The sequence below is a fragment of the Bacillus sp. J41TS8 genome (assembly GCF_018333035.1).
In the GTDB taxonomy this organism is placed as follows: Bacteria; Bacillota; Bacilli; order Bacillales; family Bacillaceae; genus Bacillus; species Bacillus paralicheniformis.
This window is the reverse complement of record NZ_BORF01000007.1, coordinates 113723-169762: the sequence shown is the minus strand read 5'-3', so window position 1 is coordinate 169762 and position 56040 is coordinate 113723. Positions and strand designations below refer to the sequence as shown.

65 protein-coding genes and 1 pseudogene (2 of these 66 only partly in view) are annotated in these 56040 nt (G+C 45.1%); 30 read left to right on the top strand and 36 right to left on the bottom strand.

Annotated elements, in window-relative coordinates; translation table 11 throughout:
- On the top strand, positions 1 to 25 hold the 3' end of the coding sequence (locus KI350_RS11970; RefSeq protein WP_016886100.1) for a YqeB family protein. It extends 650 nt beyond the left edge of the window; the window shows 25 of its 675 coding nt (coding positions 651-675); its start codon lies beyond the left edge, outside the window; the stop codon is at positions 23 to 25.
- 82 nt (positions 26 to 107) lie between these two features.
- Here KI350_RS11970 and KI350_RS11965 read toward each other — a convergent pair whose 3' ends face one another.
- The 4 genes from KI350_RS11965 to KI350_RS11950 all read right to left on the bottom strand — a co-directional run bounded on the left by KI350_RS11965 (position 108) and on the right by KI350_RS11950 (position 3413).
- Complete coding sequence (locus KI350_RS11965; protein WP_020452753.1) at positions 108 to 893, bottom strand: GH12 family glycosyl hydrolase domain-containing protein; 786 nt, start codon at positions 891 to 893, stop codon at positions 108 to 110.
- A 182-nt stretch (positions 894 to 1075) separates the two neighbouring features.
- The gene (locus KI350_RS11960; protein ID WP_020452754.1) at positions 1076 to 2365 is read right to left on the bottom strand and encodes a hemolysin family protein; all 1290 of its coding nucleotides are present in this window, start codon (positions 2363 to 2365) and stop codon (positions 1076 to 1078) included.
- A 50-nt stretch (positions 2366 to 2415) separates the two neighbouring features.
- Positions 2416 to 3090 carry a zinc metallopeptidase gene (locus KI350_RS11955; protein WP_023856125.1) on the bottom strand — a complete coding sequence of 225 codons (675 nt, stop codon included), beginning with the start codon at positions 3088 to 3090 and terminating at the stop codon, positions 2416 to 2418.
- A 98-nt stretch (positions 3091 to 3188) separates the two neighbouring features.
- On the bottom strand, positions 3189 to 3413 hold the full coding sequence (locus KI350_RS11950; RefSeq protein ID WP_023856126.1) for a YuzI family membrane protein: 225 nt from the start codon (positions 3411 to 3413) through the stop codon (positions 3189 to 3191).
- A 182-nt stretch (positions 3414 to 3595) separates the two neighbouring features.
- Here KI350_RS11950 and KI350_RS11945 point away from each other — a divergent pair, with 182 nt between their 5' ends.
- Both KI350_RS11945 and KI350_RS11940 read left to right on the top strand, forming a co-directional pair.
- On the top strand, positions 3596 to 3850 hold the full coding sequence (locus tag KI350_RS11945) for a membrane-integrating protein MstX (RefSeq protein ID WP_020452756.1): 255 nt from the start codon (positions 3596 to 3598) through the stop codon (positions 3848 to 3850).
- The gene (locus KI350_RS11940) at positions 3847 to 4830 is read left to right on the top strand and encodes a potassium channel family protein (RefSeq protein ID WP_020452757.1); all 984 of its coding nucleotides are present in this window, start codon (positions 3847 to 3849) and stop codon (positions 4828 to 4830) included. Before KI350_RS11945 ends, KI350_RS11940 begins: the two co-directional genes overlap by 4 nt.
- Here the strand turns inward: KI350_RS11940 and KI350_RS11935 are convergent.
- Both KI350_RS11935 and KI350_RS11930 read right to left on the bottom strand, forming a co-directional pair.
- On the bottom strand, positions 4827 to 5231 hold the full coding sequence (locus KI350_RS11935; RefSeq protein ID WP_020452758.1) for a YugN-like family protein: 405 nt from the start codon (positions 5229 to 5231) through the stop codon (positions 4827 to 4829). The genes KI350_RS11940 and KI350_RS11935 overlap by 4 nt on opposite strands.
- A 37-nt stretch (positions 5232 to 5268) precedes the next feature.
- Positions 5269 to 5835, bottom strand: coding sequence for a DUF421 domain-containing protein (locus tag KI350_RS11930; RefSeq protein WP_020452759.1), 567 nt, complete (start codon positions 5833 to 5835; stop codon positions 5269 to 5271).
- A gap of 116 nt (positions 5836 to 5951) precedes the next feature.
- Between KI350_RS11930 and KI350_RS11925 the strand changes: the two genes are divergently transcribed.
- Both KI350_RS11925 and KI350_RS11920 read left to right on the top strand, forming a co-directional pair.
- A complete protein-coding gene (locus tag KI350_RS11925; protein WP_195201855.1) occupies positions 5952 to 6428 on the top strand; it encodes a TspO/MBR family protein in 477 nt (158 codons plus the stop codon).
- Between the two features lie 74 nt (positions 6429 to 6502).
- Positions 6503 to 7030 carry a GNAT family N-acetyltransferase gene (locus KI350_RS11920; protein ID WP_020452761.1) on the top strand — a complete coding sequence of 176 codons (528 nt, stop codon included), beginning with the start codon at positions 6503 to 6505 and terminating at the stop codon, positions 7028 to 7030.
- A gap of 21 nt (positions 7031 to 7051) precedes the next feature.
- On the opposite strand, the gene KI350_RS11915 is transcribed toward KI350_RS11920, so the two are convergent.
- Entirely contained in the window at positions 7052 to 8404 is a 1353-nt protein-coding gene (locus KI350_RS11915) for a glucose-6-phosphate isomerase (RefSeq protein ID WP_020452762.1), read from the bottom strand.
- Positions 8405 to 8693: 289 nt separating this feature from the next.
- Positions 8694 to 9857 (bottom strand): iron-containing alcohol dehydrogenase, encoded by a 1164-nt coding sequence (locus KI350_RS11910; RefSeq protein ID WP_065643714.1) that lies wholly within the window; start codon positions 9855 to 9857, stop codon positions 8694 to 8696.
- Between the two features lie 141 nt (positions 9858 to 9998).
- Here KI350_RS11910 and KI350_RS11905 point away from each other — a divergent pair, with 141 nt between their 5' ends.
- Positions 9999 to 10235 carry a DUF378 domain-containing protein gene (locus KI350_RS11905; protein ID WP_020452764.1) on the top strand — a complete coding sequence of 79 codons (237 nt, stop codon included), beginning with the start codon at positions 9999 to 10001 and terminating at the stop codon, positions 10233 to 10235.
- A gap of 32 nt (positions 10236 to 10267) precedes the next feature.
- Here KI350_RS11905 and yugI read toward each other — a convergent pair whose 3' ends face one another.
- The 3 genes from yugI to KI350_RS11890 form a co-directional block, all read right to left on the bottom strand.
- A complete protein-coding gene (gene yugI, locus KI350_RS11900; protein ID WP_020452765.1) occupies positions 10268 to 10657 on the bottom strand; it encodes a S1 domain-containing post-transcriptional regulator GSP13 in 390 nt (129 codons plus the stop codon).
- A gap of 202 nt (positions 10658 to 10859) precedes the next feature.
- Complete coding sequence (locus KI350_RS11895) at positions 10860 to 12032, bottom strand: aminotransferase (RefSeq protein WP_026580042.1); 1173 nt, start codon at positions 12030 to 12032, stop codon at positions 10860 to 10862.
- Positions 12033 to 12533 carry an Lrp/AsnC family transcriptional regulator gene (locus tag KI350_RS11890; protein WP_003184796.1) on the bottom strand — a complete coding sequence of 167 codons (501 nt, stop codon included), beginning with the start codon at positions 12531 to 12533 and terminating at the stop codon, positions 12033 to 12035. It abuts the gene before it with no gap.
- A gap of 204 nt (positions 12534 to 12737) precedes the next feature.
- Between KI350_RS11890 and KI350_RS11885 the strand changes: the two genes are divergently transcribed.
- On the top strand, positions 12738 to 13559 hold the full coding sequence (locus KI350_RS11885; RefSeq protein ID WP_023856136.1) for an alpha/beta fold hydrolase: 822 nt from the start codon (positions 12738 to 12740) through the stop codon (positions 13557 to 13559).
- A 39-nt stretch (positions 13560 to 13598) separates the two neighbouring features.
- Here KI350_RS11885 and KI350_RS11880 read toward each other — a convergent pair whose 3' ends face one another.
- Positions 13599 to 13853: a DUF1871 family protein gene (locus tag KI350_RS11880; RefSeq protein WP_023856137.1), complete on the bottom strand. Its 255-nt coding sequence runs from the start codon at positions 13851 to 13853 to the stop codon at positions 13599 to 13601.
- A gap of 79 nt (positions 13854 to 13932) precedes the next feature.
- Positions 13933 to 14431, bottom strand: a pseudogene (locus KI350_RS11875) (hypothetical protein).
- A 106-nt stretch (positions 14432 to 14537) separates the two neighbouring features.
- Here KI350_RS11875 and KI350_RS11870 point away from each other — a divergent pair.
- Positions 14538 to 15701: a MalY/PatB family protein gene (locus KI350_RS11870; RefSeq protein ID WP_025809718.1), complete on the top strand. Its 1164-nt coding sequence runs from the start codon at positions 14538 to 14540 to the stop codon at positions 15699 to 15701.
- Between the two features lie 26 nt (positions 15702 to 15727).
- Here the strand turns inward: KI350_RS11870 and KI350_RS11865 are convergent, their stop codons facing one another.
- Complete coding sequence (locus tag KI350_RS11865; RefSeq protein WP_020452772.1) at positions 15728 to 15928, bottom strand: hypothetical protein; 201 nt, start codon at positions 15926 to 15928, stop codon at positions 15728 to 15730.
- 67 nt (positions 15929 to 15995) lie between these two features.
- Between KI350_RS11865 and kapB the strand changes: the two genes are divergently transcribed.
- Positions 15996 to 16385 carry a kinase-associated lipoprotein KapB gene (gene kapB, locus KI350_RS11860; protein ID WP_023856140.1) on the top strand — a complete coding sequence of 130 codons (390 nt, stop codon included), beginning with the start codon at positions 15996 to 15998 and terminating at the stop codon, positions 16383 to 16385.
- A 27-nt stretch (positions 16386 to 16412) separates the two neighbouring features.
- On the opposite strand, the gene kapD is transcribed toward kapB, so the two are convergent.
- The gene (gene kapD / locus KI350_RS11855; protein ID WP_023856141.1) at positions 16413 to 17030 is read right to left on the bottom strand and encodes a 3'-5' exonuclease KapD; all 618 of its coding nucleotides are present in this window, start codon (positions 17028 to 17030) and stop codon (positions 16413 to 16415) included.
- A 310-nt stretch (positions 17031 to 17340) separates the two neighbouring features.
- On the opposite strand from kapD, the gene KI350_RS11850 reads away from it, so the two are divergent.
- The 3 genes from KI350_RS11850 to KI350_RS11840 all read left to right on the top strand — a co-directional run bounded on the left by KI350_RS11850 (position 17341) and on the right by KI350_RS11840 (position 20917).
- Positions 17341 to 18519, top strand: coding sequence for an MFS transporter (locus tag KI350_RS11850; RefSeq protein WP_025809721.1), 1179 nt, complete (start codon positions 17341 to 17343; stop codon positions 18517 to 18519).
- 132 nt (positions 18520 to 18651) lie between these two features.
- Entirely contained in the window at positions 18652 to 20487 is a 1836-nt protein-coding gene (locus tag KI350_RS11845) for a transglycosylase domain-containing protein (RefSeq protein ID WP_052252271.1), read from the top strand.
- Between the two features lie 31 nt (positions 20488 to 20518).
- Positions 20519 to 20917: a thiol-disulfide oxidoreductase DCC family protein gene (locus KI350_RS11840; RefSeq protein WP_033155026.1), complete on the top strand. Its 399-nt coding sequence runs from the start codon at positions 20519 to 20521 to the stop codon at positions 20915 to 20917.
- Positions 20918 to 20968: 51 nt separating this feature from the next.
- Here the strand turns inward: KI350_RS11840 and KI350_RS11835 are convergent, their stop codons facing one another.
- Positions 20969 to 21526: a YufK family protein gene (locus tag KI350_RS11835; protein WP_020452777.1), complete on the bottom strand. Its 558-nt coding sequence runs from the start codon at positions 21524 to 21526 to the stop codon at positions 20969 to 20971.
- A 186-nt stretch (positions 21527 to 21712) separates the two neighbouring features.
- On the opposite strand from KI350_RS11835, the gene malK reads away from it, so the two are divergent.
- The 7 genes from malK to KI350_RS11800 all read left to right on the top strand — a co-directional run bounded on the left by malK (position 21713) and on the right by KI350_RS11800 (position 27936).
- Positions 21713 to 23314 carry a malate sensor histidine kinase MalK gene (malK, locus tag KI350_RS11830; RefSeq protein ID WP_020452778.1) on the top strand — a complete coding sequence of 534 codons (1602 nt, stop codon included), beginning with the start codon at positions 21713 to 21715 and terminating at the stop codon, positions 23312 to 23314.
- Entirely contained in the window at positions 23307 to 24014 is a 708-nt protein-coding gene (locus KI350_RS11825; RefSeq protein ID WP_025809726.1) for a response regulator, read from the top strand. Before malK ends, KI350_RS11825 begins: the two co-directional genes overlap by 8 nt.
- A 49-nt stretch (positions 24015 to 24063) precedes the next feature.
- Complete coding sequence (locus KI350_RS11820; protein ID WP_106071025.1) at positions 24064 to 24246, top strand: hypothetical protein; 183 nt, start codon at positions 24064 to 24066, stop codon at positions 24244 to 24246.
- A 214-nt stretch (positions 24247 to 24460) separates the two neighbouring features.
- A complete protein-coding gene (pssA, locus tag KI350_RS11815) occupies positions 24461 to 24997 on the top strand; it encodes a CDP-diacylglycerol--serine O-phosphatidyltransferase (protein WP_020452780.1) in 537 nt (178 codons plus the stop codon).
- Positions 24998 to 25003: 6 nt separating this feature from the next.
- Positions 25004 to 25486 carry a DedA family protein gene (locus KI350_RS11810; RefSeq protein ID WP_020452781.1) on the top strand — a complete coding sequence of 161 codons (483 nt, stop codon included), beginning with the start codon at positions 25004 to 25006 and terminating at the stop codon, positions 25484 to 25486.
- 42 nt (positions 25487 to 25528) lie between these two features.
- Entirely contained in the window at positions 25529 to 26320 is a 792-nt protein-coding gene (locus KI350_RS11805; RefSeq protein WP_035337582.1) for a phosphatidylserine decarboxylase, read from the top strand.
- Positions 26321 to 26592: 272 nt separating this feature from the next.
- Positions 26593 to 27936, top strand: coding sequence for a 2-hydroxycarboxylate transporter family protein (locus tag KI350_RS11800; RefSeq protein WP_065643716.1), 1344 nt, complete (start codon positions 26593 to 26595; stop codon positions 27934 to 27936).
- A 59-nt stretch (positions 27937 to 27995) separates the two neighbouring features.
- Here KI350_RS11800 and KI350_RS11795 read toward each other — a convergent pair whose 3' ends face one another.
- On the bottom strand, positions 27996 to 28229 hold the full coding sequence (locus tag KI350_RS11795; protein WP_025809732.1) for a hypothetical protein: 234 nt from the start codon (positions 28227 to 28229) through the stop codon (positions 27996 to 27998).
- Between the two features lie 245 nt (positions 28230 to 28474).
- Here KI350_RS11795 and KI350_RS11790 point away from each other — a divergent pair, with 245 nt between their 5' ends.
- The 7 genes from KI350_RS11790 to mnhG are packed head-to-tail and all read left to right on the top strand — an operon-like array spanning position 28475 to position 34241.
- Entirely contained in the window at positions 28475 to 30877 is a 2403-nt protein-coding gene (locus KI350_RS11790; protein ID WP_023856151.1) for a Na+/H+ antiporter subunit A, read from the top strand.
- Positions 30874 to 31305, top strand: coding sequence for a Na(+)/H(+) antiporter subunit B (locus KI350_RS11785; RefSeq protein ID WP_003184834.1), 432 nt, complete (start codon positions 30874 to 30876; stop codon positions 31303 to 31305). Before KI350_RS11790 ends, KI350_RS11785 begins: the two co-directional genes overlap by 4 nt.
- Positions 31305 to 31646, top strand: a complete 342-nt coding sequence (locus KI350_RS11780; protein WP_020452785.1) for a Na(+)/H(+) antiporter subunit C — start codon at positions 31305 to 31307, stop codon at positions 31644 to 31646. Before KI350_RS11785 ends, KI350_RS11780 begins: the two co-directional genes overlap by 1 nt.
- Entirely contained in the window at positions 31639 to 33117 is a 1479-nt protein-coding gene (locus KI350_RS11775) for a Na+/H+ antiporter subunit D (RefSeq protein WP_025809735.1), read from the top strand. The genes KI350_RS11780 and KI350_RS11775 overlap by 8 nt, the downstream gene beginning before the upstream one ends.
- 5 nt (positions 33118 to 33122) lie before the next feature.
- Entirely contained in the window at positions 33123 to 33599 is a 477-nt protein-coding gene (locus KI350_RS11770) for a Na+/H+ antiporter subunit E (RefSeq protein WP_020452787.1), read from the top strand.
- Positions 33599 to 33883, top strand: coding sequence for a Na(+)/H(+) antiporter subunit F1 (locus tag KI350_RS11765; RefSeq protein WP_003184842.1), 285 nt, complete (start codon positions 33599 to 33601; stop codon positions 33881 to 33883). The genes KI350_RS11770 and KI350_RS11765 overlap by 1 nt, the downstream gene beginning before the upstream one ends.
- Positions 33867 to 34241 carry a monovalent cation/H(+) antiporter subunit G gene (mnhG, locus tag KI350_RS11760; protein WP_212930484.1) on the top strand — a complete coding sequence of 125 codons (375 nt, stop codon included), beginning with the start codon at positions 33867 to 33869 and terminating at the stop codon, positions 34239 to 34241. The genes KI350_RS11765 and mnhG overlap by 17 nt, the downstream gene beginning before the upstream one ends.
- Positions 34242 to 34327: 86 nt before the next feature.
- Here the strand turns inward: mnhG and KI350_RS11755 are convergent, their stop codons facing one another.
- The 6 genes from KI350_RS11755 to degQ all read right to left on the bottom strand — a co-directional run bounded on the left by KI350_RS11755 (position 34328) and on the right by degQ (position 39175).
- The gene (locus tag KI350_RS11755) at positions 34328 to 34717 is read right to left on the bottom strand and encodes a hotdog fold thioesterase (protein WP_009329508.1); all 390 of its coding nucleotides are present in this window, start codon (positions 34715 to 34717) and stop codon (positions 34328 to 34330) included.
- Between the two features lie 16 nt (positions 34718 to 34733).
- Complete coding sequence (comA, locus tag KI350_RS11750; protein ID WP_003184849.1) at positions 34734 to 35372, bottom strand: two-component system response regulator ComA; 639 nt, start codon at positions 35370 to 35372, stop codon at positions 34734 to 34736.
- A gap of 86 nt (positions 35373 to 35458) precedes the next feature.
- Complete coding sequence (locus KI350_RS11745) at positions 35459 to 37774, bottom strand: sensor histidine kinase (RefSeq protein ID WP_020452789.1); 2316 nt, start codon at positions 37772 to 37774, stop codon at positions 35459 to 35461.
- A 20-nt stretch (positions 37775 to 37794) separates the two neighbouring features.
- Positions 37795 to 37965 carry a competence pheromone ComX gene (comX, locus tag KI350_RS11740; RefSeq protein ID WP_020452790.1) on the bottom strand — a complete coding sequence of 57 codons (171 nt, stop codon included), beginning with the start codon at positions 37963 to 37965 and terminating at the stop codon, positions 37795 to 37797.
- Positions 37937 to 38848 (bottom strand): polyprenyl synthetase family protein, encoded by a 912-nt coding sequence (locus tag KI350_RS11735; protein ID WP_020452791.1) that lies wholly within the window; start codon positions 38846 to 38848, stop codon positions 37937 to 37939. Before KI350_RS11735 ends, comX begins: the two co-directional genes overlap by 29 nt.
- 186 nt (positions 38849 to 39034) lie before the next feature.
- On the bottom strand, positions 39035 to 39175 hold the full coding sequence (degQ, locus tag KI350_RS11730; RefSeq protein ID WP_003184860.1) for a degradation enzyme regulation protein DegQ: 141 nt from the start codon (positions 39173 to 39175) through the stop codon (positions 39035 to 39037).
- 518 nt (positions 39176 to 39693) lie between these two features.
- Between degQ and KI350_RS11725 the strand changes: the two genes are divergently transcribed.
- The gene (locus KI350_RS11725; RefSeq protein ID WP_031305040.1) at positions 39694 to 40008 is read left to right on the top strand and encodes a YuzC family spore coat inner layer protein; all 315 of its coding nucleotides are present in this window, start codon (positions 39694 to 39696) and stop codon (positions 40006 to 40008) included.
- Between the two features lie 42 nt (positions 40009 to 40050).
- Here the strand turns inward: KI350_RS11725 and KI350_RS11720 are convergent, their stop codons facing one another.
- The 7 genes from KI350_RS11720 to KI350_RS11690 form a co-directional block, all read right to left on the bottom strand.
- Positions 40051 to 41271 carry an EAL and HDOD domain-containing protein gene (locus KI350_RS11720; protein ID WP_020452793.1) on the bottom strand — a complete coding sequence of 407 codons (1221 nt, stop codon included), beginning with the start codon at positions 41269 to 41271 and terminating at the stop codon, positions 40051 to 40053.
- Between the two features lie 177 nt (positions 41272 to 41448).
- Complete coding sequence (locus KI350_RS11715) at positions 41449 to 42918, bottom strand: nicotinate phosphoribosyltransferase (protein ID WP_023856157.1); 1470 nt, start codon at positions 42916 to 42918, stop codon at positions 41449 to 41451.
- Between the two features lie 17 nt (positions 42919 to 42935).
- Positions 42936 to 43487 (bottom strand): cysteine hydrolase family protein, encoded by a 552-nt coding sequence (locus tag KI350_RS11710; protein ID WP_020452795.1) that lies wholly within the window; start codon positions 43485 to 43487, stop codon positions 42936 to 42938.
- A 185-nt stretch (positions 43488 to 43672) separates the two neighbouring features.
- Positions 43673 to 44074 carry a YueI family protein gene (locus KI350_RS11705; protein WP_025809741.1) on the bottom strand — a complete coding sequence of 134 codons (402 nt, stop codon included), beginning with the start codon at positions 44072 to 44074 and terminating at the stop codon, positions 43673 to 43675.
- A gap of 93 nt (positions 44075 to 44167) precedes the next feature.
- A complete protein-coding gene (locus KI350_RS11700) occupies positions 44168 to 44416 on the bottom strand; it encodes a YueH family protein (protein WP_020452797.1) in 249 nt (82 codons plus the stop codon).
- A 73-nt stretch (positions 44417 to 44489) separates the two neighbouring features.
- Positions 44490 to 44711, bottom strand: coding sequence for a spore germination protein (locus KI350_RS11695; RefSeq protein WP_020452798.1), 222 nt, complete (start codon positions 44709 to 44711; stop codon positions 44490 to 44492).
- A 56-nt stretch (positions 44712 to 44767) separates the two neighbouring features.
- On the bottom strand, positions 44768 to 45877 hold the full coding sequence (locus KI350_RS11690; protein ID WP_025809742.1) for an AI-2E family transporter: 1110 nt from the start codon (positions 45875 to 45877) through the stop codon (positions 44768 to 44770).
- A 187-nt stretch (positions 45878 to 46064) separates the two neighbouring features.
- On the opposite strand from KI350_RS11690, the gene KI350_RS11685 reads away from it, so the two are divergent.
- The 3 genes from KI350_RS11685 (at position 46065) to KI350_RS11675 (ending at position 49165) form a co-directional block, all read left to right on the top strand.
- Positions 46065 to 46499, top strand: coding sequence for an Rrf2 family transcriptional regulator (locus tag KI350_RS11685; RefSeq protein WP_020452800.1), 435 nt, complete (start codon positions 46065 to 46067; stop codon positions 46497 to 46499).
- 159 nt (positions 46500 to 46658) lie between these two features.
- Positions 46659 to 47555 carry a prolyl oligopeptidase family serine peptidase gene (locus tag KI350_RS11680; protein WP_025809744.1) on the top strand — a complete coding sequence of 299 codons (897 nt, stop codon included), beginning with the start codon at positions 46659 to 46661 and terminating at the stop codon, positions 47553 to 47555.
- A 146-nt stretch (positions 47556 to 47701) separates the two neighbouring features.
- Positions 47702 to 49165 (top strand): esterase/lipase family protein, encoded by a 1464-nt coding sequence (locus KI350_RS11675; protein WP_025809746.1) that lies wholly within the window; start codon positions 47702 to 47704, stop codon positions 49163 to 49165.
- On the opposite strand, the gene KI350_RS11670 is transcribed toward KI350_RS11675, so the two are convergent.
- From KI350_RS11670 to essC, 6 genes are all read right to left on the bottom strand, one after another.
- Positions 49162 to 49692, bottom strand: coding sequence for an HD domain-containing protein (locus tag KI350_RS11670; protein WP_020452803.1), 531 nt, complete (start codon positions 49690 to 49692; stop codon positions 49162 to 49164). The genes KI350_RS11675 and KI350_RS11670 overlap by 4 nt on opposite strands.
- Positions 49693 to 49849: 157 nt before the next feature.
- The gene (locus KI350_RS11665; RefSeq protein ID WP_020452804.1) at positions 49850 to 50581 is read right to left on the bottom strand and encodes a (S)-benzoin forming benzil reductase; all 732 of its coding nucleotides are present in this window, start codon (positions 50579 to 50581) and stop codon (positions 49850 to 49852) included.
- A gap of 20 nt (positions 50582 to 50601) precedes the next feature.
- The gene (locus tag KI350_RS11660) at positions 50602 to 51033 is read right to left on the bottom strand and encodes a hypothetical protein (RefSeq protein WP_141677781.1); all 432 of its coding nucleotides are present in this window, start codon (positions 51031 to 51033) and stop codon (positions 50602 to 50604) included.
- 36 nt (positions 51034 to 51069) lie between these two features.
- Positions 51070 to 51558, bottom strand: coding sequence for a type VII secretion protein EssA (gene essA, locus KI350_RS11655; protein WP_025809752.1), 489 nt, complete (start codon positions 51556 to 51558; stop codon positions 51070 to 51072).
- Positions 51548 to 54580, bottom strand: coding sequence for a type VII secretion protein EsaA (gene esaA / locus KI350_RS11650; protein WP_212930483.1), 3033 nt, complete (start codon positions 54578 to 54580; stop codon positions 51548 to 51550). Before esaA ends, essA begins: the two co-directional genes overlap by 11 nt.
- A protein-coding gene (essC, locus tag KI350_RS11645; RefSeq protein ID WP_145930033.1) for a type VII secretion protein EssC crosses the window boundary here: on the bottom strand, positions 54577 to 56040 show its 3' portion. 3021 nt of this gene lie beyond the right edge of the window; 1464 of the gene's 4485 nt are visible here — the last part of the coding sequence; the start codon falls outside the window, past its right edge; the stop codon is at positions 54577 to 54579. Before essC ends, esaA begins: the two co-directional genes overlap by 4 nt.

The following is a 56040-nucleotide window of genomic DNA, read 5'->3' as shown; positions in this document are numbered from 1 at the left end:
GCAATACGTAAGGATGGTATCGTAATATTTCAGTTGCGAACGCCTAAAAAAGAACATTAGGAATAAATTAAACACCGCTCTTTTTGTGAAAGAGCGGTGTGAATCCATCAGCGGACTGTTACGTCCCAATTGGAAATATTAATTTGTCCTGTGCCTCCGAAAACTTCCGTCCCGAATTCCACACTGCTGACATACTTTGTTTTGGAAAGCCAATGTTTGGAGTCGGCAAGATAATTCGTGAAATCCCGAACATTCAGGTTCGCACGTTGGGTGTTTGCCGTTCTGACAAATGAAAACACGTTCCATCCTTTGCCGCTTCCAGCATCAATATAGCCTTTATATACTTTCCAATTGTGCCCGCCGATCGAAACAGTTTCGACATAAGAACCGGCAGGTCCGGCATTTGTGTTATTGAGCCAGATCATAATCTCATCGGTTGGAGCCGAACCCCAGCTTGCCTTGTTTGTATTGTGGAGCCAAATGTCATATGCGGCATTGTACGTGCCGTTCGCACTGATCGAATAGCTGACTTTCGTGTTGATGTTTTTTTGATCTGACAATCGGGTCGGGAAGCCGCTGCCCGCAGTATAGCCTTCAGTCCAATGCCAGCCGCTGACGATCGACGGATAAGCTTTTACTGTGCTTGTATTGCTCGGCCAATTCCATACCCAGCCCATGTCTGAATCATTGTTATGATAAATGGTCTGCCACCAGCCGCTGACCTGGTCGGCTCCCCAAACATTGTTGAATATGTAGTATTTTTTGTTTTTAAAATACAATTTATCCGACGGGTTTGATGACGAAGCAGCAAGCGCTGAGAGCGGCCCCGTCAGCAGCATGATACATACAGCTCCCCATAGCAGGATAGCTTTTAGCAAATGGTTGTTTCTCACGTATTGAAAACCTCCTCATATTTATACACCCTATTATAAAAAAGAACGAAACGGAGTACATTCGTAAAAAGTCATGAATTTCCATAGATATATCCTCTTATCTTTGAAAAGATATCCATTTTATTGAAATAAAGAACGGCCATCGAACTAAAAAACAGCCGCGGTCGCCCGCAGCTGTCTTTTTAAAATTCCGTTTTTTTCACTTCAATGAAACGGATATGATGATCTTCAGCATCAAGAATTTTAAATTCGCATCCCTCAGTTTTGAGGATGTCACCGTTTTTCAGCTCCATCTTTTGCGTCAGAAGCCAGCCGGCAATCGTATCGACTTCTTCGTTTTCAATCGCGATATGAAGGAGGTCATTCACTTCGTCGATTAAAGCCTTTCCGTCCATAATATAATGGTGTTCGCCTTTTTTTATAATGTGCGGCATTTCGTCCTGATCAAACTCATCCCGGATTTCCCCGACGATTTCCTCCAATATGTCTTCAACCGTAACCAGTCCTGCCGTTCCGCCGTACTCATCAACAAGAATGGCCATATGAATCCGTTCCTTCTGCATGCGAATCAAGAGCTCCTGGATCGGTATGTTCTCAATCACCCTGATGACAGGCCTCATTAAGTCCGTTAAAGGAATCGTCTCGTCGAGAAAATACGATTTAAACAAATCCTTGCTGTTGACAATTCCGATAATATGATCTTTATCATCCTTAATGACCGGATATCTCGTATAGCGTTCATTAATGACGGTTTCAATCGCTTCTTTTATGGATTGATCGGCCAACAAGGTAGCCATCTCCGTTCTCGGCACCATGATTTCCCGGGCCAGTCTGTTGTCAAATTCAAAAATTTTGTTGACGTATTTATACTCAGACTGGTTGATTTCTCCTTTTTTATAGCTTTCAGACAGCATAAGCCGCAGCTCTTCCTCACTGATTGCCACTTCATGCTCTTTAACCGAATGGAACCCGAACAGCTTCGTTAACAGCCGAGCCGAGCCATTCAGCAGTTTGATAAACGGGAACATGATTTTATAAAATAAAATGAGCGGCTTCGCCGTCCATAAGCTGACGGCTTCCGCTTTTTGAATCGCAATCGTTTTTGGCGCAAGCTCGCCGACCACAACGTGCAAAAATGTAATGATGACAAAGGCGGTAACAATCGAAGCCACTCTTAAAACGGATTCAGGCAGGCCAAATAGTTCAAAAAGCGGATGGATGATCCTTTCGAATGTCGATTCTCCGAGCCAGCCGAGCCCTAATGCGGTGATGGTAATGCCGAGCTGGCAGGCAGACAAATATTCATCAAGATTTGTCACCACTCTTTTGGCGGCAATCGCCCGCTTATCCCCGCTTTCAACAAGCTGATCGATTTTTGTGCCGCGGATTTTGACGATCGCAAATTCGGCGACAACGAAAAAAGCCGTAGCTGCAATTAAAAGTATGACGAGTATGAGATTCAGGATATTCAAAAAAAGCCCTTACCAAATATGGTAAGGGGCCACCTCCTTAAGACGAATGGTTAGTCATTACGACCGGACAGGAAAATTGCGACGAAGCGCAGCAGCTCAAACAGCGAAACAAGCGCTGCAGCAACATATGTCAGAGCCGCGGCATCCAGCACCTTGCTGACGCCTCTTTCTTCCGTGTTGCGGATCATTCCTTCTGAAACGATGATCCTTTTTGCCCGGGAGCTTGCGTTAAATTCAACAGGCAGTGTCACAAGCTGAAAGAATACGGCCGCCGAAAACAAAATGATGCCGAGTCCGATCAGATTCAGGCTTCCGAGCAGCATTCCGCCGATAAACAAAAACGGCGCCACTCCCGAAGAAAAGTTCACGATCGGAAACATCTTATGCCTCAAAACAAGTGCGCCGTATGATTCCTGATGCTGCAGGGCATGTCCGCATTCATGGGAAGCAACGGAAACCGCTGCAATTGAACGGCCGTAATATACGGGTTCGGACAGGCGCACAACGCGTGCTGTCGGGTCATAATGGTCTGTCAAGGTTCCTCTTACCGGTTCAACCGGGATATCGTAAAGGCCGTTTTGGTCGAGAATCTGTCTGGCCACTTCGGCTCCAGTTCTCCCGCTTGACGCCTCTACTTTTGAATATTTTTCAAAGTTGCTCTTTACTTTAAATTGTGCCCAAATCGATAAACCTAATGCAGCAAATGTTAACAAGTAAAAAATCATGCTCATGCAATCATCTTCCCTCTTGTGATAAGTCGTTTAAAATTTTAATTGTAAATATATTTTATCCCGAGGGATTTCCTTTTGTACAGAAAAGTGCACTACCTTTTTCTTCGCGGTAAACAAACCCCGATAAAGATCAGCACCATTCCTGACACCATGATGTAGAAAGGCGGCCTTGTGGACAGCTCCTTGAAAAACTCCCTCCAGAATACCTCATCAGAGGAATGATAAACGGCGTTTAAATCAAAAATGAATTGAATGGATGCCGCCGCCATCAGCTGGACTCCGACCAGTATGAAAAAGAGCCTCATTAAACAGGACATTCCGCTCCCATCCCTCATCCGTTTATAAAAAGTGTATGGAAGGACGGGAACCGATATGACGCCCCAGTAAAAATCTTCAGCTCTACCGGTTATTGTCGGTTATCGAAGGTTTATTTTTACCTGAAAAATTTTTGTAAAATAGGGATATACTGAATAAAAAGGAGAGATCGGGTGGTGACACGGTGAAAGTAACGGATCAGGAAAAAGAACAGTTAAGCACGGCGATTGATAAAATGAATGAAGGGCTTGATGCATTCATTCTTCTCTATAACGAATCGGAAAAAGACGAGCAGCTGATTGAATTTGAAGAAGAAACGGCAGAAATGATCAGACAAGCCATTGAACAGCACGGGAAAGTAAGCACCAATCAAAAGTTAAATGCAATCATCAAAGAGATTTTATCATTTTCCCTGCGGAAAGACGGTGAAGAAACATGAAATCAAACCGTGTATTTATCGCATGGCTGAGGTGGCCGATATATGTCCGCATCGCAATCATTATCCTTTTATTGATCATCCTTTTCGGTCAGCTGATCACATTCGTCGAGCCGCAGCAGTTTTCAAACGTTTTTGAAGGCGTATGGTGGGCGCTGATCACCGTGTCCTCAGTCGGATATGGCGATTTTGTCCCTAAAACCGCACTCGGCAAAACCGTCGGCATGCTCCTTATTTTAATAGGGGCAGCGTTTGTCACGGCCTATTTTGCAACGATGGCGACGGCCGCTTTTAGCAAGCAGCAGCGCTACGCCGAAGGCAAGGTCAACTACAGAGGCAAGGGACATATGATCCTGATCGGCTGGAACGAGAAATCCAACAAGCTGATGAGGACGCTCCAGGCCGCCGATTCAAACAAAACGATCGTGCTCATTGATGAAACACTAAAGGAAGGCCCTCTGATGGAAAACATTCATTTCATCAGAGGACCCGCTGCGGATGATGCCACACTGCAAAAAGCCAATATTGAAGAAGCTGAAATCGTCTTTATTACCGCCGATCAGCATAAAAGCGAAATATCTGCAGATATGCAGTCGGTCTTAACATTGCTGGCTGTTAAAGGCTTGAACCCGTCGGTGTATTGCGTTGTAGAAATCTTGACGGAAAAGCAGAAAAAAAATGCCGAGCGCGCCGGAGCGAACCAAATCATCAGTACGGCGGACCTTTTAAAAACAGCAATGCTGCAGCATTTTCTCATTAAAAATCAGCTTCCTGATCCGCTATTTAAGGAAGCCGATATTCATTTCAAAGTCCATCGGGTTCCGCTTCCGAAGACGATGGAAGGTGCGTCTTTTCAAGAAGTGATTCACCATTTCATGAAGGAAGACATTTTCGTCATCGGTATTCACCAAAAAGACGGGCCTGTGCTGTCTCCTTCATTTTCGTACAAGCTTCAGCCGACAGACCAGCTGCTGTCACTTTAGGAAAGAAGCGCCTTTTCGAGTTCTTTTACATACGATTGGCCAAGCTTTTCATAGACGCCGGGAATATCGGCGTCTTTTTCTTTCGGTTCAGCAAACTGGTCAAAAGATGCGCGAAAATTCCCCTGAACGACGTAGTCGTCCAGCGCTTCCTGATAGACGTGGCGAAGCAAAAACGGTGTACCGAGCTTGACCGTCGCATTTTGCGAATCAAGCTGTCCGTCCTCCGCTTCAAACGGAATCCGCAAAAATAAGTATCCTTCCTCATCATCAATTTTATAGTCAAAAAAGCCGCGGTCATATTCCCAGCCGCCGCTGATTACATAACCGAGAGGCTTAAGCGTCTGTTCGAGATGATAAAGAGAAAACGACCGGTTTTCCAGTTCAGAAGGTAAGCTTATCATAAAAAAACTCCTTTTTTCGTTTTTATACTTCTGGGCCCTAGCGCAATTGTTTATCAGGTTCGTGCAGGTGCCCTTCATTGATTTCCTTAAACAGATTGTCCTCCGGCTGCTGCAGGTTGTTTTGCATGCGGAGGAATTTTTTATACTCTCCCATAGTAAAAGGCTTTGCATCATCCGATAACTCGTAGCCAATCTGGCCGTTTGATTCGAGCGTTACGTTTTTCACGTCCGATAATTTTGAAATCCCCTGTGTCCTGAGCCTCATTTCCAGCTGGTCGACAGTCAGGCGGTGCTTTTTTAGGTTCTGCTTCTGAAGCTCGCCGTTTTCGATTAATACAACGGCTTTCCCCGCAATCAGGCTTTCAAAAAAATCAAATTTCATTTTCAAATACTCGATCAACAGAAGGACGATGATAAAGATCGATGCAGCTGCCACCGTTTTAAAAATGCTGTCTTCAATGATCGGCTGAACAATGATCGTTCCGATGGAAATCATGACGACGGTGGTGGCTATTGTCATCTGTGAAATTGATTTTCTCCCCGAAATTCTCAGCAGAATAATACCCGTTAAGATGAGAAACAACGTTTCCAATACAAATAACATGATGTCACTTCACCCGTTTTATTTTTTAGTATGGATCAGAAGCTTGTGCGGTATGAGTATATTTAAACGAATAGGGAAAGACAAAGGTATGAGCTTACAATGGGGAGGGACTTTTATTGAAGAAGGAAAAAATAGCAACGGCTGTCATCGTGTTTATTGCTACATATGCACTGTTTTCACTGGCGGGCGTTTTATTTCCCGTAGATCGTGAATGGTATGAGTCATTAAACAAACCGGATTGGACGCCGTCAGGCCGTTTGATCGGAACCATCTGGAGCGTGCTGTTCGCCTTCATTTCATTAGCGGCGGCGCTTGTGTATGCCACATATGATCTGAGAAAAGCAGCGGCGCCATTTTGGATCATGCTGATCATTAACTATTTGTTTAACCAGGCATTCAGCTATTTTCAATTCACGGAAAAAAACGTACTTGCTGCCGCGGCCGACTCCTTTTTCGTAGCCTTGACCGCTCTTGCGCTCGCCTTGATTACACTTCGCATTCATAAAAGAGCAGCACTTCTCCTTGTCCCTTATGTGTTGTGGAGTTTTTTCGCGACTTATCTCGCGTTTACGATTTACGGGATGAATCATTAGGTTAACGAGCCCCGCCGGCTATTGCCGTGTTAAAATAAGGTGAACAGCTGCCTTACAAGGGGGACCGGAATGGAATGAAGCACTGCTTTCTGCAAACAACACGCATCGGCTTTTCTTTATGGGCTAAAGAGAATTTGAATTTGGCAAAGACATTGTGGGGAAATCGAGATGTGGCCAAATATCTGACAGCAGACGGAATTATGACCGATAGCGAAATAAGAAATCGTTTGCTGCTTGAGATCGAACAATACAAAACACACGGTGTGCAATACTTCCCGATATTTAAAACAGGAAACAACGAATTCATCGGATGTTGCGGACTTCGCCCCTATGACCCGGAAAATGATGTGTACGAGCTTGGTTTTCATCTCGTCCGTTCGGCTTGGGGGAAAGGTTATGCATCTGAAGCGGCTGAGGCCATGATTGAATACGCATTTAACAAAATCCGGGCAAAAAAGCTGTTTGCGGGACATCACCCTGAAAATACAGCTTCACAAAAACGACTGGAAAAATTGGGATTCGTCTACACTCATGACGAATTTTATCCGTCTACTGGACTTCAGCATCCGTCATATGAATTAAAACAGCCTCCTGGACAATAAGTCCGGAGGCTGTTTTTTCGTTTATTGATCCAAACGTTTCTCAAGCTCTGCTTTTTTCTCTTCGAAGCCAGGCTTGCCGAGGAGAGCGAACATATTGACTTTGTACGCTTCCACTCCAGGCTGGTCAAACGGGTTGACGCCGAGCAGGTATCCGCTCATTGCGCAGGCCTTTTCAAAGAAGTACACGAGGTAGCCGAACGTGTAAGCGTTCATTTCAGGTACGTTCACGATCAGGTTCGGCACATTACCGTCTGTGTGCGCGAGCATTGTGCCTTGGAACGCTTTTTTATTGACGAAGTCGACCGTTTTGCCGGCAAGGTAGTTTAAGCCGTCAAGATCATTGTCCGCTTCTTCGATTGTCAGCTCATGTCTCGGCTTTTCAACGTTCAGCACCGTTTCGAACATGTCTCTTCTTCCTTCTTGTACGTATTGTCCAAGAGAGTGAAGATCCGTCGAGAAGTTGGCTGAAGATGGATAAATGCCTTTTTCGTCTTTTCCTTCACTTTCGCCAAAGAGCTGCTTCCACCATTCTGCGAAGTACTGAAGGCCCGGCTCGTAGTTGATCAGCATTTCAATCGTTTTGCCTTTGTTATAAAGGACATTTCTGACGACCGCGTATTGGTAAGCCGGATTGTCTTCAAGCTCTGATGTGGAGAAGTCTTTGCTCGCATCGCGGGCGCCCTTCATCATTTCATCGATATCGGCCCCGCTGACTGCGATTGGAAGCAAGCCGACCGCTGTGAGCACAGAAAAGCGGCCACCGACATCGTCAGGAATGATAAATGATTCAAAGCCTTCCTCATTAGCAAGCGTTTTTAATGCGCCCCGCTCTTTATCAGTTGTTGCATAAATGCGGCGTTTCGCTTCTTCTTTTCCATACTTTTCTTCAAGAAGCTTGCGGAAGATCCGGAAAGCAATCGCCGGTTCTGTCGTTGTGCCTGATTTAGAAATCACGTTGATTGAAAAATCAGCGTCTTCAAGAAGATCCATCACGTCTCTCATGTAAGAAGAGCTGATGTTGTTGCCGATGAAAATCACTTGCGGCGTTTTACGCTTTTCTTTCGGCAGCACATTGTAAAATGAATGATTCAGCATTTCGATCGCCGCTCTTGCGCCGAGGTATGAACCGCCAATTCCAACAACCAGCAAAACATCGGAATCATTTTGAATTTTTTCAGCGCATTTTTTAATGCGGGCGAATTCTTCTTTGTCGTAGTCAGTCGGAAGATCCACCCATCCTAAAAAGTCGCTGCCTGCACCTGTTTTTTCGTGAATGGTATGGTGGGCGACTTTCACGAAGTCACGCAGATATGTAAGTTCATGTTCTTTAAAGAATGGCAATGCTCTTGAGTAGTCAAAACGGACATGCGTCATATTATTAAACCTCCAGTACTAGCTGTTTTCTTCCATATACCCGCCAGCGCTTTCATTTTCATGAGAGTGCGGGCCAAAGGGTTTTAAAACATGTCGATTTTCGGCGACAGCCTCTTCCCTTTTCACTTTATATGAACTCCTTCGTTAAATCAAGTGACGAAAAAAAGGAGGATGGAGGCAGGCGCGCAAAAATGCATGTTTTTCAGCCGCCACGCGCAGTTTTGTCAAAAAGATAACAAATGAACAACGGCTCAAGGTATGGCGGTCCTCCTTGAGCCGTCAAGAAATCTTATAAAGAAGCCTTCAAAATAGACAGAACATCGTCTTTATTCAGCGTTTTAAAGCGGCCGAATTCGCCGTTTGCCATCGCTTTGTCGGCAATCAGATCCAGCTTCTCATCTGTGATGTCATAATCAGCAAGACGATTTGGCGCGCCAAGGCTGGTCCAGAATTTAGACAGCTTCTCGATTCCAACAAGCGCCACTTCACGATCGGTTTTTCCTGTTTCATCTACGTCAAAAACGCGTACGGCAAGCTGTTTAAAGCGGCCGACATTTTCGGAAAGCGTGTGCTTCATCCAATTCGGGAACAGGATCGCAAGCCCTCCCGCATGCGGAATATCGTAGACGGCCGAAACAGCGTGCTCGATATTGTGCGTCGCCCAGTCTCCGCGTGCGCCCATTGATAGCATACCGTTCAGCGCAATGGTGCCTGTATAGAGAATCGTTTCGCGCAGCTCATAGTTTTCAAGGTCTTCAATGAGCTTAGGAGCTGTTTCAATCACCGTTTTGAGCAGGGATTCGCACATCCGGTCCTGATAAGGAGTATTTTCGGTATGGTGAAAATATTGCTCAAACACGTGGGACATCATGTCGACAATGCCGTAAATCGTGTGGTCTTTTGGAACGGTAAATGTGTTGACCGGATCAAGAATTGAAAATTTAGGGAATACGAGCGGGCTTCCCCAGCCGTATTTTTCATTGGTTTCCCAATTTGTGATCACAGATCCCGAGTTCATTTCCGATCCTGTTGCTGCCAACGTTAAAACCGTTCCAAACGGCAGCGCATCAGCAGGAATATGTTTTTTTGTCACAATATCCCATGCATCGCCGTCGTATTTCGCTCCGGCGGCGATCGCTTTCGTACAATCGATGACGCTTCCGCCGCCGACTGCCAATAGAAAGTCAATATCGTTCTCTTTGCAGATCGCGACTCCTTTATTCACAGTGGCAACACGCGGATTCGGTTCGACACCGGGCAATTCATGGACGGTCGCGCCTGCCTTTTCAAGAATTGAAATCACTTGATCGTATAAACCATTTCGTTTAATGCTGCCTCCTCCGTATACGAGCAGGACATTGCGGCCGTAGTGTTTCACCTCTTCTGCCAGCTTTTCAACTTCTCCCCGGCCGAATATCAGCTTCGTGGGATTCCAATATGTAAAATTATCCATCTGCATCTCCTCCTTTATTTACTATTATGGGAAATCGCCGAATGCCCTGTAAAGCGATCTGCTCCTCAGGCGTATAATGTTTCCAAATCCGTCGCAATCTATAAATGTGAAATATAGGACTTCAAAAAGGAGGAAAAACAAATGAATGCACTTCAACGTATTGCATTGGTATTAACAATCATTGGAGCAATCAATTGGGGACTGATAGGATTTTTTCAATTTGACTTGGTTGCAGCCATTTTTGGCGGTCAAGGATCCGCTTTAGCCCGGACCGTTTACGCGCTTGTCGGAATTGCAGGTCTGATCAACCTCGGACTTTTATTTAGACCGGCTGAAGAGACTGCTGGCGAAGACGCCAAGCAGCCGGAAATGCGATAAAAAAACTCCGGCTTTTGCCGGAGTTTTTTCATTTACTTCTTAATAAGATCTTTTCTGTTGGACTGCTCGATCCACTCTTCAAGTTTGTCTTTTAACGTGTTGAATCCTTGTGGAGCAGCTGTATCTTCGGCTTGAACAGCCTTTTGTCTTCTAGGCTTGCTTTCTTTTCGTTCAGGAGCTGCCTGTGTAGCGCGGATAGAAAGGCTGATTTTGCCTTTTTCCTCATCTACAGAAAGAACCTTCACTTGCACCTCATCACCGATCGCCAAGTGCTCATTAATATCTTTAACGAAACCGTGTGTTACTTCAGAAATATGCACAAGTCCCTGTGTTTCTTCATCTAATGCAACAAACGCTCCGTACGCCTGTAATCCAGTCACTTTTCCAGTGTAAACACTGCCTACTTCAAATTTTGCTGTCATAACTAACAACTCCTAAATCATATGAATTTAACTCTTTTTATACGCAATAAAAAATTATATCATACAAGTCTTTATTAAGCAAAAAAACTTTTTTAAGCATTGTATGTTTAAAACCGAGCTGAAAGGGGAATACTAAAGAACAACTAAGGCTTTCTAGTATTCCCCCCTTATGTTGATGCGGACCTTTTAGGTGCGCATTTTTTTATTGAACTGCACCGGTCTTCTGGACAAAGCGTTTCATTCTGACGAGCGCTTCCTGAAGCTGTTCAAGCGAGGAAGCGTAAGAACATCTGATATAGCCTTCGCCGCTCGGCCCGAAAACATTGCCCGGGACGACGGCGACTTTTTCTGCGATGAGAAGCTCCTCAGCAAACTGTTCTGAACTCATGCCCGTTTTTTTAACGGACGGAAACGCGTAAAAAGCGCCCCCCGGCTGATGACAGTCAAGCCCGATCTCGTTCAGTGAATCCACAAACACATTCCTTCGGCGGCGATAGCTTTTTTTCATCTTTTCGACGTCTTCGAGCCCGTTTTTAAGGGCTTCCTCCGCCGCAAATTGAGCCATGCTCGGCGCGCACATCATCGAGTACTGGTGAATTTTCAGCATAGGGTCCCTTAAATATGCAGGAGCTGCGACATATCCAAGGCGCCAGCCTGTCATGGCAAACCCTTTCGAAAAACCCGATATCAATATCGTCCGCTTTTTCATTCCGGCGATTTCCGCAAAGCTTGTATACGCTTCATCGTATGTCAGCTCGGCGTATATTTCATCCGCTATTACAATCAGGTCATGCTGTTCAGCAAAAGCCGCGATCTCTTCCAGTTCTTTTTTTGTATACACAGAGCCTGTCGGATTAGACGGCGTGCAAAGGATAATGGCCTTCGTACGTTCAGTCAGGACGGCTTCAAAATCGGCTGCACTCGCTTTAAATCCGCGCGCTGCGTTCGTGTGAATATGAACCGCTTTTCCTCCCGCCAAAGAAACAAGCGCTTCATAAGCGACAAAACAAGGCTCGGGAATCAGCACTTCTTCTCCGGGATCAAGGATCGCCCTGACCGCAATATCAAGCGCCTGGCTTGCTCCGACTGTGACAATCAGCTCGTCATCAGGAGCATAATCCAGATGAAAGCGTTTATTCAGATAAGCGCTGATCTCTTTCCGCAAAGAAAGAAGACCCGCGTTTGCCGTATATGACGTGTAGCCCTGTTCAAGGGAAAGGATGCTCGCTTCCCTGACATTCCACGCCGTTACAAAATCGGGCTCTCCGACGCCCAATGAAATCACGCCTTCCATTGTGGACGCAAGATCAAAAAATTTGCGGATGCCCGACGGTTTGATTTGCTGGGCTGCTTTAGAAATATAAGTTGTCCTCATTTAAGGAGACACCACGATTCTTTTGTCATCATCACCGGAGTCAAAAACTTTACCGTCATGCTTGTATTTCTTTAAAATAAAGTGGGTGGTTGTCGACACGACCGATTCGAGCGTCGATAATTTTTCGGACACGAAATGCGAAATATCCGACATCGTTCTGCCGCGGATGACAACAGACAGATCATATACGCCTGACATCAAGTAAACGGATTCAACTTCCTGAAAACGATAAATCCGCTCGGCCACTTCGTCAAATCCGACGCCGCGCTTCGGTGTTACCTTCACATCGATCATCGCTGTAACGCCTTCATGGCCGTCGACTTTTCGCCAGTCGATCATTGCCGAATAATCGATGATGACCTTTTCTTTTTCAAGCTTTTCGATAATCGCTTTTGTTTCTTCCTGTGAAATGTTCGCCATTTTAGCAATGGTTTCAGGTTCGAGGCGGCTGTTTTCCTCTAATATTTCCAATATTTCTGTTTCTTTTTCTGTTAGCTTCATCTCGTTATCACACCTTTTATATGTCAAGAAATCTTCTGAATATTATAGCACGTTTTTGAACGAATGTAAGGCGGTAAAAAAAGCGAAATCAAAGCGTGAAAAAAATTTTTTCGGGTACGATAAATAACGTACTCAGGACTTAGGCGACAACATGCAGCCAGATTGTTTGAACATGAAAGAAAAACATTCGGAGTGATTTGGATCATGCTGTTAACAAAACCTTCTATTGAAACCATTCAAGGGGTCAATATATATTATGAGCATTACGAGAATCCGGGCAGGCAATCGCTCGTTTTAATACACGGCTTTCTTTCTTCCTCGTTTTGCTACAGAAAAATCATTCCTCTTCTGAAGGATGAGTTTAATTTAGTCGCCGTTGACCTGCCTCCCTTCGGCCAATCAGAAAAATCCAGCACCTTTGTGTATACCTATCAAAACATGGCCAGGGTGGTCATCGAACTGATCGAAAGGCTGAGGATTAGAGACGCCGTGCTTGTCGGACATTCGATGGGCGGCCAGATTTCACTTTATGCGATAAAGGAAAGGCCTGAACTGTTCAAAAAAGTCGTCCTGCTGTGCAGCTCAGGCTATTTAAAGCGTTCCCCCCGCCCGCTCATTTTCGGGAGCCATATTCCTTATTTTTATTTGTACATCAAGCGCTGGCTGTCAAAACAAGGCGTCCTGAAAAATCTCATGAATGTTGTCTACGACAGATCTCTGATCGATCAGGAGATGATCAATGGCTACCTGAAACCGTTTCTTGACGATCAAATTTTCAGGGCGCTCGCGCGTCTCATCAGACACCGGGAAGGCGATTTATTACCGGACGATTTGAAGAAAATCGAGACGCCTTCCCTCTTAATCTGGGGCGAAGAGGACCGCGTTGTCCCTGTACAGATCGGCAAAAGGCTTCATCAGGATTTGCCCAATTCCATTTTCTATTCCTTGCGGGAAACCGGCCACCTCGTCCCCGAAGAAAATCCGGATTATGTATCAGACAAAATTGCCGATTTCATTTTGACATGAATATAAAAAAACCGCCGTTTGGCGGTTTTTAAATTTTGATCAGCACGAACTGCTGTCTTTGATCGCAAGGAGCCGTTCAGCCAGCTGTTTGCATTTTGCCAGCGGCAGCGTCTGATCAAATGATACTTCAAAAACGGACTGGATAGCTTCGCCCAGCCGCTCTGCGTCGTTTTCCGTGTAGACGGCCTGAACAATCTCGGCCGCTTCCGTTTCATAAAAATCGGGTCCGGCTTGAAACGGATCCCATTCCTTTATGATGTGGATGATTTGTGCTGCTGCCTGACTTTCTTTCATCATGATCACCGCTTCATTGTAATGTTTCAAAAGCTATTGTATCATAACGCGCCGGCTTGTCGATAAGGAAAGCACCAGGCTATCGGCCGGCTTGTCTCCGCTTCCTCCGCCAGGCGATCAGCAGCAGCCCGATGCCGTTGACGAGAATCAATCCGAACATGGTATTTCCGAGGGGCGCCCAGCCGTTTTCCCCCGTCAGCATCACTGACAGCACAACCTTGCCGATCAGCGTCACATTCAATACCGCAAGTCCCCACCCTAAGGAGCGCTTCCAAAATGCCGCGCCAATCAACACGAGAAACCCCATCATAAAAGCGAGCGTGAGCACGGCAGAAAGCGGGTTGGACAAAAGCATCTGCTCGTAATCCAAAACAGCCTGCATCTCCGGATTGATCCGCTCGGGGACGGGAAACCAAAACATGCTGCTCGTCATCAGCAAAAAAGTAACGATGACGCCTTTCCAAGTCCGCCTATAGCAAAAATACGCAAGCGCCACAAGAAAGACCGGGCGAATATACCAGCTCATAGGGTTGAGATGACGCTGAAAAGCCCACTCAGGGCACACTGCTCCATTCCATCGGATGCCACTCCCTTTACTTTATAAAAGCTTTCATGGTTAAAACATTGCAATCTATCCTTATCACAGTTAATGTATAACATATGAAAAAGACATGAGGTGAGATCATGGATTTTAATACAGAACATAACAGACGCGGGACCCAGTCTGTGAAGTGGGACTTAACACAGGAATTATTCGGTGTAGATGACGCGCTTCCAATGTGGGTGGCTGATATGGATTTCCGCGCCCCCCAGCCCGTTATCGACGCTCTTCAGCAGCGCTTGGAGCACGGGGTTTTTGGCTATACATCTGCAAGCGCGGGCACGAACGAAGCTGTCACCGATTGGCTTAGCCGCCGGCACGGATGGAATACTGAACCGGCGTTTATCACTTTCAGCCCGGGCATTGTAACAGCGCTAGCCCAAGCGGTGCAGGCGTACACAGAGCCCGGCGAGCGGGTGGTCGTACAGCCGCCTGTATATACGCCGTTCTTTGATATTGTTGAAAAAAACGGACGGGTTGTGTTACACAATCCATTAATCGAAAAAGACGGCCGCTATGAAATGGATTTTTCCGACCTTGAAAAAAAGCTTGGGGAACCGGATGTGAAGATGTTCATTCTTTGCAATCCGCACAATCCTTCCGGACGTTCATGGTCGAAAGAAGAGCTGACAACGCTGGGCGAACTCTGCCTTAAACACGGTGTCACAGTTGTTTCCGACGAAATCCATTCAGACCTGATGCTGAACGGACTGAACCATACGCCGTTCGCCTCTTTATCTCCGGAATTCGCGGATATTTCGATCACATGCATTGCACCTAGCAAAACGTTTAACTTGGCCGGGTTGCAGGCCTCAGCCATCATCATACCCGACAAGGCGAAGAGAACCGCCTTTGCAAAAGTTATGCAGCGTCAGGGACTGCATTCTTTAAATACATTTGCAGTTGCAGCAATCGAAGCGGCCTATTCAAAAGGCGAACCGTGGCTCGATCAGCTTATCCCTTACATCGAACGAAATATGGAAGAAGTCCGCCGCTTTTTAGCAGAGGAGCTGCCCGAGGTCCGCATGATGGAGCCAGACGCCTCTTACTTGGCATGGCTTGACTGCCGCAAGCTCGGATTGACGGATCAGGACATCAAACGGCTTCTCCTTCATAAAGGAAAGCTGATTCTGGAGCCGGGACCAAAGTACGGACCGGGCGGAGAAGGATTCGTCAGAATGAATGTCGGATGTTCGCTCTCTGTTGTAAAAGACGGGCTCAGACGTCTGAAGACCGCTTTTTCATAAGCGTTCCGGCTGAAAAACGGGCGCTTCTAAGAGCGCTTGTGGATGGTTTCATTCAATTCTCTTTCCAGCTTTTCCGCTTTTTCAGCTTCTTTTTTGGAATGTTTAATGATCAGCCGGAATACAACAATTGCGATGATAAAGAAAACGGCCAGCGTAATAAAAGAAGGGATATATTCTCTTTTGTCTTCAGGAAAATAGAGCATAAACTGAATCAGAAACGGCGCCATTTTTCTTCCTCCCTGAAATGATTTTTTTACCATTTATTTATTATGATACCATTAGGAGGCAGATGCAGTGAACAACCAATTTCAAGTCGGCGATCGTGTAAAGGGCTTTTATAAGACAGGCGTCTACATCGGCGAAATTACGGATGTTAAACCAATGCACTACCTTGTCAAAATCCTCGCCGTGCTGACCCACCCGAAGCAAGGCGATCTTCACCATCCCAACAAGGCAGACGTCCCTTTTTTTCATGAACGAAAAGCGCTCGCTTTCGGTGAACAGACAAATATCCCGCATCGTATGGTGAAGCCGTTCGATGAAGCTGTACCGGATTATGCGGATTCGCTCCGCTCAGCTTTAAACCGTTTAAAAACGGATCTGCAAAACGATTCGTCCGAATACGCGGCAAAATCGCTTGAACTTATTCATGCGCTTGAAAATGAATATTTCCCGCACAAATAACCCAATCTGTTCGCCAGATTGGGTTATTTATGTGGCGTGCGGAAAAACTTTTGAAAGATCAACCCGTTCGCCGATCGTCGTCGGTTTCGGATTTTCCAAATACTTCTTATCCCGTTCTACGAGCCGAAACAGCTTATACGTTGTCATCGCGTCGTCTAGCGCTTTATGCTGTTTTCCCGTTCCTGAATCGCCGTACTCTTCCGCTGCTTTCCACAAATTCGTCAATGTTTTGTCACCAAAGAATTCCTTGTACTCCATGGAAAGATCCCTCATCTCTCCTTTAAACGGAAACGGAACATGGTTGAACATGCAATTTTGCTTCAGCACTTTCATATCCATGTTTCCCCATGTAATGATGGCGCTGTTTTGGTCAGGATCAAGCTCCCGCAGCTTTTCAATCAACGCGTTAAACGTGATGCCTTGGTCAACCTGTTCCTGTGTAATGCTGAGAAATTTTTTGCAGCGCCTCGTTAATTTAGGGAACTTCTTCGGCTTAATATAGCTTGAAAATGTCTCAACCACCTCATCATGAACCGCCTTTACAATCCCTGCTTCTATGATTTCCGGGAAAAAATTTTGCGGGTGATACTTTCCCTCAGGCATTGTAAATTCAAAATCAATAATCAGTAAGGTGCTCGCTTCCAACTTTCACACCTGCCTTTCTATCTCAATATAAAAAACTTATGGATGTAGCGCAGCGGATGGAAATCGTCCAAGCCTAAAGCCTTCTGAATGTTTTCCAAAGTACGTTCATATTTCTCTTATTATATCATTATATTTCTATATTTAAGGTTTTAATTTCTGAAAATGTTGAAAATTCCTTCAAATACCCAATTTTCATTTTTCCAATGAGCAGCGATTCCATACAGCTTCCACATTTCATTTATAATGAAGGAAATTCAAACTTTTTAAGAAGGTGATTCGCATCTCTGTTTATAAGAAAAACCTTGTGATCATGTGGTTCGCGAATTTTTTCGTGGCCGCAAGCTCTACAATGGTTCTGCCGTTTCTTTCCCTCTATATCGAAACGCTCGGCAGCTATTCGGACGGATTTACGGCAAAATGGAGCGGATACGTTTTCGGCGTCACATTTTTGATGGCCTTTTTGGTTTCTCCTTTTTGGGGAAGGTTCGGAGATAAACACGGCTATAAAAAAATCCTCTTGATCACGGGCACCGGCATCGGCACTTGCATTCTTCTCATGTCCCTTGTCTCTTCCGTATACGAACTGTTTTTTTTGAGAATGGCGATGGGGCTCGTAACCGGGTTCATTCCCACTTCCCTTGCCATGATTTCGGCTCAGACGCCGAAAAAAACGGCTGGCAAAGTGCTCGGCACGCTGCAGATGGGCACGGTCTCAGGAGGGTTATTCGGCCCCTTGCTCGGCGGTCTGCTCGCCGATCGCGTCGGTTTTACATATACGTTTTTCATTACGGCATTTGCCATTTACAGCGCCGTTTTCCTCGTGTTTATCGGAGTGCGTGAACGTCCTTTGAAGGCGAAGCGCGATGCCTCCGCCGGGTATACGAGAAAGCAGGTGCTGCAGACGATTTTGCACCAGCGCCCGCTGATTACGGCGATGATCCTCACCGCTGTGATTCAAGTGGGAAACTTCAGTGTTCAGCCGCTGCTTGCCTTATATGTCAGCGAGCTGCACGGAACTGACAATCTCGCATTTTTCTCAGGGCTGGCTTTTTCTGCAACCGGCCTTGGAAGCCTTCTCGCCGCGAGAAAATGGGGCGTCTTAGGCGATCGGTTCGGCCATGGAAAAATATTGATGATTCTCGCGCTGGCTGCCGCGGTTTGCGTTATCCCGCAAGGACTTACATCTCAGTATGAAATGCTTGTGTTCTTCCGCTTTCTGTTCGGAATCGCGCTTGGCGGGATGATTCCCTGCATCACCGCCTTAATCCGAGTTGAATCTCCGGGGCCTATTCAAGGGGAAGTGCTTGGCTATAATGTAAGTTTCAGATTTTTGGGCAATGTCATCGGCCCGGTGCTCGGCGGCGTTCTTTCCAGCTTTTTCGGAATTTCTTCCGCTTTTTACGCAACTGCCGTCCTCTTTTTCGGCGGAGCATGCCTTCTGATATTCCAAAGGTCCCAGCAAAAAAAATCAGAGGCAAAAGCAAGCTGAAATCGGATAAAAAACTGCCAATCTATCAAATTATCCTTCTCGATATCGAAAAAGAATGGTACGATATGGCTAGAATTTAGCGAAAAGAGAGTGACAAAGTTGCGTTCATTTTTTGGATGGATTTTTCTGTTGATGTTAATTCCTATATTTGTCTTTACCTTAATGGCCTCCGGCCGGGAAGCTCAGGATATGAAGCCTCTCGATCAGGTGCTCGATGAGAAGATCAATATAAAAGATATCGGCCTTGTACAAAACAGCTACATGTATGACAGGGACGGCGCCCTGATTTCAGAAATTGTTTCAGATCACCAAAACCGGGTATTTGTCCCCTATAAAAATATCCCTGATCATGTGAAGCAGCTGTTTCTCACTTCAGAGGATCGGCATTTCTTTCAGCATAAAGGCTTTGATTTTATCGGAATGGCCCGGGCCGCCGCAGCCAATGTCAAAAAAGGCGGCATTGATCAGGGAGCCAGCACGATTACACAGCAGCTTTCGAGAAACTTGTATTTGAACCATGAACGAACCTTCGACCGCAAGTTCACAGAGCTCCTGTATTCCTATCAGCTGGAAAAAAAGCTTTCAAAAGAAGAAATTTTTGAGAAATATTTAAACACGATCTATTTTAATCATGGGGTCTACGGAATTGGATCCGCGTCTTATTTCTATTTCAGCAAGCCTTTGAAATCTCTCAACCTTGCCGAAACGGCGTTTATTTGCGCGATCCCTAATAACCCTACATTATATGATCCTTTGAAACATTTTGACTACACAAAAACCCGCCAAAAGCGGCTGCTTGAAGGGCTGAAAAAAGCGGGCGTGATCACTGAAAAAGAATACAGCAAAGCCGTAAAGCAAAAAATTACGCTTCATGTAAAAGAAAAGAAAGACGCTTATCCCGACTATACGACTTATGTCAACGAGGAATTCACCAAATTGGTGTCTGCTTCGGAAGGGTTTGACGAACGGCTGAAAAAGGCAAAAACAAAAGAAGAAAAGAAAAAAATCGAAAAAGAGCTGTCTAACCGCATCAGCTCCCTCACGACGAGCGGGATCAAAATTTATACGGCGCTCGATACCGGGATGCAAAACCGGGTCGTCCAGCAAGTGAATAATCGCCTCCCTTATGAAGGCGTACAAGGCGGAGCGGTGGTGATCAACCACCAAACCCATCAAATCGTCGCCATGTCCGGCGGGAAAAACTATAAAAAGTATGATTACAACCTGGCATTCCAGGCATACAGGCAGCCGGGATCATCGATTAAACCGCTCCTTGACTACGGGCCGTACATTGAAGAAACGGGTGCGACGGCAGGCAGCATGATTGACGCAAGCAAATTTTGCAGCAAAGAATACTGTCCGAACAACTTCAACGAAAGAACATACGGAACCGTGTCGATCAAGACAGCCTTTAAAAATTCGTATAATACACCGGCCGTACGAATGCTGAACCGGGTCGGCGTGCAAAAAGGATTCAGCTATTTAAAACCGTTCGGATTTGATAAAATCGTTCAAAATGACTACCGTCTTCCTGCTGCACTGGGCGGATTTACATGGGGCTTCTCACCGCTGGAGATGGCCGATGCCTATACGACTTTCGGCAATAACGGCAGCTATACATCCAGCCATGCCATCACAAAGGTGACGGACTTAAAAGGCAAAACGCTTTACAAATGGAAAGACAAACCGCAGCAAGTATTCAGCATGCGGACAAACAACCAAATGCGTCAGCTCTTATCAGCGGTTGTCAAAGAAGGAACCGGGAAAAAAGCGAATTTCAGCGGCGGATATGTAGGAGGCAAAACCGGAACATCCAACGGGTACAGAGACCTTTGGTTTGTCGGATTGACGGATACGTACACAATGAGTGTATGGGTCGGAAAAGAGGCAAAAGGCAATGTCGAGTACCTGCATCACGCGGGACCTCAACTTTTGATCTGGAGAGGAACGCTTGCATACGCATCTTAAATCAAAAAAGGGGTGGCTGAAAGTGGCTGATATGCCTGAGCGAATCGTTCTGTTTGACGGCGTGTGCAACTTTTGCGACGGAGCCGTTCAATTCATCATCAAGCATGATCCAGAAGGCTTATTTTCATTCGCTTCCCTGCAATCTGATGCCGGGGGGAAGCTGCTCAAGCAATATCAGCTCCCCTCCGATCATTTTGACAGCTTTATTTTGATCGAAAACGGACGGGTATATCAGAAATCAACCGCGGCCTTGCATGTGGTGAAAAGCCTTCCTGGTCTTTGGCGGGCCGCTTCCGCCCTCTTGATCATTCCCAGACCGCTACGGGACGCCATCTACAGCGTGATTGCGAAAAACCGTTACAAATGGTTTGGGCAAAAAAGCGAGTGCACCATTCCCGGTCCTGAGATCAGAAAACGATTTTTGTCATAAAAAAAACCGGAGCCGCCGGACAAACGTCCGCGCTCCGGTTTTTTGCATGGCTCAAACGGGCAGGCTCGCCATGACGCTGTTATATAGCTTGATGACGATATACACCGTGCCGATTAAAAACGTAAACCAAAACAGCAGCTCAAACATAATAAAGCCGATTAATGACATAAATGAAAGCGTGCTGTGGATCGCATAAACGATAAAAATTAAATATACGAGTGTTGCGAGTAAAAAAAGCGCTGCAATTCCAGCGGCATATTGGACAAAAATAAAGGATAAAAGGCTTGCTCCCAGGTACACGGCAGAACCGACCCTGATTTTCCTCAGGTTCGCTCCTTCAGGATCTTTGGCGAAAAATAAGAGGGCAAGCTCTGTCACAGTATTGGCAATCAGCTTCAAAGCGGAAAATACCATGAAAAAAATCAGCGTAAACACAGCAAACAAAGCCATCCGGATGCCGCTCTCAGAGAAAAATTCGAGCATTCCTTTGTAAATGCCGAGAGAAGACAGTATCCCCATGGCATAGATAACGGAAGAAATCGCAAGAGATGAACTGAAAAGAAGAATTGCGATAAAAGGAAAAAAGCCTGTTACATACGTATTTTTCATAAAAAAAGTCCCTTTCTGATATGTTCCTCATTCATTATGTACGACTTAGGACCTGTTGACAAGAATATTTTCCATATTTTTAATTTCTGCTGTTCGCGGCAGAAAGGGGCAGGATTCTTCACAAATTCGCCATTTACTTGTAAAGTATTATGTGTTGACTAATCAATAGATCGCGAGGAATCGCCGTTGAAAAAAACATTAAAACTGCAGACACGATTAACGATATTTGTCTGCGTCGTCGTTTTGATTTCTTTATTGATCGCGTTTTTTATGGTCGGTTCCGAGACCGCAAGGAACATTCGGGAGCAGGAGCAGCAGATTGCCCTGCAGACGGCGGAGATGGTCGCCGAAGCTCCGATTACGGCGCAATCGCTGGAAAGCGGCGAATACGATGAGCTCCGAAAATACACCGCCCGCGTTCAAAAAATCACCGAGACTGAATTCGTCGTTGTCATGGATATGAACAGCATCCGTAAAACCCACCCGGATCCGAATAAAATCGGAAAGAAATTTGCCGGCGGGGACGAAAAAGAAGTGCTGAAGGGCCGCCGCCACATTAGTACGGCAAAAGGCACGCTCGGTGAATCACTGAGGGCTTTTGTTCCCATCTATAATAAAACGGGCAGCCAGGTCGGAGCGGTAGCGGTCGGAATCACCCTTAACGAGATTGAGCAGATCACCCAGCAAAATCTCCGCCCTTTATATACGGTCATCGTCCTCAGCATCTTCGCCGGAATCATCGGAGCTGTCATCGTGGCGAGGAAAGTAAAAACGATTATGTTCGGTATGGAACCGTATGAAATTGCAACGCTTTTGAATGAACGAAGCGCGATGCTTGAGTCGACAAAAGAAGGGATACTCGCCGTTGACCGAACAGGAAAAATCAAGCTCGCCAACGCGGAAGCGAAGCGCCTGTTTCATAAAATGGGGATCGAAGAGAATCCGATCGACCGGGATGTCACCGACATCTTGCCAAACAACCGCCTGAAACAAGTGATCGATACTCAGAAGCCCGTTCTGGACCGCGACGTTAGAATCAACGGGCTAGAACTTGTCTTTAATGAAGTTCCGATCCACTTAAAAAAGGGAAACATCGTCGGAGCGATTGCCACATTCCGGGACAAAACCGAAGTGAAGCACTTAGCTGAGCAGCTGTCCGGTGTTAAAATGTACGCAAACGCGCTCAGGGCGCAGTCGCACGAGTTTATGAACAAGCTCCACGTGATTCTCGGTCTCGTTCAATTAAAGAACTACGACGAGCTTGGAAACTATATAAAAGACATTGCGATCTATCAGCAGTCTGAAGCGAGCGAAATTATCAACCATATTAAAAACTCGGTGCTCGCCGGCTTTTTGCTCGGCAAGCAGAGCTATATCCGGGAACAGGGGGCCTCGCTGGAGGTTCATTGCAGCACGAGGATTCCGGATACAGCCAACACAGCGGTGATACACGATTTAATCACCGTTATCGGGAACCTTCTCAACAATGCCCTGGATGCCGTTTCCGCAACTGATAAGAAAAATATCTCGATTTCATTCCGCCACCATGACGGACAGCTTGATATTGAAGTCACGGATACGGGAGTCGGCATATCCAAGGAGGAACAGCAGAAAATGTTTGATCAAGGCTTTTCAACAAAGGGCTCCAACCGGGGGTTCGGGCTTTATTTCGTCGAACAAAGCCTTGAAAATTTAAATGGACATATCATCGTGACAAGCGAAAAGAATGAAGGAACGACATTCAGTCTCCGCATTCCGTATGAACCAAAGGAGGATGACCATGATTGATGTATTAATTGTTGAAGATGACCCGATGGTAAGAGAGCTGAATAAACGTTACCTCAGCCAGGTAGAGGGATTTCAGCTGAAGGGAATTGCAGCTTCTTTTCAAGAGGCTCTCACCTTCCTCCGGGAAGAGCACATCGATCTGATCCTGCTCGATATTTATATGCCGGGCAGGAACGGCGTCGAGCTGCTCACTGAGATCAGACGCCAGAATCAAGCTGTCGACGTGATCGTCATCTCAGCGGCCAGTGAAATGGATGTTGTTCAAAAAACGCTGCGGTACGGGGCTGTCGATTACTTAATCAAGCCGTTCGAATTTGAGCGGTTTCAAAGCGCCCTAATCGATTACAAACGGAAGCAGCAGCTTTATGCAAGCAACCGGAATATCAGCCAAAAAGAGCTGGATTTCGAACTTTTTCAAAAAAAACGCGCGCCCGAAAAGATGCATTTGCCAAAAGGGCTGACCAAAAGCACGCTGAATCTCATTTGGTCAAGCATCAGATCGTTTGACAGCTTGACGTTCACAACAGAAGATTTGGCCAATCACACGGAAATCTCTCAAGTTTCAATTCGCAAATACTTGAAGTTTCTGGAGGAAATCGAAGTTCTCAACGTAGAAATGGCCTACGGCACGATCGGCAGACCGGTTTTCCAATATAAATTAAATACAAATGACTTGAACGTGATTAACCAATATCTATAACATGTCCCCTCCCCGCCCGCTGCTTCCTAAAGACAGCGGGCGTTTTTTTGTGACGGTCACGCTTGACTTCTCGCATGCCGCCGTTACCGGACAAGGATTTATCGCGCTCGCTGCGCTTAGGGTTCGACCCAATCGAATCCGCTCTGTTCTTCGCCTTGCGTTTGACGATTCCCGCGCTGGCCTGATTTATCGGCTTATATTAAAGGAAAACGCCAACCGAACGATAGAATAAGAGAGCGTCTGCTCTCTTATTCATTTTTTTGTTACCTTAACAAAATATAAATTTTTTTGACGCCGCCAGTGTCTTTACCACTTTTATGGTATGATGAAAAAGTCTGGTTATCAATCATTTCAGGAATTTTATTGCAGACAGGAAGCAAATCGTATACAATTTAATATTGTTTAATTTCTATATAAAACGTTTTTATTTAAAGGATGCGAAAACATTGAATAAATCAGTCATACCTTCTTTAATTACGATTGGAAACTTTGTTTCGGGCATCTCTTCAATATTGCTTGCATTCAGAGGGTATTTATTCTTAGCCATTATATTTGTTCTGATCGGCGCTATCTTGGACAGCCTTGACGGCATGGCCGCGCGCAGATTAAATGCCGTCAGCCCGTTTGGAAAAGAATTGGATTCTTTGTCTGATATTATCACTTTCGGAGTCGCCCCGGCCATCATCACCTATTCAATCGTTTTTTATGATGCACCGATCTTAGGCCTTCCTTCGACATTGTTATTCCCTGTTTGCGGAGCGCTTCGGCTGGCGCGATTTAATATTCAATCAGAGAACCAGGATTATTTTACAGGCCTTCCGATCACCGCAGCCGGAACAATTCTGGTTTGCTTAAACCTTTTATCAGAGATCCTTGGCAAAAAGCCGTACATTTTGATTATGCTGTTCCTGTCCTTTCTCATGGTCAGCAAAATCAAAGTCATCAGCCTGAAGGGGAAAAAACTATTGAAGAAAGTGAGCTAGTTTTTCATGGAGTTGGCAAAAGAATTGATTTCCCAATACGGGTATTTTGCGATATTCGGGATGCTTGTTCTCGGAATTGTAGGCCTGCCGATACCCGATGAAGTCATGATGACATTTGTCGGTTATCTGTCTTCTATTCATCTATTAAACTATGAGCTGTCTCTTTTGATCAGCTTTTCAGGTGCGGTATCAGGGATGCTCATCAGTTACTTTCTAGGGAAGAAAATCGGTAAACCGCTGCTCGATAAGTTCGGGAAATGGATCGGTCTGACGCCGAAAAGACTGGACACCGTGCACCGCTGGTTTGAAAAATACGGCCCGTGGACGATTCTTTTCGGCTACTTTGTTCCCGGAATCCGCCATGTGACATGCTATCTGTCCGGCATGAACGAGATGGACATGAAAAGGTTCCTGATTTATGCCGGATCAGGGGCTTTTATTTGGTGTCTCGTTTTTATTACGATCGGATACACAATCGGCGTGATTTAAATACCGCTTGCATCCCGTGTGATCAGTAAAGGAGTGAACAGCTTGAAAAAGCGGCTTTACCGGTTTTTGATCGAGTTGACGAATAAAAAGGGCGTGTCCCGGATGCTGAAAAAGTTTGCTCAGTCAAAGCTCAGCAAACCTCTCATCCCCTCCTATATCAAAACCTTTCATATCAATACAGAAGAGATGCTGGAAGATGTCCGCTCTTTTAACAGCCTGCACGAGCTGTTCATCAGAAAATTAAAGAGCGGTGCACGCCCCCTTTCCGCTGAACCAAACAGCCTGGTCAGTCCTGTGGACGGAGTCATCGAAGAAATGGGCGCCATCACGCGCGACAAGCAATTTACCGTCAAACAAAAGCTCTATTCCGTAGAAGAAATGATCGGGCGATCCGAGATCGTGAACCGCTATATCGGCGGAACCTATATCATTATCTATTTAAGCCCGAGGGACTACCACAGAATTCACAGCCCGGCTGACGGTACACTTGAAACGCAATATTCGCTGGGAAGCGCGTCTTACCCCGTGAATCAAATCGGTTTGACCTACGGAAAATCGCCGCTGACAAAAAACTACCGGATGATTTCCGAATTTAAGCATCAATATGGGTCCGCCCTGCTTGTGAAGGTCGGGGCGATGTATATTAACTCGATCGTGATGCTCGAGGAGTCAAAAGAATGGCGTCAAGGCGACGAAATCGCATATTTCTCTTTCGGCTCGACCGTTATCCTGCTGTTTGAAAAGGATACCTTTATTCCTGATGAGCGCCTTCACCCCTCTCTTCAAGTGAAAATGGGAGAGGCGTTAGGATCTCTTGCCAAAAGAAAATCATAATGCAAAGCCCCCGAAAACAGCTTCGGGGGTTTTTTAAATTGCTGCTTTAAAAAAGCTTTCTCCCCGGACAGGGAATTCCCTTTTTTACCTGGATACGACTCCATAATAAATCAAAAGACCTATAAATTGATCAAAATCAAGCAGATTCCTCCTCTTTTCCCGCTCTTTTTCGCTTTAATTTAATTATCAATCGATTATTTTAATTTAAAAAACGCACAGAATTGACACTTTTCTTCTACAATTGAACACATACAAACATGGGGGTGTTTTTGATGGAAGCAGCAAAAGATTTGAAACCGATTACAAATCACGGTCATAAAGAACATAAAAATTTTTTCCAGAAGTTGATCAATTGGAAAATCGGCGTGATTCCGTTTCCGCTATACATTGCGCTTGCGCTGATTATTTTTCTGGCAGCTTACTATAACGAATTGCCGAATGACATGCTTGGCGGTTTCGCGATCATTATGATTCTCGGTATTATTCTCGGGGATGTTGGACAGCGCATTCCGATTTTAAAAGATATCGGCGGACCTGCCATTCTCTCGCTGTTTGTTCCTTCGTTTTTAGTCTTTTTCAAAGTGCTTAACCCCGCATCTATGGAAGCGGTTACGACTTTGATGAAAACGTCGAATTTTCTGTATTTTTACATCGCATGTTTAGTCGCGGGAAGTATTTTAGGAATGCATCGCACAGTTCTGATTCAAGGTTTTATGAGAATGTTCGTTCCGTTGTTGGCCGGGACGGTCGCAGCGGTTGCCGCCGGTATTCTCGTCGGTCTGTTGTTTGGCTACAGCCCTTATGAAGCTTTCTTCTTTATTATTGTACCGATTATTGCCGGAGGCATCGGCGAAGGAATCCTGCCGCTGTCACTCGCTTACTCGCAAATTTTGGGACAATCCACAGATGTATTTGTTTCACAGCTCATTCCGGCCGCTATTATCGGAAACGTCGTTGCCATCATCTCAGCCGGACTGATGAAAAAGCTTGGCGAAAAGCGGCCTGAGCTGAATGGTAACGGCAGGCTCGTCAAATCGAAAAAAGACGATGAAATTTTCAACCAAAAAGAAGAGGAGCCGAAAATCGATTTGAAATTAATGGGTGCCGGCGTTTTAATCGCATGTTCCTTCTTCATTTTCGGCGGTTTGGTCTCCAAGTTCATCGCAATTCCGGGAGCGATCCTGATGATCATCGCGGCGGCTGCCGTAAAATATGCAAAGCTTCTGCCTGCAAGCATGGAAAAAGGCGCACACCAGCTTTACAAATTCATGTCATCAAGCTTCACTTGGCCGCTGATGGTCGGGCTCGGCATTCTTTACATCCCGCTTGATGATGTGGCGTCCGTTATTTCCCTGCGCTTCATCGCCGTCTGCGCTTCAGTCGTCATTGCCATGGTGACATCAGGCTACTTTGTCGGCAAATTAATGAACATGTACCCTGTTGAATCAGCGATTGTCACCGGCTGTCACAGCGGTCTCGGCGGTACGGGGGACGTGGCCATTCTTTCGGCTTCAGGCCGGATGGGGCTGATGCCGTTTGCGCAAATCTCAACGCGTCTCGGCGGAGCAGCAACCGTCATTATGGCGACCGTTTTACTAAGGTTCTTCACCTCGTAAGGGCCGCATAAAAAAACAAAAAGGAGTCTGATCTATACGATCGGATTCCTTTTTTGTTTTCAGCGTTTCTCAACTCTGATATATTCTCTCGGTTTAAAGGGAGCTCTTTCTTTTCCCATTAAGGACTGATCTTCCGCTCCCGTCTGAAGCGGCGTGTAATCCCCGCGATATTGAGGGCCTTCGTCCGTTCCTATCCCCGGAGTCTGTTCACGCGTCATTTCCCTGTTGATCATAAACGCTCCCGCAAAAAGCGAACAAAATAAACTTAAGCTGATAAAAGCTTTCCTTCTCATCTTTCATCACCTCAAATTCATCTTGTTCAAAAAAACTTTCCATTATACAAATGCCGCATTTTTTGTTAAAATTGTTTTCAGGTTCATAAGACCGCATAAACCGCGGTTTTCATGAGATCATGCAGCCGATTAAAATTTGAGTTATAATTTGTCTAGGTCACCAGTTCTAAAAAAGTACATAACGTTTGAAAATTTTAGTATGGAACAGAATGTATTTATACATGCTACCTTAAAGGGAGGTTAATATGACGGCTTTACATATTGCAATTTTATCGCCTTTTGCACTCGCCTTTTTGATTCCGCTATTGGCGAAAAACGTCAGAAAGATTCATACAGGCTGGTTTGTCCTGGTTCTTCCTGTTCTATTATTTATTTATTTTTTCCGCATGATCAAAATGACGGCGGATGGCGGAACATTAAAGGCTGTACTGGAATGGATTCCGTCCTTTGGCATTAACTTTACCGCATACGTTGACGGACTCGGATTGCTATTCGCCCTTCTGATTACAGGGATAGGGTCTTTGGTTGTCCTTTACAGCATCTATTATCTATCTAAAGAAAGAGAGCAGCTCGGACCGTTTTACGTTTATCTGCTCATGTTCATGGGGGCAATGCTCGGCGTTGTTCTCGTTGATAACGTCATTGTACTTTATTTATTTTGGGAATTGACCAGCATATCGTCTTTTTTGCTCATCGGCTATTGGTACAAGCGGGAAAAATCAAGATACGGCGCGACAAAATCGATGCTTATCACCATTTTCGGCGGTCTTTCCATGCTTGGAGGCTTCATTCTTCTTTACACGATTACGGGTTCATTCTCGATCAGAGAAATGATCAACCAAGTTGATTTAATTTCGGGCCACGGCTTTTTCATTCCGGCTCTCGTGCTGGTGTTAATCGGAGCCTTCACTAAATCTGCGCAGTTCCCTTTTTACATCTGGCTTCCAGACGCGATGGAAGCACCAACGCCTGTAAGTGCTTACCTGCACTCCGCCACGATGGTAAAAGCGGGAATTTATATCGTTGCAAGATTCACCCCTGTGTTCGCTTTTTCCGGGGAATGGTTTTGGATCGTGTCCCTCACGGGGATTGTCACGCTTTTCTGGGGTTCGTTCAACGCCGTCAAGCAGACTGATCTAAAAGCGATACTTGCCTTTTCTACGGTCAGCCAGCTCGGAATGATCATGTCGATGCTCGGCGTCGGTGCCGCAGCTTTGCACTATCAAAATTTTGAATACTATATGGTTGCAGTAATCGCCGCCGTTTTTCACTTGATCAACCACGCGACATTTAAAGGCAGCCTGTTCATGGCAGTCGGAATCATCGATCATGAAACGGGAACGAGGGATATCCGCAAGCTTGGCGGTCTGATGACGATCATGCCGATTACGTTTACGATTACGCTGATCGGCGCGTTTTCAATGGCTGGTCTGCCGCCGTTCAACGGCTTTTTGAGCAAGGAAATGTTTTTCACCAGCATGCTCAGGATTACGGATTTTAATTTGTATAACGCCGACACATGGAGTTTTGTGCTTCCTGTTCTGGCTTGGATCGGAAGCGTGTTTACGTTCATTTACTGCATGGTTCTGCTGTTTAAAACGTTCGGGGGGAAATATCAGCCTGAAAAACTTGAAAAACAAGCGCATGAGGCTCCACTCGGCATGCTGATTTCGCCGATTGTCCTCGTCTCTCTCGTGGTGATTTTTTTCTTTTTCCCGAACATTCTGTCATACAGCATCATTGAACCGGCTGCATCGTCGATTATGCCGACCCTTTTGGACGGAGACGAAAAATTCAAGGTTCATATTTACATGTGGCACGGCTTTTCATCTGAACTCTACATGACAATCGGCGTCGTTGCTCTCGGCGTTCTCGCCTATTTGACCTTGTCAAAATGGCGTAAGGTCTACGGCCTCTTCCCGGAAAAACTGACGCTCAACAAACTGTACGACAGCTCGTTGTCTGGACTTGAAAAAGGCTCCAACAAGATTACAAGAACGTATATGACCGGGTTTCTTCGCGATTATCTCGTCTATGTTTTTGTCTTCTTTATCGTGATCATCGGCGGATCGCTCGTTGTTACCGGAGGCTTTTCATACGATGTGAAAGGCAATGCTTCAATCGGCATCTATGAGCTTGTTCTGTCAGCCGTCATGATTGCCGCAACATTTACCACCGTTTTCGCAAGATCAAGACTGACGGCGATTATCGGGCTCGGCGTCATCGGCTACACGCTTGCGCTGTTCTTCGTCATTTTCAGAGCGCCGGATCTCGCGCTGACGCAGCTGATTATCGAAACGATTTCAGTCGCATTGTTCCTGCTTTGCTTCTATCATTTGCCGAAGCTCAGATTCAAGCCGAAGTCGGCTAAGTTCAGGGTCACAAATGCGCTTGTCTCGGTCGGAGTCGGAACTGTTGTGACGCTGCTCGCACTTTCTGCAAACAGCCAGCGCTCCCTTGAAAGCATCGCATCGTATTTTATTGAAAACAGCTATAAACTCGCGGGCGGCCACAATATCGTCAACGTGATATTGGTCGACTTCAGGGGATTTGATACATTGTTTGAAATTACTGTACTTGTCATAGCCGCTTTAGGAATATACGGCATGATCAGGCTCAGAATGGGGAAAGGAGGGGAAGAGCATTGAAAAAGGTTCAGACGAATGATGTGATCCTGCAAACCGTTACAAAGATTGCATCCTTTATCATTCTGCTCTTTTCTTTCCATCTGTTTTTTGCCGGCCATAATAACCCGGGCGGCGGTTTTATCGGCGGATTGATGACGGCGTCTTCGCTCGTCCTTCTGCTGCTTGCCTATGATTTAAAAACGGTGCAGAACATTTTGCCCGTCAACTTTATCTATGTGGCGGCCGTCGGCTTATTCATTTCCGTTTCCACCGGAATCGGCTCATTTTTATTCGGCGCTCAGTTTCTTTCCCACGCGTTTGATTACTTTAACCTTCCGCTCTTGGGGAAAACGGAGCTTGCCACCGCGGTATTGTTTGATATCGGGGTTTATCTCGTAGTGGTCGGCGTGACCATGACCATTATTCAGACGATTGGGGAGAGAGAATAATGGAGATTTTAATGTCTTTTATTGTAGGAATTTTGTTTATGGCGGCGACATATCTCTTGCTTTCAAAAAGCCTTCTGAGGGTGATTATCGGAACTGCCGTTCTCAGCCATGGCGTCCACCTGCTTCTGCTGACAATGGGAGGGTTAAAAAAAGGTGCGCCTCCCATTTTAAATGAAGAGTCGTCAACCTATGTCGACCCTCTCCCTCAGGCGTTGATTTTAACGGCGATCGTCATTGCTTTCGGGGTCACCTCGTTTCTCCTGGTCATGGCTTTCCGCGCCTACCAAGAGCTGAAAATGGATGATATGGATCAAATGAGGGGAAATGATCAACATGAATAATCTTGTAATTCTGCCAATACTGATTCCTTTAATGGCCGCAGTTCTACTCATCTTTATGAACAAGTCGATCGTGCTGATGCGTGCATTCAGCGCCATATCTTCCATTGCGGCGATCGCGGCGGCCGCTGTTCTTGTGCAGACCGTCTATACGGACGGAATCCAGACCTTATATCTCGGCGGGTGGAAGCCGCCGTTCGGGATCAGCCTTGTCGCTGATCAATTCGCCAGCCTTCTGGCGTTAACGACAGCCATTATCGGATTTCTGACGGTTCTTTATTCGTTTCGCTCCATCGGCGAAAAACGCGAGCGTTTCTTTTATTATCCCGCGGTCCAGTTCCTGCTTGCCGGAGTTAGCGGCGCTTTCTTAACCGGGGATTTGTTTAACCTGTTCGTATTTTTTGAGGTTCTCCTGATGGCTTCGTATGTGCTGATCGTCATTGGCGGCACGAAGATCCAGCTGCGGGAATCTCTGAAGTACATCGTCTTTAACATTATCTCTTCCGCCCTCTTTGTCATCGGAGTCGCTTATTTATATGCGGTGACGGGCACATTAAACATGGCGGATTTGAGCGTTCGGATCAGTGAATCGGGCCAAACCGGGCTGATCACGGTCATCGCTGTTTTATTTTTGATCGTCTTCGGTTTAAAAGGCGGCATTTTCCCGCTGTATTTCTGGATGCCTGGTTCTTATTATGCGCCGCCTGCCGCTGTGTCCGCACTGTTTGGCGCACTTCTGACCAAAGTCGGCCTATACGCGATCACAAGGGTGTTTACATTAATTTTCACCCAAGACGCGGCTTTTACTCATCAATTAATGGTCTGGCTTGCGGCCCTTACGATCATCTTCGGTGTCATCGGCTCGATCGCCTACTGGGATGTTCAAAAAATCATTATCTACAATATTGTGACTGCGGTCGGTGTGATCTTATTCGGTATCGCCGCCAATACGCCGGCTTCGATCGAAGGATCTGTCTACTATCTGATTCATGACATGATCATTAAAGGAGCGCTGTTTATGCTTGGCGGAGCGCTGTTTACTCTGACAGGGACAAACAACCTGAAAAAAATGAGCGGCCTGATCAAAAACCATCCGGTGCTCGGCTGGATGTTTATGATTTCAGCTGTTTCATTGGCAGGGGTCCCTCCTTTCAGCGGATTCATCGGCAAGCTGAAAATTGCAGAGGGCGGCTTTCTAAGCGGTGAATTCGTGATTACGCTGCTGATGCTTTTATCCAGTCTGCTCGTCTTGTATTCCGTCATGAAAATATTTATCAACGGCTTCTGGGGGGATGAACAGGAAGATGCTCCGGCCAAAAGACCGCTAAAAGGCTATATGTATCCGGCAGCGGTACTGCTCTTTCTGTCGCTTGCCATCGGACTCGGAACCGAGCTTATCGCGCCGTATTTCCATCAGGCGGCTGATACGCTCGTCAACCCCGAAAAATATATTGAAGCCGTTTTGAAGGAGTAGATCGCATGGCATTACAAATATTGTTGAACTTTATTCTTGCGTTGTGCTGGATGTTTCTGAACAATGACTACACCGCTGCCGGGCTTGTCGTCGGTTATGTGATCGGATTATTCTCGCTCTTTCTGATGAGGCGTTTCTTCCGCCGCCGCTTTTACTTAATTAACATTTGGGCGATCATTAAACTGCTGTTTATTTTTATTAAAGAGCTCGTTCTCGCAAACGTCAGCGTATTAAAGACGATCTTATCCCCAAGGTTAAAAAATAAGCCCGGCATCTTCGCCTTCAAGACAGACCTTAAAGCGGACTGGGAAATCACGACATTGGCGAACCTGATTACGCTGACACCGGGCACATTGGTTGTCGATATCTCTGATGACCGTTCGATTCTTTATATTCATGCGGTCGATATCGATGATGCTGAGAAAGCCATCAGTGATATCCGCATTTCGTTTGAAGAGGCCATTAAGGAGGTAAGCCGCTGATGTTTGAATTTATTTTGCAATTGTCACTCGGCATTTTGGCGGTCTCCACTTTTCTGTATGTCCTGAGGGTCATTAAAGGGCCGAGCATCCCGGACAGAGTGGTGGCGCTTGATGCGATCGGCATCAACCTGATCGGAATTACGGCTCTCGTGTCCATCTTGTTAAATACGACAGCATATTTGGAGGTCATCCTCTTGATCGGTATTCTGGCCTTTATCGGCACCGTCGCATTTTCTAAATTCCTTGAGAAAGGAGAGATTATCGAAAATGATCGAAGCCGCTAAATTGCTTATCGCCGTCTTGGTCCTTCTTGGCGCACTGATATCGATAGCCGCTTCCTTTGGAACGCTGCGGCTGCCTGACGTATACTCAAGAATCCACGCCGCTTCTAAAGGAGCGACATTGGGGATCATCAGCGTGCTGCTCGGCGTATTCTTTTACTTCTGGTTTCTGCACGGCTTCATTACGGCCAAAGTGCTGCTCGGTATCGTCTTTGTATTTCTGACGTCTCCTGTAGGCGCCCACCTGATCGCAAGGGCCGCCTATAACACCGGCGTAAAAATGGAAAAGAAAAGCGTACAGGACGATTATGAAGGCAACAGAAATTTTCTGATTAAAAAGAAGGAAGATTCCTATTTATAAAAAGAAGGAAGATTCCTATTTATAAAAAGAAGGAAGATTCCTATTTATAAAAAGAAAACTCGCCCTAAAAGGCGAGTTTTTTTGGTTTACGATGAAGGGCGGCTGATGACCGCCATCGTGCACCTGGACGTGCAAATCAGGCTGTCTTGCTCATCGCGTATTTCAATTTGAAACACCATTGTTGATTTGCCTACATGCAGAGGCGTTGCGACCGCTTTAACCGTTCCGTCTTTCACCGATTTAATATGGTTGGCGTTGATCTCAAGCCCGAAGCATGCCTGCTCTTTTGGATCGATATGCTGATATGCCCCGATACTTGCCACCGTTTCAGCAAGCGCAACGGACGCACCTCCATGCAGATAACCGAATGGCTGACGCGTTCTTTCGTCGACAGGCATGACCGCAACACACCGCTCTTTGCTGCATTCCTTCAACTCGATTCCCAACGCTTCAAGAAGTGTATGTTTCGTTTCCATCACAATCGTCCCTTCATCAAAGTACGCCTTCAGATTTCGCGATTAAAACAGCCTCTGTCCGTGATCCTACATTCAGTTTGCTGAATACGGAAGTCAGACTGTATTCGATCGACCGCTTGCTTAAATGAAGCGCATCAGCGATTTCCTGATTTGTATAGCCTTTTTCGACTTCTTTTAAGATCAGGCATTCCCTTTCAGTCAAAAGATCGTGCTGGGTCTGCTGGCTGTTTGACTTCGATTTTTGCTGTGTTATCAGCTGCTTGAAATAATCATAATCGACGACAATTTTATTATCCAGTACCTGATATATGTACTCTATAATCTTTTCCTTCGATTCCGTTTTGCTGATGGCGCCGTGCATGCCGGAACGAATCGCCTCTTCAAAATAATCTTCGACTTCATAGCCTGTGTAAACGATAATTTTGCATGATGAACACGTCTCAAGGATTTTCTTAGATAGGTCCATGCCGTTGATTTCACCCAAATTTAAATCCATTAAGATCAGGTCATACGCAGAAAAATCATGCTTCTTGAGAAATTGTTCGCTGGCTTCAGGGCTGAGGCAATCGACAACAAAGTCCTGGTTCGTTTCAAGAATTGCCTTCGTCCCCTCCATGACAGCCGGATGATCATCGATCACAAGTAATCTTCTCATAATTTCCTCCCTTTTGCGTAACCTTGCCCTATCACCATTTTATAGAAAAAACTTGGCGGATGCCAAGCAAAAATGTTAACTAAACATTACAATTCCATTTCAATGGCGACCCTGAAGCCTTTCCCTTCTGCTGTCTGTATATCCAGACTGCCGTTCAGCGCGCGGACTCGCTCGCGAATGCCCGACAGCCCCATGCTTGCGCTGTTTTGATAAAGCTTGTCCGGATCAAAACCGATGCCGTCATCTTCATAATGAAGAACAACTTTTTCTTTTATGCAGACAAGCATAATCAAAACCTCATTAGCTTTCGAGTGTTTAACCGCATTGCTTAAAAGCTCCTGCACAATTCTGTACAAATTCAGCTGCGTGTCCAGGTCGAGCACCTTTGAGAACCTTTCCGTATTGAGGCGGATCTTATCGATCGATGAGGACTCCTGATGCTGTGCCGCCAGTTTCGAAAGGGCTTTGACCAGTCCGAGATCGTACAACAGCTGCGGCCTCAGCTCCTGACACGTTTCCCTTGTCGTCTGGATGACGGTGGACATTTGCTCATTCATATTGATGAGCCTTTGCCTGATTTGATTCGTACAGACTTTATCTTTTTCAAAATCAGCCAGAAACATCTCGCTTTGATGCTTCAAGGAAATCATGTCCTGCAGCACAGAATCATGAAGATCACGGGCCAAATCAGATCTCTGCTTCTCTTCAATCGCAAACATCAATTTATTCAGCCACGCCGGATTCGGCCCTTCTTTTTTCACATGTTCCAGATGCTCCATCAGCTCGCCGATTTTCAAGACGTTTTCCAGGGAAACACTCGTATAAAACGCCAGCGTCTCAAGCCACGAAATCTCATCGCGCGTCAGCCTAGGCGTATTTAAAACCGACAAACACAGCATGACATAAGAAGTCCCGCCCCGTTCACCGATCTTAATCAAAAATCCGCGGTCGACTTCGACGATTTTACCGATGTCGGTGATGACCTTGGTTACTTCTTGTTCGTACGGGATCCACGGTTTTTCTTCTGCATCATTCTCTAGCATCGATACCGATCCATCGTTTTTTACTTTGAGCATATAAATATTATTAACAAGAAGCACGTCCAAAACGATTTGTTTTAACTCCATTAAAACTTGATTTAAAGACGTAAATGTTCGAATGGTTTGAGTAAATTTAAAAATACTATCCTGGTAGTTAAATTTTTCTGAAAAGCGCTTTAGCCGAAAGCGAAAATCAATAATTTCTTTTAAATAGAAAACGCCTACCATGATAAGATATGTAAAGATTGTAACCTGTACTGTGAAAAATTCTCCTTCTTGATGCTTAACAATGGCTAAAATAGTAATAATTAAAGAAGTTGGAATTATCGCTAAAAAACTATAATATTTCAATCGACCAATTAAAAATTCAATATCATATATTTTATTAGACATAAATTGATATACCAAAGATAAAGGAATCAGCAACAGAAACGGGGACACAACAATGGCCGAGAAAATATAATCGCCAAAGACCAGCATAGGAAGTACATAGAAAAACAAAAAAGGTACCAATGCAATGAAGTTCATCAACATTAATATTTTCAATAAGTAGGACTGTTGAGAATACTTGAATTTAATTAAGGCATATGTAATCAGAATAAAAACAATAACCGTCGAAATAAAGAACGACAATAAGTTAATACTTTTTAGAATACTTCCCTCAAATTCAAATAAGTATAAACCAGCTTCAAGTATGAGGTTTATAAATGGTATTAAATAAAGTAAAAAAACTTTATTACTGAAAAATGTTTTCCCTATCTCTTTAAAGTATCGATAAATAAAATGTAAGTAGCTAGTTGGAACAGCTAAAAAAGTAAGTATATTTACAAATCTACTGAAAGTGTCACCTCTTGCAACTGCGCCTGCACTAACATAAGCTATAGAAGTAATAAGCAGAAATAGGACTAATAAAAATGCTGAGAAAAGATTTTTAGATTTGTTTACTTTAAAAATAAAATACACACAAATTAAACATAAAAAGTAAAAGATCAACGGAATGATAAATATAAAAAAACTGTCATAACTGACTAAATCCAAATATATCAGAGAATCATTCTCAAATACTTTCCCATTTCTTTCAATTGTTAACGTTAAAACGTTTGACAATGTATATTCCTTATCTTTTTTAAATGGAACCTGCTGCCCATTTATTCTATGAATGATATCTCCTTCTTTTAATTCTGCATAATCAGCGGCTAAAGTGTGTTTTTTCACTTCCACAACTTCAAGACTGTATTCATCAAGATTTTTCACCTTTAACCCAACTAGATTATTATTAAAACTAAGATAGCAAACATAGAGAACATAAATAAAACTTAACAATATGAGAACTAGTGAAACCTTGTTATAATATGACTTCATTTAGAAATCCCTACTATTCATTATTTGAACCATAAATTAGGGTAAGGACCCCAACCTGCTTCAATTCTTTTAAAACCTTCAATTAAACTGAAAACTTGGTCTTTATCAACACCTATAAGACTGGCTTTGCCAGCAATAACCTGTTCCAACACTTCCGGGTGTTCAACCAAAAAACTCACGATCTCCTGCATAATACTCTCCTCGTAAAGACTCGTTTAAAAGCGCAGACATCAAACGTTCTTTTTCCATATCCCCCAACTCCAACTCCTCAATCCCCTTCTTAAATTTCTGAATAGCGAGCTGATTCATAACATACATATACTGAGTGACGCCTGCTGCTTTCAATTTCTCTTTATAGCATTTTATTTCTTTATCGGCAATTTTATCCTCAGTTTCAAATGTTTTTAATAAATCAATCGACGGCTGGTTAAATTTTCTTGACAAATATAAGTACGCAAGCGTCCGCTTTTTCTTGGCGATATCGCTTTTTGAATCATAAAAAAGTGCTTTATAATCATTTTCGATTTGTGAAGCAATGCCCAGCTGATATGCGTACTTCTCCACCGCCGGGTCAAATTTGCCCGTGGCAAGCATCGCCCCAAGCACGCATGGCAGAGCCGTCAGCGCCCCGGACTTACGCTTGATCATGTCAAGGCATTCATCTTCAGTGGCAGGCCGGTTGCTGAGATCGTCATGCTGTCCCTGCATCGATTGAAGTATATATTCCATCAGTTTTTCAAAAAACACCGGTTCTTTCGACACCGAACTGATCACTTTAATGCTTATTGTATAAAGCGCAGTCGCCGCATTCATTGCGACTGAACGGTTTATTTTCATCCAAGGTTCATCGGGGCTGTCTTCATCCTCTAAATCATCGAATATATCAAACGCAAGAATCAAAAGTTCTATGCCCGCTCCAAGCGTTTCCGCCGCATCAGTGTCCGTGCCGCCGAAACTTTGGTAATGATAAAAAGCAAGCTCGCTGAAATGCAACTGGTCCTTTGCATCTAGAAAAGCGTGCAGCGTCCGATTTAAGTCCGCGTTGGGAATCTCAACGTCTATAAAATGATTCATTCTTTGCTTGATTTTACTGTGATCTAGACAAAAAAGCTTAGAGATGGTGCTCCCTCCTTTCTTAATATTTTACTAAATCAAATTCCCGATTGACAGAGCAATTTTTTTATTTAACAATTATATAATAATATATCCTTTTTTTGGATTTGTTTGCAAAAAAAAAAGACTTGTCTGAAACAAGTCTTTTTACGAGGTTTTTAGATATGTGTACTTATCGTATTGATCAATGCTTTTGTTAATCTTGCGCAAGGAGTCCTTTGTTTCTCTGATTTCATTCTCTAGCCGCCAAAGCAGTTGTTTTAATTCTTCAATTTGTTGCTTTTCCACCGATTCCACACTCCTTTTGGAAGATCAATCAATTTGTGTATAGTGAACGAGTCATAGGTATTTGATCTGTTAATACAAGTTTAAAGGGAATTGGTCTCTTTTTCACCGAAAAGTTGCATATAAATTCATGCGTTACACCGCAAACTTTAAATAGACCATAACACCCATTCTACACGACTTGCGATTAGTTCTCAATTCCTAATGAAACATAAAATTTTAGTTTGTTTTTAAAGGGATCAAATAAAGATCACTAATAAACCCCTTTAGCACCGCAAGTTCAGTTATTTTTTGTTCGTTTTGCGACATTGAGTCTAAAGTAATAACTAGCGGGGAATAGAAAAACTTGATTGTTCAAGGAACGCAGATCGGGTATGCACCACCGAAAAACACGCAATAGACCGACACGCATTTCGGCCCTTAAAAAAAACCGACCCTTCGCCTTACACCGCAAAAACCGCAATTTGACCCGTAAAAATTGAAACGAGGTGTTCATATTGCTTCCTTCTCATTGCTTTTGGATGCATCCATACCAACATATCCGCTGCCGGCAGGTCTATCCGGAAGTTGAAGCCAGCGCCTTTTCGCGTTCGGCAAAAGAAGCGGAGGGCTTGATGGCTGACGGACAAAGAATTTTAAGCAGGCTTTCAGCATCGCGTGCTTTGGCTCACCAAATCATGACGGCTGCCCAAAGCAACCAAAAAAATACCGTCCTTGCCCTGCTCAGACAAACTGGCGTCCGCAGCCAGCTTGATGCCTCTTTCGATCCCGACGGCATCCGCATCATGCTTATCAGCCCCCGCAGCAGAATATTCCTCCTCCTGCGTTGGTCTTAGCGCAAAAAAAATTCCGGTCCCTAAAAAGGAGCCGGAATTTTTTTATAAAAGTTTTTGACACCAATCAACGGCTTCAAGATAGCATTGATACGCTTCATCTTTTGTTAAGCCTTCTGTTTCTGGCGTGCTGTCTTCCCATTCGTTTCGCTCGATCGATTTTGCAAGCCGTAAGATTTTTCGATAATCGTTTTCTTTGCCGAGCAGTGCTTGTCCTACTTCGTCCGTCAGCGGCAGTTCGCTGATGACTTCCGCCAGTTCTTTGTGAAGCAGTGTATCGATAAATGAAAACATGCCTGTCAGCATATAAGAAGCCGGCTGAGGGCGATTCGTTTTTTTCGCCAGCAATTCGCAAAGCTTCGCGCGGATCAGCGAAATCTTGACGACTTCGTTCTTGCTGGAGTTTTGTTTTTTCGTTAAATCCTTAAATGAGAGGATGAAGATCCACCTTTTGATTTCTTTAAATCCGAGAAGCACGATAGCCTGGCGGATGCTTTTAATCTTTTGAATCGGCCGGTTGGCCGGAGAGTTCAACAGCTTCAGCAGCTGGTAGGAAAGCGACAAATCGCGTTCTATAATATTTGTGACGTTTTCAATATCAGGCTGATCTTCGCTTAATTCATGCAGCAGCTCATAGTAAGCATGGAAATGATATGTAATGTCCTGACCGTCAATCACAGCGGGCTCGCTGAAGAAATAGCCTTGAAACAGTTGAAATCCGTCTTTTACAGCCTGCTCATAATCCTTTCGCGTCTCCACTTTTTCAGCGAGGAACGTCAGACGGTGGTTCCGGCATGATCGAAGGATGCTCTGTCTTTCCTGCCGCGTCGTTTTGAAAAAATCGATCTTCAAAATATCAATGGATGCCAAAAGCTGATGGAGCAAGTCCCTCTCCACGCGATGCTTTAAACAAAAATCATCAAGGGCAATCGTGTAGCCGAGGCTTTTCAAATGCCTGCACCTTTCGATAAGCTCAGGGGTGATCGGCACATCTTCAAGGATTTCTACAACGAGCTGGTCCGGATCAAAATAAGTCGGCAGCCCTGATGCCAAAAGACCTTCGGTAAAATTCACGTAATACCTTTTGCCTTCTGTCAATTTATCGATTCCAATGTTTAAAAAGCTGTTAATCATCAATTCTGTTGTCGCTTGATCACCGTCAATACCGGAAAAAAAGTTTTTCTCGCTTTCTCTGTATAAAAGCTCGTATGCGACAACTTGTTCTTTTCTGTTGAATATTGGCTGTCTGGCAACGAATACCCTCATTCTTCTTCCCCCTAGCGACTGAGGTGCCTTCGCTTTTAAGTATATCAATTAAATGAGCAAATCCCGTCCGCTTAAAAAATCCGCCCAAATATTGAACTTAATATTGAAAAACAGATAATCCCCGAAGAAATTATCTGTTTCAATCCCCAGTTATATTAAAAACTATCGTTTACAGAGTCAACCTTGATCCAGACCTTTTTTCGCCTTGATTTTTGCTTCGTGAATTTGCTGCATCTTGTTGTTCCAGCAAGCTTCGCTTAAATCGACAGGATATTCTTCGGGCTTGCTGATCCGCTTATACTCTTCCCAAAGCAAACTGAGATTTTCTTGAACATACCGCTTAATATCCTGAATGCTCGGATTCTCATAAACAAGCTCGCCTTTTTCAAAGATCGGCTGGTGAAGGTCTTTCGCATCAAAATTCGTCACAAACTTGCTGATAAACGTATGAACGGGGTGAAACATCTTCAGCCGCTCCTGTTCATTGACCTTTTCATAGTCCAAAGCGATATAATCGCCTTCTGAATGGTGGTTCAGCTGATTGATGATTCTGTACACCTTTTTCAAGCCTGGAGTCGTCACTTTTTCCGGATTCGAAGAAATTTTAATCGTGTCTGCCATCTTTCCGTCTTCTTCGATGGAAACGAGTTTGTAAACCGCGCCGAGAGCCGGCTGATCATAAGCGGTAATCAGCTTTGTGCCGACGCCCCAGACGTCGATTTTTGCGCCCTGGGCTTTCAGGTTCATAATCGTATACTCATCAAGATCGCTTGAGGCGACGACTTTTGTATCTGTAAAACCGGCTTCATCCAGCATGGCTCTCGCTTTCTTGGACAAATAGGCGAGGTCTCCGCTGTCCAGGCGGATTCCCGAAAATTCAATTTGATCACCGAATTCCTTCGCCACTTTGATTGCATTTGGAATGCCGGAACGCACCGTATCATATGTATCGACCAAAAAGACACATTTTTTATGGGTTTCCGCATATTTTTTAAATGCCGTGTATTCGTCGCGGTAGGCTTGAACAAGCGCATGGGCGTGCGTGCCCGATACCGGAATGTCAAAACGCTTGCCGGCGCGGACATTGCTTGTCGCATCGAACCCGCCGATAATCGCGGCCCTTGCTCCCCACATCGCCGCGTCCATTTCATGCGCGCGCCTTGTTCCAAATTCGAGCGCCGTCTCATCTCCGATCACACTTTTGATTCTCGCGGCTTTTGTCGCGATCAATGTTTGGTAATTCACAATGTTGAGCAGAGCCGTTTCAATCAGCTGCGCTTCGGCCAAAGGCGCTTCGATCCTCATGATCGGTTCGTTTCCAAACACGATTTCGCCTTCCTGCATGGAATAAAGCGAACCGGTGAATCTCATATCTTTTAAAAAGCTGAGAAAGTCATCTTTGAAGCCCAGCTCTTCTTTTAAATAAACTAAATCGCTTTCAGTAAATCTGAAATCCCGCAAAAACTCAATCGCTTTTTCAAGACCGGCAAAAACGGCAAAACCGCTGTCAAAAGGGAGCTTTCTGAAAAACAGTTCAAAAACGGCTTTCTTTTGATCAATGCCGTCGCGCCAATACGTTTCCGCCATATTAATTTGATATAGGTCTGTGTGTAGTGCTAGACTGTCGTCTGTAAAACGGTGTTCCAACCTTCATTTCTCCTTCCTCAATCTGACACTGAGGCTCCCAGGGTGTTTGCAAAATGAGAAAGAGCCCAGTCGTGCCCGTCCGGGTTAAAGCTAGCCACTGCGTTTTGATGAATGACAAGATTAAACCCTTTATTATAAGCGTCTACTGCGGTATGGAGCACGCATATATCTGTGCATACGCCAACGAGGTGCAGTTCTTTAATATCCCTTTCACGAAGCTTCAGCTCGAGGTTTGTCCCGGCAAAAGCAGAGTACCTTGTTTTTTCCATGTAATAGACATTCTGATCATGTTCGTGTTTTCGATAAAGCGCTTCAAGCTTTCCGTATAAATCCTGTCCTGATGTACCTTTTATATTATGTGGAGGAAACAAACGGGTTTCCGGATGATGCGAATCGCCGGCCTCGTGTGAATCGACTGCAAATACGACGTAATCGCCGTTTTGAATAAACGTTTCCGCGAGACGCGTCACGGCGTCTTCGATTTCCCGGCCTGGTTCTCCGCACGTCAGCTTTCCGTCAGCTGCGACAAAGTCATTTGTATAATCTATACATATAAGAGCTTTTTTCATTGCCGCCCTCCCCGCCTTTTGTATGATAGGTAACATTATAACTTATCTAAACGGACAAGTGAATGGCGAATCAAGCGGATATGGCTGCAAAGCCGCGCCAGCAGCGGGTTTTTTCTTTTTCAGAAAAAAACAAAAACCGCGGGTTTTCGCACGCCCTGTGGAAGACGCGTGCGAAAACCCGTGCCTCATCTCTTGTTTAAAACCGACTGCTCAAAGATGTCGTCCTGAACATAAATCGATTCTTTCTCTACAGCCTCACGCGCTGCGAGGACAAGTCCAAGGGGAGTATCCGATTGCTGGTCGGACACGATGGAAAAAGGAACACCTTGTTTATTGGACTCCTTGATGTAAGGAGATAAATGAGAGTAGTCGATTTCACCGTTCAGCAATAATGTCGCATCTGCTTTTGAGCCAAGCGCATCGATGACTTCGCGGTATGCCTGCGGACGCAGCACTTGTCCTTTCGTCAATGCGATGATAACCCGTTCCCTCAGCGAGCCTAAAAACAGTCTGCGTTCATCCGGCTTCGTTTCGCGTGGTCCATACATTCCCTGCTGTAAATATTGATCCATTGATTGGTCGCTCACGTCTTAGACCCTCCAGTTTATCTTGCTGGCAGCTTGTTTTAAGCTGCGTTTTTTTATCAGTATGCCCATGAAAACAGCGGGCATGAGCCCGGGCTACATTTCGGTCACCCATTGTACAATCTTTTTGGACAGCTCCTCGGCCGCATCCGCTTCAGCCACTTTCGACAATGACCGGTCAAGCTTTTCGGCGAGCTCTGCTTTTTCTTCTTCATAAGAAATCAGCTTACTCCACTCCAGTTGCGGCACAGCCACAAGCGTATGAAATTCCTTTTTATTTTCATGGAGGTAAACGTCTGTGATCATCTGATCTTTGTTCAAGATGTTTGCCTTCCTTATTTTCATCTTTGTCACCTGCCTTATCTATCTTTTTTCCCATTATACTATAAAAAAGAAACAGCCTCTTTAAAAGAGGCTGTCACAGGTTCAATGACTTGAAACCGTCGATCACATCCGCATCTGTGAAGGATGTTTTATTGCTATTGTTTTGAATCAAACCGTAGTCCCCTGTTAAAAATGTACCCGCTCCTCCTCCGGAAACATCCGTGCACTTCGGGGAAATGGCAAACACATCTCCAAAGAAGGCTGCGCTGTCATCAACGACTTGCCTGATAAAAATCGGTCCGACGATCGCCGGCATCTTCACACCTCCGCCATTCAATTTATTAGCATCATATGTGAAAATGGGCAAAACGTTCAGACTTCAGGATTTTCCGCCGTTTCTTTTTTATACCTCTGCCTTAAACGGACAAGGCGGACGATATTCAATGTAAAAGCCTTGAGCAGGGCATAAGCCGGAACGGCCAGGATCATGCCGAGAATGCCTCCGAAGCTTCCGGCGCCGATTAATAAAAGGATGATCGTCAGCGGATGCGTATTCAGACGGCGGCCGATAATCAGCGGCGACAGCAGATTTCCGTCTGTCTGCTGAACGGCAACGACGATGATCAGCGCGATGAATGCTTTCGTCGGCGAGTCGAGAAAAGCGATAATGACAGCCGGTGTCGCTCCAAGAAACGGTCCGACATATGGAATAATATTCGTCACGGCAATAATCACGCCGAGAATCAGCGCGTATTTCACACCGGCGATCCAAAAACCGATGAAGCACGCCGTTCCGACAAACATACAAACGATCAACTGTCCTTGAATGTAAGCCGCCAGCGTCTCATACAAATCCTTAAAAATTTTCAGTCCTTCATTTTTGTACTTGTCAGGCAGAATCTTGACAGCCAAATTCGGGAAACGGTTGCCGTCCTTCAGCATATAAAACAGGATGAACGGCACGGTAACAGCCGTGATCGCAATGTTGGTCACAACACCGAATACAGAAGACAGGCTCCCTGTAATATTCTCAGGCAGGCTCGTCAGATATTCGCCGATTGAGCTTTCGATTTTGGCAACCGATACGAAGTCCTGATTCATCATCCAAGTGAACCACTGCGAATTCGACATTTGCTTAATGAAAATCTGGATCTGTTTCACATAGGACGGGATGCTGTTAAACAGATCGGTCACCTGCTTTGTAAACACAGGACCGACAGCTGACAGCACAAACACGATCAATGCCACAAACGCCAAATAGATCAGCAGAATGGACAGCGTTCTCGGCAGCTTTTTCTCAAGAAACCGCACGATCGGATTGAATATAAAATACAAGATTCCCGCAATTAAAATCGGAGTAAATAAAGTCGATGCAAATACAATGATCGGTTCGAAAAGAAAAGACACTTTTGTCGACACATAAATAATAAGAAGAACCAATAAAATTTGCAGCGTCCAAAAATGGGTTTTTGATTTAAACAAGCTTTGTTTCCTCCCGGCTTTTTTCATTAATCTAAAAACTACTATTCCCACTAACGTCTGTCAACTGTTTTCCTTCCATTCATACGAAAAAGCTTTGACAGGGTTTCATTTCAACACCTTTTTGAGCAAAAAAGATTGACAGCTTCACCCGTTGTAAATACAATAATTACAACGGAAGGGTGATTTGATGAAGATCAGCAGCAGATTTACGATAGCCGTACATATGTTATCCTTGATGCAAGTCCGAAGCGACCATTTGACATCAGAGCAAATCGCAGACAGCGTCAATACCAATCCGGTCATCATCCGCCAAATCAGCAGATTGCTGAAAAAAGCGGGCTTGATTGAAGTAAAGCGCGGCACAGGCGGCGCGCACTTATTACGGGATGCCGGCGCCATTTCTTTGTATGATGTCTATAAAGCCGTCGAAGTTGTCGGTGAAGGCGAACTGTTTCACACTCACGAAAATCCCAATCCTGATTGCTGGGTTGGCGCGAATATCCACCAGGTTCTTGAGCTTATTTTATTAAAAGCGCAAACAGCCATGGAGACTATACTCAAAGAAATTTCTATAAAAGAATTGACTGATCTGATTATCCAAAAAAAGAATGCTTCTCAATGAGGCATGATTCTTTCCACCTTGTTGTAACATCCACGCTTACAACAGGCGTCTTGCATTATATTTTTTCGCCTCGTTGTAATATTGTTCATTACAACGGTGGGTACCATGTGATCAACACAGGCGAATTCGGATTTCCAACACATTAAGGGAGGACTTAACATGACGAATCATATAAAAGAAATCAACTGGGAGCAAAACACCAACTCTTACATTCAGCTCATACCGAATATTGAGTACACAAAAGTGAAAGACACTTCTTTGACATTACATTTGCTGGTGCGCCGCAATCCAATGGATGCGTTATTTAACCGGGAAGGCAATCAAGAAACATACCCGCTGATTATTTATCTGCAAGGGTGCGGATGGGGGTGGACAAAACAGGATACATCCGCCTTTATCCCCCAGCTGGTTCCATTTGTCGAGCAAGGCTATGTCGTGGCAAGCGTTCAATACAGAGGCAGCGGAGAGGCGGTGTTTCCGGCTCAGCTTCATGATGTGAAAACAGCTGTCCGCTTTTTAAAAGCAAATGCCGACCGCTATAACATCGATCCTGATAGAGTGGGAGTCTGGGGGGATTCTTCAGGCGGCCATTTGGCTCTTTTGCTTGGATTGACCGAAGGAATTGAAGAATTAGAAGGCCAGGACGAACACCGTCATGTATCGAGCAAAGTCGATGCGGTTGCGGACTGGTTCGGCCCGGTTGATCTTCTGTCCATGAGCAAGTATCCGTCCATCTTCGACCATGATTCACCCAATTCACCGGAATCCAAGCTGATCGGCGGACCTGTTCAAGAAAACAGAGAACAGGCGAAACAAGCGAGTCCGATAAGCTATGTTCACAGGGACGCGCCCCCCATTCTGATCATGCACGGGGATCAGGACGATGTCGTCCCTTATGAACAAAGCGTCCAATTGTTTGAAGCCTTAATAAAAGAAGGCCATGAAGCCCTTATGTATAAAATAAACGGGGCCGGACATAACGGTTTTACCCAGGCTCATACCCTTGACATCGTCAAATCGTTCTTCCGCAAACATTTAAAACATGGAAAAGCATGAACATTGAAGGCCGGATATCCGGCCTTTCAGTGTATATTCCTATCTTTTATGAATATTTTCTAAATTTTTTTCAGTATATCGGTATAAAGTTCACCTTCAGAAAATAAGATGAAAACGCTTACAACAAAACCATGAGGTGAACAACGATGAAAAAACTGGTACTGCTCATGCTTGTTTTGCTGGTCGTGTATCCGCATGTATCGAAAGCGGGAGGATTTAAAGGAGGAGGAGGCGATCCGGGCCACTGGTTCGCGGGAGACCCTGTTGAACATCCTGATCCCGCAAAACCGCCGATTGTATTTGTCCATGGATTAAACGGCTCTTCAAACGCTTGGTTTGACGAAAATGACATGGCGGAGCAGGCGTGGAAAAACGGATATGATGCGGCTTTTATCGATCTCCACCCCGATAAAGACATGCAGGATAACGGAGCGATGCTGGCCGCGAAACTGCGCGAAATCTACCAGCATTTCGGCCGCAAGGTCATTCTCGTTTCCTACAGCAAAGGCGGAATTGACAGTCAGTCGGCGCTGATTCATCACAACGCATACCATTATGTCGAGCGCTTGATTACGCTCGGAACCCCCCATCACGGTTCGCAGCTGGCAGACCTTGCCTACAGCAGCTGGGCAGGATGGCTCGCCGATATTTTAGGCCAGAAAAATGACGCCGTTTACTCTCTCCAAACAGGGTTTATGAAATCGTTCCGCGATCAGACCGACAATCATCCCAATCGATCGAAAACCAAATATTTCACCTTGGCAGGCAATAAAATCGGCGGGTTCGGCAGCGTTTTATTTTTTGGAGGCGTCTATTTAAACATGTTTGGCGAAAATGACGGAGCCGTCACCGAAAAAAATGCGAGACTCCCTTACGCCACAAACCTGAATACAGGGAAGTGGGATCACTTCTCGATTATTAAAGGAAACCTCACATTTCCTGTATTTTTGCCTTTATTGACGGTTCAGGCATATGCAAATGAAACAGCGGCCATCAAGGAAAACCTATCGTACCCTTTCATCAGAGGAGGGGAAAATCATGGATTGAGAGAAGAGGAATTCGCCGTTGAAAAAGGCGTCAAGGAAATAACCGTTCACTGGCTGAGCAATCATTCCTCGGGAAATATCAAATTGACAGATCCGCACGGCAAGCCGCTCAAAGATTTTTCAAAAGCAAAGACGGCGGATGTTTTTGAAGGGGGATTCGTCCATTCCGCTGCCATTAAAAATCCGGCAGCAGGTACATGGAAGATCGCATCATCTGTCAAACAAAAAGAGGCGTTTTTGTTCATTGTGACGTTCGATTCTCCTCTGAACCAGCAAATTAAAAACGCAGTCACCAGAGAATCGGCAAATCTTGCGAATGTTAAGGCGTCCGTTCGTTCTATCCGCTATGAAAACGGAAAACAGGCCGAGAAAAAGTCGCTGAAACCAGCTTCCATCAATGCGCTGCAAAACAGCCTGTCATTCAAAAAAGCGGGCTTGTATTCGGTGACGATCGACCTTTCAGGAAAAACGGCAGACAACTCGCCGTTTAACAGGACGATCATCCGCTCTATTTATGTAAATGACAAAGGGGAGAAGTTTGAAAACAGCCCTTTGTCCGATTAAACCGTTCTTTTCATGGGAGATAAAGATTCATCGACCATGCGGTCAAGTTTTCTGATCTTTTCAAGCGCCAGCTTATGATCGATTTTGCGGTAATGGTGGTTTCCGCCCGGCTCTTCATCCAGCTCATCCGCTTTTTTGACGATTTCCTGCAGCTTGTTTTTATCGAGGTCCCCTTCTGGCAAATAGGAATCCGTATGAAGCAAAATCGCCAAAGCAATCTCTTTTGCCGCTTTCCGATCTTCGCCGAGGCGGATCAGAAGCTTGTGAGCGCGCTCGGCACCCTTTATCGCGTGAATGTCGTTTTGCTTGTATTTTTCATAATCCCATTCCCCGTCGGTATACCATTCATAATGACCGATATCGTGCAGCAAAGCCGCTTTTGTCGCGATATCAGGGTCTACTCCCGCTCGCACCGCCAGGCGGTATGCGTGGTAAGCGCAGGCTACGGCATGAGCTACACCGGAGCGTGTTAAATATTTTTGTGCGATTGGATGGGTGAATACATCCACTAATGTTACGTTTCTCATGTAAACCCCTCCTTTATATATTTTTAGAATCCTAACATATTTTCATGTAAATCTCAATTGATCTGACACATCATATTTAAAATTCCGCTATATGAGCCTGCGCCATAATAAAATAAAAACAAGCACAATCGATTTGATGTGCTTGTTTTTTTATTTTTCACAAAAACTCTTTAATGTCATACACTCTGCCGTTTTCAAAGTCGGTCTCAAGCAGATCGAGCAGAACGCCGGCGACGTAAGGCGTGCTTCTCAGCTTTCCTTCTGTTTGATAGGTTTTGAATCGTTCAATTTCATGAAAGTCTTTTTTCGATGATGAACGTATTACCTCTTGCATGCCGGTATCCATGATCCCCGGTGAGAAAGAAATCATTTTCACCGGATCAGATTGATCTTCCTGTTCAAAGCCGAATGTTTTCGTGAACATATCGAGCCCCGCTTTTGAACTGCAGTAGGCGCTCCATCCTTTATAAGGGTTTTTGGCCGCACCTGATGATATATTGACAATCGATTTTTTACCTTTGTATGGCTTGAGCCATTTGGTAAACAGCTGGCTGAGAATCACCGGAGCTAACAAATTCAAGTCATAATGCAGCCTCAGCTCTTCCAGTTCAGCTTCACCGGCGCGCTTGATCGGCGTCACCATACCCGCATTGTTGATCAAGGTGATCGAAGTAAAATCGCGGGCTTGGACAGATTCTGTCAATTGCCGAAACCACTTTTCTGTTTCGACGAGCTGTGTCAGATCAGCCTCATGCCGGATCAGCCTCTCATGACTGACTTCAGACTTGGTCCTTGAGACAGCGTGAACAATATGGCCTTTTTGCAAAAGCCCTTCGGCAATCGCGGCGCCAAGCCCTTTTGACGCTCCGGTAACAATGGATAAATGCATACGGCGTCCCTCCTTATCCATTATTGTACTGATTCATCAGCCTGCTTCTCAAGTGCAGCGGTTTTCTGTTCCGGAAGAAACGCGGCGAGCACGTAAAAAACCGCCGTCAGTAAACTGAACCATTCGAACACAATCAGCTGGAGAGCTGCTCCAAAAACAAGCAGACCTTGCGTCCATGAACCGCATTTCCCTTTTAAAATGCGAATCAAAGCAAAGATCATGATGGCGAGTGCCACACCCGAGCCTAGCAAGCCATAACCGTAGTGGACAAAGTCCGCCATTGCCTGATCGTGTCCCTCCCTCATCGATGGGTATATCAGTAAAATGATGCCTAATGTGCAGATGACCACAATGTAATAGAAAATGGATTCTAATATGAGCAGCCCATGTACTGCCACAAGCATTAATAACCAAATCGACGCCAATGCAAAAGCTAACCATGCAGATAGCACCTTATAGAACCTCGGATTTTTCATTGTTGAGCGCTCCTATTTTTTCTGCTGCCCGCTGACTTTCGGAATCAAAAAGAACAGACCTGCGATGCATAAGAGGATCAGCAGACCGTATAAAATGGGCAGGAAGATGGATTGCCGACTTTCCGCAGCGTCATCTTCCCGTCCCGATAAGGACGGATTTGCCGAGAATGACAGGTCAAGCTGCTTCAGCTTTGACGCCACGGAATTGCTTTCATTCGTGAAGCTTCCGGACAGGCTTTTCAGCTTTTCGATGGCATCTTCTTTTTTCGAATCTGTAAATGAGAATTCCTTCAGTTCTTCTGGAATTGATATTTCTTCCTTGTATTCCGTCTCTTCTTCCTGAAGATAGTCCGTCTCGATTTTAATATCCTGCTTTTCATACTCGTTTGGCTTTACATCGACTTTATCGGTTTCCTCCGCCTTCACGAACGGAGTGAAAAGAAAGAAGGAGAGCATGACTGCCATGATCCCCTTCTTTCCCCATTTCGCATTAAGCATCATGGTCAGTCTCGCTTTCTTCTGTTCTTGATTTTGCAAAATCGATAATAAAAGGAACAGCAATCGCGATGATCGTGATTAAAATTAATGCTCCGATTCCGAGTGCAAACTGGCTTCCAGTTCCGTACTGAATCGACATATATACGGTTGATACCGGATTGTTAAAGCTGAAGTTCGGCATCGCCAAGTCAAGCAGCGGCGCTACATAGAACAGCACCATAGCGGCTGTTGCGATTCCGCCTGCGATCGATCCCAGCATAAACGCCGTCCGGATGATGGCTGAACTTGCGACCAGCAGCAAGATCGTAAAGACCGACCACATGACGGCCTGATCGTCTGCGAGTGAGTAAATGTTCAAACCGAACAGACTGATCATCAGTCCGACAATAATATTCAAAATGCCAAACAGCGCGCCTCTGACTAAGAGCGGAGCATTTTGATAATGGTGGCTGAAATATCCGATCAGCAAGCTGGAAAGCATCACAATCACGAGAATGACGACCGGCGGTACGTTTTGCGCTTTCGACTCTGGAACATCCCCGCTGATTTTCACCGGACTTGCCAGATGATCGTATACATATCCGTCGTTTCCTCCGAACGCATTGCCGAGAATGCCGTACACGTCTCCGCGGATCAGCTTTGTCGTCGCGACATTTTGGCCCCAGTTTGAATTCAGGGTATCCGCTTTTTTCTGAACATCGTTCACACTTTCCTGAATATTGCCCGTGTACTCGATGACGCCTGATTGCGTTTCCGACAAGGAACCGAGCATGTTAGACAGCTGCAAAATGTCATTTCCGAGCGTATCCTGCATGCTGATGACCATCGTTCCATCTGTCGCGTCTCCCTGCATGACCGCCGTTCCGGCGCCTTCCGGATTGCGCAGCTGTTCAGATACGGCATTTGCTCGTTCTGAAATCGTGCTGAGTTCATTCAGCACGTCAGTCTGCTTCTCACTAATGAAATCGCCGTAGCTTTTGACGAAATCGGTCATGTCTGTTGTGTAATTTTCAATGTCTTCATTTGTAGACAGCATATTATTTTTTAAATTGCTCCATTTTTCCGCTTCGGTTTCACCGATTTTAAGGACGGTATCCACGCTGTCTTTTTTCGCGGAGATGACATTGCTCTTAATTGAATAATCTACTGATCCGTATAGCGTTGTTCTATATACAGACAACGTATTATGATATCTGAGAAGGTCGCGGACATCTCTTGTATTGATTTTAGAAGCAAAAGCCTCTTTTAATGCTTCTTTTCTCTCAGTACCCATCGGGTAGCTTAATATTTCGTTTTCAAGTGTTTCGATTTGACTGTAAATCGTCTTAAAGTCTTCATTCTGGCTCTCTTCAAGCTTTGTAATTCGCCCGTTCAGCTTTTCGACATTTTGATTTAAGTCTTTAATCGTATTCGTTAATTCAGCGACTTTATCATCAAATTTTTCCAGCTGTTTTTTCAACTCTTCATTATGCGTTTCCTGTTTTTCGCGAAGATCTGTTTCCACCTTTTCAATTCTAGCGGCGGCTTCATTGAGCTGTGCTTTTAACTTGGTAATTTCGTCTTCAGGCTCGTCTCCCGGGTTCTCCGTTTGGCCGTCTTCGCCTGTTCCCTTATCGCCTTCATCTGCAGAAGTTGAACCGTCCTGCTGACCGATTTCCCCGGTTTCAGGAGAAGGTTCTTGACCCTGATTCGGCTCTCCGGCAGATGGTTCTTGATCTCCTGAACCGCCATCATTCCCTGAGGAATCCTTTAACCCGTCCGATAATTCTTTAAGATCAGCCGCAATGTTCTTCAATTCATCTTGCTGTTCTTGAAGATCGATTTTTAAATCTTTCGGCTGTTCTTCGTCGTCATTTTGATCTTCATCATCGTTATCTTGATCATCACCAGGATTTGTGGTGCCTGGATCTTCCTGTGGAACGGTTAACACTGAGCGCCTCTCTATTAATTTAGGTTGAAGCACGCTCAGATTATAGCTTCTCGTTTGGGCCTGATAATCATCGATCAACTCATTCTGAATCCTGTCAATTCCGCTCATTTGTAACGGCACCTGATTTTCACGCGTCGTTTGCAGGTTTTGAAAAGAGTTCGCAGTCAGGCTGAATTGATTTTGCAAACCGTTGAATGAAGCGGCCATGCCGCTCATTTGTTCATTGAAACGGCTCGTTGCGCTGGACTGCTTTTCCTTAATCACCGTTAGACCGTCTTGAATTTGCTTTTCACTGTCCGCTTGTGCAGCCTGGAGCAGTTCCGACTGCTTTTCTTGATATTGTTTGTACTGATTGACGTTGTCGACGAAGCTGTCCAGTTGTTTTTTGGATTCTTCTACGCCTGCGTTGCGCTCTTTTGATGTGCCTTCTGTTTCATTGATCGATTCTTTTAGCCTGTCGATCATCTCTTTTTGTCTTTCTACTTCGCCCGCTAAATTGTTGGAGCTCGGTTTGTAAAAATTGTACATCGCGTTTTGGAACTCTGATTCTTTGTTTACGATGCTGTCAAACTCTTTTCTGACCTTTTTGACTCCCTGTTTGACAAAGCGCCAATACAGGGAAGACATTTTTTTGCTCACCGTTTTTTGCGCGTCTTGAAGTTCGCGCTGGACTTTTTCCTTGTTGACGGCGTCAAGCTGGTCCTGAATTTTAAATTCCAGCTCCGCTTTTTGTGGACGCTCATGGTTGTAGCTTAAAATGTTTTGCGAAAAGTCCGACGGAATGTAGACAATCGCATCGTATTGCTTCTCCGAAAGTCCGCTTTCTGCTGCGCTCCGGTTGACGACCGTCCATTTATAGTCCGGACGGTCAACCAGGGAAGCCGAGATTTCGTTCCCCAGCAGCGCATCTTCATCAACGGTTCCGTCATCTTTCAAAATGCCGGTATCTTCATTGACGACAGCGATTTCCCTTGTCGCGTTCGATACCTTTTTCGTCGGGTTCTCACCGATGAAATGAAAGAACAAGACGGGCAGCAAGATGATCGTGACGAAGGCGCTGATAATTTTCAGCGTGCTTTTTTGTTGTTCCGTCATTTCGTTTTCTTCCTTTCTACGGCACATAAAGGAATTTGAATTTTCCTCTCTTTGCCGTTTTCAACGATATAGCCAAAGCCCGGGAGAATTTCCGGCTCCTGGCGTTCATATGGGAGCTGAATCAAATTCTGCTCGGATTTTTTCATCAATAGCATGGCGTGTCTGACCTGCTTGACTTCGCTTGTCAGCGAATCATAGCCTTTTGTGAACTCGCTGTGATTTCCGGCAGGTATAAAGTGGAAGCCTAAATGGGCGTATGACTTCATAAACATCGCCATTTTATCCTGAATAGATGCGTCGATCGTCTGCTGGAACCGTGAAAGTCCGTCGACGATAAAGACCATCGGTGAAAAATCAAGGTTGGCGATTTCGCCTTGTTTAACGGCTTCCAAATACATCGCTTCTCTTGTCCGGCAAATTTCTTCCGTCTCAGCCAGCCAGAGCATAATGTCGTCTTTTGTTTCAAGATAGCTGATTTGATCCTCTGTCGCATATTGAGAAAGCCCTCTGTCTATCGAATCAAACACGGCAATTTTTTTCGTGTCATGGTCAAGCAGGTGCTCGAGCATGATCTTGATGACGTTTGTTTTTCCGCGCTGCGTCTGACCCATGATGAGGCAGTGCTTATTTTTCTCAAGGTTAAAGTATACCGGTTCGACAGATTCTTCATCGAGTCCCATTGGAATAAGGCCTCTTTCAGGCTGAAGCGGATAATCTCTCACAAACTGCGTAACGGAAAGCTCCAGCGGCAGCATCGGCACAGGCGCCGGCTTTCTCATGCCTTCCGACCGTTCTGCGATCGCCTGAATGTCGGCTTTGATCCGTTCAAACAGCTCGATATCATTGTCCGCTTCCACAGGCATAAACATTTGTGCGAAGTATTGGTTTTCTTTATTGATAATGACGCGTCCAGGAATCGGTTCAAGGCTGAATTCCGGCCTTCCGATGATCGAATATGCTTCAGACTGATCCATCAGGTAGTGGACAACCCTCGTTTTCAGGTTGTTCAAGAGCGACTGTCTGATCGCATTGACCCTTGTCGCGGTCAGGATTAAATAAATTCCAAGCGACTGGCCGTCGCGTGAAAACTGGATAAATTCGCTTTCAAGTTCATGCATTTCGTCTTTAATGATGTCAAAGTTGTCGACCGTTATGAAAATAAACGGCAGCTTTTCCTCATTCAGCGCATTGTACATCTTGATATGGCTGATTTCTTTTGCGCGGAAAAGATTTTTCCGGTGCTCGATTTCCGCCTTGATCCGGACCATGAATTTCTCGATTTTTCTCGTTTGGTCCATCAAGAAATAATCCGCGGTATGCGGAAGCCTTGCAAGCGGAAGCAGCGTTCCGTTGCCAAAGTCGAAAATGTAGTAATGCAATTCTTCCGGTGTATATTGTTCGGCAAAGCTCATCATGAACGTCGTAGCGGTCAGGGATTTTCCGTAGCCTGACGATCCGAC

Excerpts from the sequence above, each read along its gene's own strand:
- KI350_RS11955 (WP_023856125.1), bottom strand. The coding sequence starts at position 3,090 with ATGATTTTTTACTTGTTAACATTTGCTGCATTAGGTTTATCGATTTGG.
- KI350_RS11950 (WP_023856126.1), bottom strand. The coding sequence starts at position 3,413 with ATGTCCTGTTTAATGAGGCTCTTTTTCATACTGGTCGGAGTCCAGCTG.
- KI350_RS11940 (WP_020452757.1), top strand. The coding sequence starts at position 3,847 with ATGAAATCAAACCGTGTATTTATCGCATGGCTGAGGTGGCCGATATAT.
- KI350_RS11935 (WP_020452758.1), bottom strand. The coding sequence starts at position 5,231 with ATGATAAGCTTACCTTCTGAACTGGAAAACCGGTCGTTTTCTCTTTAT.
- KI350_RS11930 (WP_020452759.1), bottom strand. The coding sequence starts at position 5,835 with ATGTTATTTGTATTGGAAACGTTGTTTCTCATCTTAACGGGTATTATT.
- KI350_RS11920 (WP_020452761.1), top strand. The coding sequence starts at position 6,503 with ATGAAGCACTGCTTTCTGCAAACAACACGCATCGGCTTTTCTTTATGG.
- KI350_RS11915 (WP_020452762.1), bottom strand. The coding sequence starts at position 8,404 with ATGACGCATGTCCGTTTTGACTACTCAAGAGCATTGCCATTCTTTAAA.
- KI350_RS11910 (WP_065643714.1), bottom strand. The coding sequence starts at position 9,857 with ATGGATAATTTTACATATTGGAATCCCACGAAGCTGATATTCGGCCGG.
- KI350_RS11905 (WP_020452764.1), top strand. The coding sequence starts at position 9,999 with ATGAATGCACTTCAACGTATTGCATTGGTATTAACAATCATTGGAGCA.
- yugI (WP_020452765.1), bottom strand. The coding sequence starts at position 10,657 with ATGACAGCAAAATTTGAAGTAGGCAGTGTTTACACTGGAAAAGTGACT.
- KI350_RS11895 (WP_026580042.1), bottom strand. The coding sequence starts at position 12,032 with ATGAGGACAACTTATATTTCTAAAGCAGCCCAGCAAATCAAACCGTCG.
- KI350_RS11890 (WP_003184796.1), bottom strand. The coding sequence starts at position 12,533 with ATGAAGCTAACAGAAAAAGAAACAGAAATATTGGAAATATTAGAGGAA.
- KI350_RS11885 (WP_023856136.1), top strand. The coding sequence starts at position 12,738 with ATGCTGTTAACAAAACCTTCTATTGAAACCATTCAAGGGGTCAATATA.
- KI350_RS11880 (WP_023856137.1), bottom strand. The coding sequence starts at position 13,853 with ATGAAAGAAAGTCAGGCAGCAGCACAAATCATCCACATCATAAAGGAA.
- KI350_RS11870 (WP_025809718.1), top strand. The coding sequence starts at position 14,538 with ATGGATTTTAATACAGAACATAACAGACGCGGGACCCAGTCTGTGAAG.
- KI350_RS11865 (WP_020452772.1), bottom strand. The coding sequence starts at position 15,928 with ATGGCGCCGTTTCTGATTCAGTTTATGCTCTATTTTCCTGAAGACAAA.
- KI350_RS11850 (WP_025809721.1), top strand. The coding sequence starts at position 17,341 with ATGTGGTTCGCGAATTTTTTCGTGGCCGCAAGCTCTACAATGGTTCTG.
- KI350_RS11845 (WP_052252271.1), top strand. The coding sequence starts at position 18,652 with ATGTTAATTCCTATATTTGTCTTTACCTTAATGGCCTCCGGCCGGGAA.
- KI350_RS11840 (WP_033155026.1), top strand. The coding sequence starts at position 20,519 with ATGCCTGAGCGAATCGTTCTGTTTGACGGCGTGTGCAACTTTTGCGAC.
- KI350_RS11835 (WP_020452777.1), bottom strand. The coding sequence starts at position 21,526 with ATGAAAAATACGTATGTAACAGGCTTTTTTCCTTTTATCGCAATTCTT.
- KI350_RS11825 (WP_025809726.1), top strand. The coding sequence starts at position 23,307 with ATGATTGATGTATTAATTGTTGAAGATGACCCGATGGTAAGAGAGCTG.
- KI350_RS11810 (WP_020452781.1), top strand. The coding sequence starts at position 25,004 with ATGGAGTTGGCAAAAGAATTGATTTCCCAATACGGGTATTTTGCGATA.
- KI350_RS11800 (WP_065643716.1), top strand. The coding sequence starts at position 26,593 with ATGGAAGCAGCAAAAGATTTGAAACCGATTACAAATCACGGTCATAAA.
- KI350_RS11795 (WP_025809732.1), bottom strand. The coding sequence starts at position 28,229 with ATGAGAAGGAAAGCTTTTATCAGCTTAAGTTTATTTTGTTCGCTTTTT.
- KI350_RS11790 (WP_023856151.1), top strand. The coding sequence starts at position 28,475 with ATGACGGCTTTACATATTGCAATTTTATCGCCTTTTGCACTCGCCTTT.
- KI350_RS11780 (WP_020452785.1), top strand. The coding sequence starts at position 31,305 with ATGGAGATTTTAATGTCTTTTATTGTAGGAATTTTGTTTATGGCGGCG.
- KI350_RS11775 (WP_025809735.1), top strand. The coding sequence starts at position 31,639 with ATGAATAATCTTGTAATTCTGCCAATACTGATTCCTTTAATGGCCGCA.
- KI350_RS11770 (WP_020452787.1), top strand. The coding sequence starts at position 33,123 with ATGGCATTACAAATATTGTTGAACTTTATTCTTGCGTTGTGCTGGATG.
- KI350_RS11765 (WP_003184842.1), top strand. The coding sequence starts at position 33,599 with ATGTTTGAATTTATTTTGCAATTGTCACTCGGCATTTTGGCGGTCTCC.
- mnhG (WP_212930484.1), top strand. The coding sequence starts at position 33,867 with ATGATCGAAGCCGCTAAATTGCTTATCGCCGTCTTGGTCCTTCTTGGC.
- KI350_RS11755 (WP_009329508.1), bottom strand. The coding sequence starts at position 34,717 with ATGGAAACGAAACATACACTTCTTGAAGCGTTGGGAATCGAGTTGAAG.
- comA (WP_003184849.1), bottom strand. The coding sequence starts at position 35,372 with ATGAGAAGATTACTTGTGATCGATGATCATCCGGCTGTCATGGAGGGG.
- KI350_RS11745 (WP_020452789.1), bottom strand. The coding sequence starts at position 37,774 with ATGAAGTCATATTATAACAAGGTTTCACTAGTTCTCATATTGTTAAGT.
- comX (WP_020452790.1), bottom strand. The coding sequence starts at position 37,965 with ATGCAGGAGATCGTGAGTTTTTTGGTTGAACACCCGGAAGTGTTGGAA.
- KI350_RS11735 (WP_020452791.1), bottom strand. The coding sequence starts at position 38,848 with ATGAATCATTTTATAGACGTTGAGATTCCCAACGCGGACTTAAATCGG.
- KI350_RS11725 (WP_031305040.1), top strand. The coding sequence starts at position 39,694 with ATGCATCCATACCAACATATCCGCTGCCGGCAGGTCTATCCGGAAGTT.
- KI350_RS11720 (WP_020452793.1), bottom strand. The coding sequence starts at position 41,271 with ATGAGGGTATTCGTTGCCAGACAGCCAATATTCAACAGAAAAGAACAA.
- KI350_RS11710 (WP_020452795.1), bottom strand. The coding sequence starts at position 43,487 with ATGAAAAAAGCTCTTATATGTATAGATTATACAAATGACTTTGTCGCA.
- KI350_RS11700 (WP_020452797.1), bottom strand. The coding sequence starts at position 44,416 with ATGAAAATAAGGAAGGCAAACATCTTGAACAAAGATCAGATGATCACA.
- KI350_RS11695 (WP_020452798.1), bottom strand. The coding sequence starts at position 44,711 with ATGCCGGCGATCGTCGGACCGATTTTTATCAGGCAAGTCGTTGATGAC.
- KI350_RS11685 (WP_020452800.1), top strand. The coding sequence starts at position 46,065 with ATGAAGATCAGCAGCAGATTTACGATAGCCGTACATATGTTATCCTTG.
- KI350_RS11680 (WP_025809744.1), top strand. The coding sequence starts at position 46,659 with ATGACGAATCATATAAAAGAAATCAACTGGGAGCAAAACACCAACTCT.
- KI350_RS11675 (WP_025809746.1), top strand. The coding sequence starts at position 47,702 with ATGAAAAAACTGGTACTGCTCATGCTTGTTTTGCTGGTCGTGTATCCG.
- KI350_RS11670 (WP_020452803.1), bottom strand. The coding sequence starts at position 49,692 with ATGAGAAACGTAACATTAGTGGATGTATTCACCCATCCAATCGCACAA.
- KI350_RS11665 (WP_020452804.1), bottom strand. The coding sequence starts at position 50,581 with ATGCATTTATCCATTGTTACCGGAGCGTCAAAAGGGCTTGGCGCCGCG.
- essA (WP_025809752.1), bottom strand. The coding sequence starts at position 51,558 with ATGATGCTTAATGCGAAATGGGGAAAGAAGGGGATCATGGCAGTCATG.
- esaA (WP_212930483.1), bottom strand. The coding sequence starts at position 54,580 with ATGACGGAACAACAAAAAAGCACGCTGAAAATTATCAGCGCCTTCGTC.